The organism is Streptomyces sp. NPDC053048, from assembly GCF_044547045.1.
Lineage (GTDB): Bacteria > Actinomycetota > Actinomycetes > Streptomycetales > Streptomycetaceae > Streptomyces.
Genome location: NZ_JBITZS010000002.1, coordinates 345,302 through 402,972, shown reverse-complemented (window position 1 = coordinate 402,972; position 57,671 = coordinate 345,302). Strand labels below are relative to the sequence as shown.

The 57,671-nt window shown below is 73.7% G+C and carries 37 protein-coding genes and 1 riboswitch (2 of these 38 running past the window's edge); of the genes, 23 read left to right on the top strand and 14 right to left on the bottom strand.

All coding sequences use genetic code 11. The features are described 5' to 3' along the window. A protein-coding gene (locus tag ACIG36_RS06660) for an adenosylmethionine--8-amino-7-oxononanoate transaminase (RefSeq protein WP_399923015.1) crosses the window boundary here: on the bottom strand, nt 1–12 show its 5' end (the start). The gene continues 1,293 nt to the left of window position 1, outside the view; only the first 12 of its 1,305 coding nucleotides appear in the window; the start codon lies at nt 10–12; its stop codon lies beyond the left edge, outside the window. Continuing rightward, nucleotides 5–1,240 (bottom strand): biotin synthase BioB, encoded by a 1,236-nt coding sequence (gene bioB / locus ACIG36_RS06655; protein ID WP_399923012.1) that lies wholly within the window; start codon nt 1,238–1,240, stop codon nt 5–7. Before bioB ends, ACIG36_RS06660 begins: the two co-directional genes overlap by 8 nt. 150 nt (nt 1,241–1,390) lie before the next feature. Between bioB and ACIG36_RS06650 the strand changes: the two genes are divergently transcribed. Further along, nucleotides 1,391–2,542, top strand: coding sequence for an 8-amino-7-oxononanoate synthase (locus tag ACIG36_RS06650; protein WP_399923009.1), 1,152 nt, complete (start codon nt 1,391–1,393; stop codon nt 2,540–2,542). Nucleotides 2,543–2,546: 4 nt separating this feature from the next. On the opposite strand, the gene ACIG36_RS06645 is transcribed toward ACIG36_RS06650, so the two are convergent. Together ACIG36_RS06645 and ACIG36_RS06640 are read right to left on the bottom strand one after the other, a co-directional pair. Next, on the bottom strand, nt 2,547–2,810 hold the full coding sequence (locus tag ACIG36_RS06645; RefSeq protein WP_399923006.1) for a DUF397 domain-containing protein: 264 nt from the start codon (nt 2,808–2,810) through the stop codon (nt 2,547–2,549). Between the two features lie 9 nt (nt 2,811–2,819). Then, entirely contained in the window at nt 2,820–3,689 is an 870-nt protein-coding gene (locus ACIG36_RS06640) for a helix-turn-helix domain-containing protein (protein WP_399923003.1), read from the bottom strand. A 258-nt stretch (nt 3,690–3,947) separates the two neighbouring features. On the opposite strand from ACIG36_RS06640, the gene ACIG36_RS06635 reads away from it, so the two are divergent. Beyond that, entirely contained in the window at nt 3,948–4,376 is a 429-nt protein-coding gene (locus ACIG36_RS06635) for an ATP-binding protein (protein ID WP_399923000.1), read from the top strand. A 202-nt stretch (nt 4,377–4,578) separates the two neighbouring features. Here ACIG36_RS06635 and ACIG36_RS06630 read toward each other — a convergent pair whose 3' ends face one another. The 3 genes from ACIG36_RS06630 to ACIG36_RS06620 form a co-directional block, all read right to left on the bottom strand. Beyond that, the gene (locus tag ACIG36_RS06630) at nt 4,579–5,064 is read right to left on the bottom strand and encodes a C40 family peptidase (RefSeq protein ID WP_399922997.1); all 486 of its coding nucleotides are present in this window, start codon (nt 5,062–5,064) and stop codon (nt 4,579–4,581) included. A gap of 3 nt (nt 5,065–5,067) precedes the next feature. After that, nucleotides 5,068–5,275, bottom strand: a riboswitch (cyclic di-AMP (ydaO/yuaA leader). Between the two features lie 284 nt (nt 5,276–5,559). Next, on the bottom strand, nt 5,560–5,868 hold the full coding sequence (locus ACIG36_RS06625; RefSeq protein WP_399922994.1) for a hypothetical protein: 309 nt from the start codon (nt 5,866–5,868) through the stop codon (nt 5,560–5,562). Between the two features lie 5 nt (nt 5,869–5,873). Continuing rightward, a complete protein-coding gene (locus tag ACIG36_RS06620) occupies nt 5,874–6,458 on the bottom strand; it encodes an ATP-dependent Clp protease proteolytic subunit (protein WP_399922991.1) in 585 nt (194 codons plus the stop codon). Between the two features lie 90 nt (nt 6,459–6,548). On the opposite strand from ACIG36_RS06620, the gene ACIG36_RS06615 reads away from it, so the two are divergent. The 12 genes from ACIG36_RS06615 to ACIG36_RS06560 all read left to right on the top strand — a co-directional run bounded on the left by ACIG36_RS06615 (nt 6,549) and on the right by ACIG36_RS06560 (nt 15,465). Then, nucleotides 6,549–6,863, top strand: coding sequence for a type II toxin-antitoxin system Phd/YefM family antitoxin (locus tag ACIG36_RS06615; protein WP_399922988.1), 315 nt, complete (start codon nt 6,549–6,551; stop codon nt 6,861–6,863). A 139-nt stretch (nt 6,864–7,002) separates the two neighbouring features. After that, on the top strand, nt 7,003–7,305 hold the full coding sequence (locus ACIG36_RS06610) for an urease subunit gamma (protein ID WP_399922985.1): 303 nt from the start codon (nt 7,003–7,005) through the stop codon (nt 7,303–7,305). A gap of 13 nt (nt 7,306–7,318) precedes the next feature. Further along, nucleotides 7,319–7,630 (top strand): urease subunit beta, encoded by a 312-nt coding sequence (locus ACIG36_RS06605; protein ID WP_399922982.1) that lies wholly within the window; start codon nt 7,319–7,321, stop codon nt 7,628–7,630. Further along, nucleotides 7,623–9,344, top strand: coding sequence for an urease subunit alpha (locus tag ACIG36_RS06600; protein WP_399922979.1), 1,722 nt, complete (start codon nt 7,623–7,625; stop codon nt 9,342–9,344). Before ACIG36_RS06605 ends, ACIG36_RS06600 begins: the two co-directional genes overlap by 8 nt. Continuing rightward, nucleotides 9,344–10,051: an urease accessory protein UreF gene (locus ACIG36_RS06595; protein ID WP_399922976.1), complete on the top strand. Its 708-nt coding sequence runs from the start codon at nt 9,344–9,346 to the stop codon at nt 10,049–10,051. Before ACIG36_RS06600 ends, ACIG36_RS06595 begins: the two co-directional genes overlap by 1 nt. Nucleotides 10,052–10,113: 62 nt before the next feature. Further along, nucleotides 10,114–10,809 carry an urease accessory protein UreG gene (gene ureG / locus ACIG36_RS06590; RefSeq protein ID WP_399922973.1) on the top strand — a complete coding sequence of 232 codons (696 nt, stop codon included), beginning with the start codon at nt 10,114–10,116 and terminating at the stop codon, nt 10,807–10,809. 35 nt (nt 10,810–10,844) lie between these two features. Continuing rightward, nucleotides 10,845–11,642: an urease accessory protein UreD gene (locus ACIG36_RS06585; RefSeq protein WP_399923982.1), complete on the top strand. Its 798-nt coding sequence runs from the start codon at nt 10,845–10,847 to the stop codon at nt 11,640–11,642. A gap of 177 nt (nt 11,643–11,819) precedes the next feature. Continuing rightward, nucleotides 11,820–13,418 carry an alpha/beta hydrolase gene (locus tag ACIG36_RS06580; RefSeq protein WP_399922970.1) on the top strand — a complete coding sequence of 533 codons (1,599 nt, stop codon included), beginning with the start codon at nt 11,820–11,822 and terminating at the stop codon, nt 13,416–13,418. A gap of 207 nt (nt 13,419–13,625) precedes the next feature. After that, nucleotides 13,626–14,015: a hypothetical protein gene (locus ACIG36_RS06575; protein ID WP_399922967.1), complete on the top strand. Its 390-nt coding sequence runs from the start codon at nt 13,626–13,628 to the stop codon at nt 14,013–14,015. Then, nucleotides 14,005–14,670, top strand: coding sequence for a pentapeptide repeat-containing protein (locus ACIG36_RS06570; protein WP_399922964.1), 666 nt, complete (start codon nt 14,005–14,007; stop codon nt 14,668–14,670). The genes ACIG36_RS06575 and ACIG36_RS06570 overlap by 11 nt, the downstream gene beginning before the upstream one ends. Nucleotides 14,671–14,688: 18 nt before the next feature. Further along, nucleotides 14,689–14,856: a hypothetical protein gene (locus tag ACIG36_RS06565; RefSeq protein WP_399922960.1), complete on the top strand. Its 168-nt coding sequence runs from the start codon at nt 14,689–14,691 to the stop codon at nt 14,854–14,856. Nucleotides 14,857–15,042: 186 nt separating this feature from the next. After that, nucleotides 15,043–15,465 carry an SSI family serine proteinase inhibitor gene (locus tag ACIG36_RS06560; protein ID WP_399922958.1) on the top strand — a complete coding sequence of 141 codons (423 nt, stop codon included), beginning with the start codon at nt 15,043–15,045 and terminating at the stop codon, nt 15,463–15,465. A 23-nt stretch (nt 15,466–15,488) separates the two neighbouring features. Here the strand turns inward: ACIG36_RS06560 and ACIG36_RS06555 are convergent, their stop codons facing one another. The 5 genes from ACIG36_RS06555 to ACIG36_RS06535 form a co-directional block, all read right to left on the bottom strand. Next, on the bottom strand, nt 15,489–15,647 hold the full coding sequence (locus tag ACIG36_RS06555) for a hypothetical protein (protein WP_399922954.1): 159 nt from the start codon (nt 15,645–15,647) through the stop codon (nt 15,489–15,491). 112 nt (nt 15,648–15,759) lie between these two features. After that, nucleotides 15,760–16,713, bottom strand: coding sequence for a cytochrome c oxidase assembly protein (locus tag ACIG36_RS06550; RefSeq protein ID WP_399922951.1), 954 nt, complete (start codon nt 16,711–16,713; stop codon nt 15,760–15,762). A gap of 102 nt (nt 16,714–16,815) precedes the next feature. Continuing rightward, nucleotides 16,816–17,841, bottom strand: coding sequence for a 6-phosphofructokinase (locus tag ACIG36_RS06545; RefSeq protein WP_399922948.1), 1,026 nt, complete (start codon nt 17,839–17,841; stop codon nt 16,816–16,818). Between the two features lie 116 nt (nt 17,842–17,957). After that, nucleotides 17,958–18,686, bottom strand: a complete 729-nt coding sequence (locus tag ACIG36_RS06540) for a type 1 glutamine amidotransferase (RefSeq protein ID WP_399922945.1) — start codon at nt 18,684–18,686, stop codon at nt 17,958–17,960. Between the two features lie 32 nt (nt 18,687–18,718). Then, nucleotides 18,719–19,957 (bottom strand): MurT ligase domain-containing protein, encoded by a 1,239-nt coding sequence (locus tag ACIG36_RS06535; protein ID WP_399922942.1) that lies wholly within the window; start codon nt 19,955–19,957, stop codon nt 18,719–18,721. 166 nt (nt 19,958–20,123) lie between these two features. Between ACIG36_RS06535 and def the strand changes: the two genes are divergently transcribed. Then, nucleotides 20,124–20,669, top strand: coding sequence for a peptide deformylase (gene def, locus ACIG36_RS06530; RefSeq protein WP_399922939.1), 546 nt, complete (start codon nt 20,124–20,126; stop codon nt 20,667–20,669). 132 nt (nt 20,670–20,801) lie between these two features. On the opposite strand, the gene ACIG36_RS06525 is transcribed toward def, so the two are convergent. Beyond that, nucleotides 20,802–21,446 (bottom strand): TetR family transcriptional regulator, encoded by a 645-nt coding sequence (locus ACIG36_RS06525; protein ID WP_399922936.1) that lies wholly within the window; start codon nt 21,444–21,446, stop codon nt 20,802–20,804. Between the two features lie 151 nt (nt 21,447–21,597). Here ACIG36_RS06525 and ACIG36_RS06520 point away from each other — a divergent pair, with 151 nt between their 5' ends. Both ACIG36_RS06520 and ACIG36_RS06515 read left to right on the top strand, forming a co-directional pair. Further along, complete coding sequence (locus ACIG36_RS06520) at nt 21,598–22,824, top strand: acyl-CoA dehydrogenase family protein (protein ID WP_399922933.1); 1,227 nt, start codon at nt 21,598–21,600, stop codon at nt 22,822–22,824. A gap of 183 nt (nt 22,825–23,007) precedes the next feature. Continuing rightward, entirely contained in the window at nt 23,008–23,598 is a 591-nt protein-coding gene (locus ACIG36_RS06515; RefSeq protein WP_399922930.1) for a DUF4352 domain-containing protein, read from the top strand. Between the two features lie 17 nt (nt 23,599–23,615). Here the strand turns inward: ACIG36_RS06515 and ACIG36_RS06510 are convergent, their stop codons facing one another. Then, entirely contained in the window at nt 23,616–24,392 is a 777-nt protein-coding gene (locus ACIG36_RS06510; protein ID WP_399922927.1) for a 4'-phosphopantetheinyl transferase family protein, read from the bottom strand. A 416-nt stretch (nt 24,393–24,808) separates the two neighbouring features. On the opposite strand from ACIG36_RS06510, the gene ACIG36_RS06505 reads away from it, so the two are divergent. The 6 genes from ACIG36_RS06505 to ACIG36_RS06480 all read left to right on the top strand — a co-directional run. After that, the gene (locus tag ACIG36_RS06505; protein WP_399922924.1) at nt 24,809–27,670 is read left to right on the top strand and encodes an AAA family ATPase; all 2,862 of its coding nucleotides are present in this window, start codon (nt 24,809–24,811) and stop codon (nt 27,668–27,670) included. Then, nucleotides 27,667–30,336, top strand: a complete 2,670-nt coding sequence (locus tag ACIG36_RS06500) for an ATP-binding protein (RefSeq protein WP_399922921.1) — start codon at nt 27,667–27,669, stop codon at nt 30,334–30,336. The genes ACIG36_RS06505 and ACIG36_RS06500 overlap by 4 nt, the downstream gene beginning before the upstream one ends. Continuing rightward, complete coding sequence (locus ACIG36_RS06495) at nt 30,333–33,089, top strand: LuxR C-terminal-related transcriptional regulator (RefSeq protein ID WP_399922918.1); 2,757 nt, start codon at nt 30,333–30,335, stop codon at nt 33,087–33,089. The genes ACIG36_RS06500 and ACIG36_RS06495 overlap by 4 nt, the downstream gene beginning before the upstream one ends. 253 nt (nt 33,090–33,342) lie before the next feature. After that, the gene (locus tag ACIG36_RS06490) at nt 33,343–34,539 is read left to right on the top strand and encodes a cytochrome P450 (RefSeq protein ID WP_399922915.1); all 1,197 of its coding nucleotides are present in this window, start codon (nt 33,343–33,345) and stop codon (nt 34,537–34,539) included. A gap of 180 nt (nt 34,540–34,719) precedes the next feature. Next, the gene (locus tag ACIG36_RS06485) at nt 34,720–36,318 is read left to right on the top strand and encodes a GMC oxidoreductase (RefSeq protein ID WP_399923979.1); all 1,599 of its coding nucleotides are present in this window, start codon (nt 34,720–34,722) and stop codon (nt 36,316–36,318) included. A gap of 94 nt (nt 36,319–36,412) precedes the next feature. Next, on the top strand, nt 36,413–57,671 hold the 5' portion of the coding sequence (locus tag ACIG36_RS06480; protein WP_399922912.1) for a type I polyketide synthase. Its footprint extends 1,850 nt past the window's final position; only the first 21,259 of its 23,109 coding nucleotides appear in the window; the start codon lies at nt 36,413–36,415; its stop codon lies beyond the right edge, outside the window.

Below are 57,671 nucleotides of genomic sequence, written 5' to 3'. Positions count from 1 at the left end.
CGGATCAGGCATTGGGCGGCAGGTCCGTCCCCGCGCCCCGGCGGCGCACGGCCACCAGGTCGGTACGGGCCTCACCCGCGGCGGCCGTCATGGCCGGCACCGGCTCCGCCGTCTCCGCCGGCTCCACCGCGCCACCGCCACCGCACGGCCCGCAGCCGCCGCCGTCGGCGTGTCCGCCGCAGGCGCTCGCCGCGTGCGAGCCGCAGCCCGCGCCGGCCGCCGCGGCCACCACGTCCGCCCGGTGCTCGGGCAGCGTCGTGGTGCCGGCGCCCTCCACCTCGAAGCCGGCGTCGGCGATCATCGCCAGGTCGGCCTTGCCCTCCTGGCCCTCACTGGTCAGGTAGTCGCCGAGGAAGATCGAGTTGGCGATCTGCAGGGCCAGCGGCTGCATCGAGCGCAGGTGCACCTCGCGCCCGCCCGCCAGCCGGACCTCCACGTCCGGGCAGACGAACCGCACCATCGCCAGGATGCGCAGGCAGCGCTGCGGGGTGAGGTGCCACTCCTTGGCCAGCGGCGTGCCCTCGAAGGGGATGAGGAAGTTGACCGGCACCGAGTCCGGGTCCAGCTCGCGCAGCGAGAAGACCACGTCCACCAGGTCCGCGTCGCTCTCGCCCATGCCCGCGATCAGCCCGGAGCAGGCGGACAGCCCGGCCGCGTGGGCCTGCCGGACGGTGTCCACCCGGTCGGCGTAGGTGTGGGTGGTGGTGATGTCGCCGTAGGTGGCCTCGGACGTGTTGAGGTTGTGGTTGTAGGCGTCCGCACCGGCCGCCCGCAGCTTCTCGGCCTGGCCGTCGGAGAGCAGCCCGAGGCAGGCGCACACCTCGACGTCCTCGTTCTGCTCCTTGATCGCCTCGATGGTCCTGGACACCCGGTCGACGTCCCGGTCCGTCGGCCCGCGGCCGCTGGCCACCAGGCAGACCCGCTTCGCGCCACCGGCGACGCCCGCGGCGGCCGCCCTCGAGGCGTCCTCCGGCTTGAGCCAGGTGTACTTGAGGATCTCGGCCTTGGAGCCGAGCCGCTGCGAGCAGTACGAGCAGTCCTCGGGGCAGAGCCCGGACTTGAGGTTGACCAGATAGTTGAGCTTCACTCGTCGCCCGAACCACTTGCGGCGCACCTTGCCCGCCGCGGCGACCACGTCGAGCAGTTCGTCGTCCGAGGTCGCCAGCACGGCGAGCGCCTCTTCGCGGGTCGGCAGCTCCCGCCGCAACCCCTTCTCCACCAGCGTGTTCAGCAGGTCCATGCTGCCGATCCTTGCCTACGGCACCCTCCTGGGCCAAGGAGAGATCGCACAACAGGCGGCGATTGAGGTGTGTGTATCGCCACACCCTGACCGGGCCCGTCGACGGCTACGTTTTATGCAAACCCAACAGAACCACTCGAAGGACGGCCGATGCCCCAGGACCCGTTCGGCTGGATCGGAACCGAGCACGAGCGGCTGCGCGCCGCGGGTCTGGTGCGCGCCCTGCGGCCCCGCCCGGCCGACAGCTCCCTGACCGATCTGGCCGGAAACGACTACCTGGGCCTGACCCGCCACCCCGAGGTCACCGAGGCCGCGGCCGGGGCCGCCCGCCGCTGGGGCGGCGGCGCCACCGGCTCCCGCCTGGTCACCGGCAGCACCGAACTGCACGCCCGCCTCGAGCGGGAGCTCGCGGAGTTCTGCGGCTTCGAGGCGGCACTCGTCTTCTCCTCCGGCTACGCCGCGAACCTCGCCGCCGTCACCGCCCTGTCGGGGCCCGCGGACGGCAGCGCCCTGCTGGTCTGCGACGAGGGCAACCACGCCTCGCTGATCGACGGTTGCCGCCTCGCGCGGGCCGAGCGGACGATCGTCCCGCACGCCGACCCGGAGGCCTTCGCCAAGGCGCTGGCCGCCCACGACGGCCGGGCGCTCGCGGTTACCGACTCCGTCTTCTCCGTGGACGGCGACGCCGCCCCGCTGCGCGCGCTCGCCGAGGCGTGCCGGGACAACGGCGCGGCCCTGCTGGTGGACGACGCCCACGGCCTCGGCGTCCTGGGGGACGGCGGCCGGGGCGCGCTGCACGCGGCGGGCCTGGCGGGCGACGCGGACGTCGTCGCCACGGTCACGCTCTCGAAGTCGCTGGGCAGCCAGGGCGGTGCGGTGCTCGGCCCGGCGCGCGTCATCGAGCATCTCGTCAGCACCGCCCGCACCTTCATCTTCGACACCGGCCTCGCCCCGGCGGCGGTCGGCGCGGCCCTGGCCTCGCTCGCCGTGCTGCGCCGCGAGCCGGAACGCGCCGCCCGGGTGCGGGCCGTGGCCGCCGGGCTGCACCGGGGCGTGACGGCGGCCGGGCTGACGGCGGTGCGGCCGGACGCGGCGGTGGTCTCCGTGCGGGCGCCCTCGCCGGAGGCGGCGGTGCGGTGGGCGGCGGACTGCCGCGCGGCGGGGCTCGCGGTCGGCTGCTTCCGGCCCCCGTCCGTGCCCGACGGAGTCTCCCGGCTGCGGCTGACCGCCCGCGCGGATCTGTCGGACCGGCGGATCGCGGAGGCGGTCGGCACGATCGTGGAGACCGCGCCGACCGCCTGAGTGCTCAGCCGCTGGTGGTGATCCCGGCGCACAGGTCCGTCACGAACGCGGACCAGGCGCCGGGGGAGAACAGCAGGACCGGCCCCGGCGTGCGCTTGGAGTCGCGCACGGCGAGCAGTTCCGGTCCGAGTGCGGTCGTCTCGACGCAGTTGTTCATCCCGGTGCTGTAGCTGCTCCGGTGCCAGGCCCCGGGGCGCGGGGCGAAGCGGTGGCGCTGCGCTGGACAGTGGGCCGATCGAGAGGGAACGTACCGAGGCATTGCGGACATGTTGCCTCCTTACGCGCCGTCGCTGATCCCGGCGATGAATTCCAACGATTTCTCGTGCGAGAGGGCGTGCGCCCGCAGTGTGGTGAATGCCGAGCCGTACGCCCGGAGGTCTTCCTTCTGCTCCAGATAGAGGCTACTCGTCAAATGGTCGAGAACAACCACGTCCAGATCGGCGATGCGCGGAAATGAGAAGATAACGAAAGGCCCGGTGATGCCAATGTGGTTGCCGCTGGTGAACGGCAGCACATGCAAGTGCACATGCGGCAGCGAACCCCTTTCCAACAAATGCCGCAGCTGTCCCGCCATTACCTCCGGTCCGCCGACCTCGTGGCGCAGCACCGCCTCGTCGAGCACCGCGCACAGCTCCAGCGGCCGCTCGCCGCTCAGCACCGCCTGCCGCGCCATCCGCACCCGGACGAGCTCCTCGACCTGCTCGGCCGGCGGGTCGCCCAGCGCCGCGCGGGTCACCGCACGGGCATACGCCGGCGTCTGCAGCAGGCCCGGCACCACCGTGGTCTCCAGCGTGCGGGAGCGGGAGGCCTCCGACTCCAGGCTGATGAAGTCGAGATACGCCGATGGCAGCAGATCGCGGTAGGCGTACCACCAGCCCCGCCGGGGGCCCTCCGAATCCCTGGACCCGGCACCGCACAGAGCCCCCAGCAGTGCCCTCAACTCCGGGTCGGAGACGCTGTAGACGTCCAGCAGCCGGGCCACGTCGGCCGGCTTCACGCCACTGCTGCCCGTCTCGATCCGGCTCACCTTCGACTGGTGCCAGCCGACCGCGCAGGCGGCCTCCCTGCTGGTCATCCCCGTCAGTTCGCGCTGGCGCCGCAGTTCCGCGCCGAGTTTGCGGCGGCGCACCGCGGGTCCGTACCGCATCAGCTCTCCCTCCCCGCCGCTGAAATCCACACGTCAGAGTCAATAGACCAGTGTGGCGCCCAAATCCGGTCGCTCGCAGAAGGGTTCACCGCTTCGGGCGACAGATATATCCACAATCCGGTGGAACGCGCCCATGGTGGCCCTTATCAGTGGCACTCTGTCACAAAGAGCCGCCGGAGCCGCTCCCGACTTCACCGCACTGTCGCGACTATCGCGTCATCGCGTCGGTGCCGCTCCCGGCGGGAAAGGGACAGCGCCATGGCAGACCACCAGGAAGCATCCGTCACTCTGCCGAGCGCCCCCGCCTCGGTCCCCACCGCGCGCCGCTACGTCACGGACGTGCTCGCGGAATGGGGCCTGCCGGACGACCCGGACGCCGTGGACACGGTCCGACTGATCGTCTCCGAACTGGCCACCAACGCCGTGCAGCACACCCGCGGCCAGTCACCCACGTTCACCGTGGACCTCCGGCTCGACCGCCGGGAGCAGCTGCGGATCGGCGTCACGGACAGCCATCCCCGCTACCCGCGGCGGCTGCCCGCCGCCGTCCAGCAGGACAACGGGCGCGGCATGGTGATCATTCGGTGCCTGACCGCCGAGCACGGCGGCAGGCTCTCGATCATCCCGACCGCCGAGGGCGGCAAGACGGTATGGATCCGCCTGCCGTGGGCGCCGCCGGTGCGCTGACGGCGCGTCGGCGGCGCGCCGCGAAGGGCCGGGCGGAGGGCTCCGCCCGGCCCGGCGCTCTCGTGGAGCGCGCTGGGGAACCGGTGGGTTCACTGGTACCGCGGGTGCCGGTGGGGCACCGGAGGGCAGAGGGGTCCGCTGCCACGGAGGAAGTGCCGGAGTGTGCCGGGGCCGGAGCGCTGTGGGGTCCGGCGCCGTGCGGTCAGCCGTTCACGCGGCCGTAGGAGATGCTCCGGGTCCAGATCCGCTCGAGGCGGACGACCGAGCCGGTCTTCGGGGCGTGCCAGATCCGGTTGTCGCCGGCGTAGATGCCCACGTGGTAGACGCCGCCCCGGCCGTGGAAGAACACCAGGTCGCCCCGCTCACGGGAGAGGCCGGGGATCCGCCGGGTGCGGTTGTACTGGTCCTGGGCGGTGCGGGGCAGCTGTTTGCCGGCCCGCTTGAAGGAGTACTGGGTCAGCCCCGAGCAGTCGAAGCGGTACGGGCCCGTCGCGCCCCACTGGTACGGGGAGCCCGCCTTCGACGCCGCGATGTGCAGGGCGTTGGTGGAGAGCGTCGCGGCTTCCGCGTCGGTCGCGCCGGGTACCAGCACCGTGGCACCGACGGCCGCGAGAGTCAGGGCCGATTTCACGGACAGCGGTACGTTCCCGGCCCTGGACAGCATTGAGGGACGTTTGTGAGCGCCCATGCCAAACCCTTCGTCAGCCGCCTGTGAAGGATGACCTGTCGGGTTCGGGCAGGCGAAGAATGCCCGGCCGCCTGAGCGGCTTCACCCCAAGGGATGACCAGGAACGGTCGTGCTGTTCCGGTCGCCCCGCCGTGCCTGGGTCCTCCATCCCTGCCGATGCACTTATGTCGACCAGCGCCCCGGCGGCGGCAGGGTTCGGCGTCCGCCAGGACCGCCCCGCCGCGGTGGCGGGGGCTTGTCGTCGGAGGGATCTTGGCGCAGTCGCGACGGCCCGGCCGAGAGGATCCGGCGTTATGTGAGCCTCATCACCTCTGGGCAATTCGGGTGGACGCAGGGCGGTTCGATGGTCATGACCTTTCCCTGGTGAGCCCGCCACCTGCGGCGGAGCGATCTCCCCGGGCGCGCAATGAGCGCACCGCCCGAGGTGATCGCCGCGCGACGTCTACGATCGCATCCGCTGTCTGAAGGAGATCGGGGGAAGAATGTTTCCGCTCCTCAGTTCGCCGTCGGCGGCGGCAACATCACCCGGGCCGCGCGCCGTTCGCCGTCCAGGACCCGCAACGCCCGTGCCAGCGTGCTCGCGTATATCTCGCGTTCGCCCCGTTCGTGCATCGCCGTGAGCGTGTCGCGCAGCCCCGCCGCCGCGATCGCGAGCGTCTGCGCGGCTCGTAGCGCACCGTACGTGTCGTGCGTGCGAGCCGGGTTGATCCGGCCGAGGAGATCCAGTACTTCCAGATATCGGTCCACCAGTTCGCCCTCGGCGCGGGTCAGGGCGGGCAGCGGGGGCAGTTGGGGCGGCCACACGGTCCTCACCTCTTCCCGGCCGGCGCGCCGTGCGACCGGCGGTCGGTGACGATGTGGTCCGCCAGCCCGTAGGCCACCGCTGCCTCGGCGTCGAGGACGGTCTCCCGCTCGGTGTCCTGCCGGATCCGCTCGGTGCTGTGCCCGGTGTGCCGGGCCAGCAGCTCCGTCACGGTCTCGCGGACCCGCCGCACCTCGTCCGCCTGCAGGGCCAGATCCGTGATCCGCCCCTGCACCGGCCCGTCCAGGGACGGCTGGCGGATGATCAGCCGGGCGTGCGGCAGCACCATCCGCTTGCCCGGTGTGCCGGCCGCCAGCAGCACGGCCGCGGCCCCGTCGGCCCGGCCCAGGCAGGCGGTCGCGATGTCGCAGCCTATGTAGCGCATCGTGTCGTGGACGGCGCACAGGGCGGAGAAGGAGCCTCCCGGCGAATTGATGTAGAGCGAGATGTCCTGCTCGGGCGCCGCGTGCTCCAGGTGCATCAACTGCGCGGTCACATCGTGCGCCGCCACGTCGTCGACCGCCGTCCCCAGGAAGATCACCCGCCCCGCGTACAGCTCCGCATACGGATCCAGTCGTTCCGTTCGTTCCATGGCCGCGCCTCTCGTCGTCGTCCCCGCAGGCCCACCGTACCTGCAATCTGTACAGAATGTACAGATCGTACGTCCCGATAGAATGGGGCCATGGCCTATGAGATTCCGGTGACGCAAGCGCGAGCCGAGCTGGCGGACCTGATCAACCGCGTCGTCTACGGAGGCGAGCGCGTCGTCGTCACCCGCCACGGCAAGCCGCTGGTCGCCCTGGTGTCCGCCGCCGACCTGCGCCGGCTCGAGGAGGCGCCGGCGGAGGAGCGGGCGGAGGAGAAGGCCACCGGGGAAGAAGTGGTCAGCACGGTCGCCACGGTGCGCACCACCTCGCTGTCCGCCCCCGGCGAACCGCAGCGCTTCGGCATCGCCGCCCACCACCACGAGCCCGGGAGTGACCCCTCCCGGCCGTGACCGCGCGGCGGCCCTCGGCCATGACAACGCAAAAAGCCGGTCAGCGGAGTTAACGCGTTGGAAAAGCTTGCGCCCTAATCTGCCCTCAGCGGCCACGGGGAGAAGAACCCCAGGTCAACACTGTGTTGAGGTGGGACGCATGCAACTATCCCCGCACGAGCAGGAACGGCTGCTCATCCATGTGGCCGCCGACGTCGCCGAGCGGCGTCGGGCCCGCGGGCTGCGCCTCAACCACCCCGAAGCGGTGGCGCTGATCACCGTCCACGTCCTCGAGGGCGCCCGGGACGGCCGCACCGTGGCCGAGCTGATGTCGTCCGGGCGCAAGGTGCTCACCCGCGACGAGGTCATGGAGGGCATCCCCGAGATGATCCACGACGTCCAGGTCGAGGCCACCTTCCCGGACGGGACGAAGCTCGTCACCGTCCACGAACCCATCGCGTGACGGGGAGAGACCGATGATTCCCGGAGAGATCCTGCACGCCGACGAGCCCGTACCGCTCAACGAGGGCCTGCACCGCACCCGCCTGACCGTGCTCAACGCCGCCGACCGGCCCGTCCAGGTCGGCTCCCACTACCACTTCGCCGAGGCCAACCCCGGGTTGGACTTCGACCGCGCGGCCGCGCACGGCAAGCGGCTCGACATCGCCGCCGGCACCGCCGTGCGCTTCGAGCCCGGCATCCCCGTGGCCGTCGACCTCGTGGCCATCGGCGGCAAGCGCGTCGTGGAGGGCCTGCGCGGCGAGTGCGGGGGACCGCTCGATGCCTGAGCTCGCCCGCCCCGCGTACGCCGACCTCTACGGGCCGACGACCGGCGACCGCGTCCGGCTCGCCGACACCGACCTCGTCGTCGAGATCGAGGAGGACCGCTGCGGCGGCCCCGGCCGCGCCGGGGACGAGGCGGTCTTCGGCGGCGGCAAGGTCATCCGCGAGTCCATGGGCCAGTCCCGCGTCACGCGCGCCGAGGGCGCCCCCGACACCGTCATCACCGGCGCCGTCGTCCTCGACCACTGGGGCGTGGTCAAGGCCGACGTCGGCCTGCGCGACGGGCGGATCACCGGCGTCGGCAAGGCCGGCAACCCCGACACCATGGACGGCGTCCACCCCGACCTCGTCATCGGCCCCGAGACCGAGATCATCGCCGGCAACGGCAGGATCCTCACCGCCGGCGCCATCGACGCCCACGTCCACTTCATCTGCCCGCAACTCGCCGACGAGGCCCTGGCCTCCGGCATCACCACCCTCCTCGGCGGCGGCACCGGACCCGCCGAGGGCAGCAAGGCCACCACCGTCACCCCCGGCGCCTGGCACCTCGCCCGGATGTTCGAGGCCATGGAGGGTCACCCCCTCAACATCGGCCTGCTCGGCAAGGGAAACACCGTCTCCTACGACTCGATGCGCGCCCAGCTGCGCGCCGGAGCCGTCGGATTCAAGATCCACGAGGACTGGGGGGCCACCCCCGCCGCCATCGACGCCTGCCTGAACGTGTGCGAGGAGAGCGGCGCCCAGCTCGCCATCCACACCGACACCCTCAACGAGGCGGGCTTCGTCGGCGACACCCTCGCCGCGATCGGCGGCCGCTCCATCCACGCCTACCACACCGAGGGCGCCGGCGGCGGGCACGCGCCCGACATCATCACGGTCGTCTCCGAGGCCAACGTGCTGCCCAGCTCCACCAACCCCACCCGCCCGCACACCGTCAACACCGTCGACGAACACCTCGACATGCTGATGGTCTGCCACCACCTCAACCCGGCCGTGCCCGAGGACCTGGCCTTCGCCGAGTCCCGCATCCGGCCCTCCACCATCGCCGCCGAGGACGTGCTGCACGACCTCGGCGCGATCTCGATCATCTCCTCGGACTCCCAGGCCATGGGCCGCATCGGCGAGATCGTCCTGCGCACCTGGCAGACCGCCCACGTGATGAAGAGGCGCCGCGGCTCCCTGCCCGGCGACGGCCCCGCCGACAACGCGCGGGCCCGCCGCTATGTCGCCAAATACACCATCAACCCGGCCGTCGCGCAGGGCCTCGACCACGAGATCGGCTCCGTCGAGACCGGCAAGCTCGCCGACCTCGTGCTCTGGGAGCCGGCCTTCTTCGGTGTCCGGCCGCACCTGGTCATCAAGGGCGGCCAGATCGCCTACGCGCAGATGGGCGACGCCAACGCCTCCATCCCCACCCCCCAGCCGGTCCTGCCGCGCCCCATGTTCGGCGCGCGCGGCCGGGCCCCCGCCGCCAACTCGCTGAACTTCGTCACCCAGTGGGCCATGGACGACGGGCTCCCCGAACGCCTGGGACTGGGCAAGCGCTTCGTCCCCATCAGCAGCACCCGAGGCGTCACCAAGGCCGACATGCGCAACAACGACGCCCGCCCCCGCGTCCAGGTCGACCCCGACACGTTCACGGTCACCATCGACGGGGAGGCCGTCGAGCCGCGCCCGGCGGCGGAACTGCCGATGGCCCAGCGCTACTTCCTCTTCTGATGCCGCCCACCACCACCCACGCCGCCGCCGGCGGCGGCCTGGCCGCGCTGCTCGTCCTGGCCGACGGACGGTTCCCGGCCGGCGGGCACGCCCACTCCGGCGGGGCCGAGGCGGCCGTCAAGGCCGGCCGGGTGACGGACGTGCCCTCGCTGGAGGCCTTCTGCCGGGGGCGGCTGCACACGGCGGGGCTCGCGTCCGCCGCCCTCGCGGCCGCGGCGGCCTGCGGAGCCGACCCGCTCGAGCTCGACGAGGCCGCCGACGCCCGCACCCCCTCGCTCGCCCTGCGCACCGCGGCCCGGCGCCTGGGCCGCCAGATGACGCGTGCCGCCCGCGCGGCATGGCCCTCGCCCGAACTCGACGCCCTCGCGGCCGCCCGGCCGCGCGGCGCCCACCAGCCCGTGGTCCTCGGCCTCGCGTGCCGGGCCGCCGGACTGGGCCCGCTCGACGCCGCCTACGCCGCCGCGTACGAGAGCGTGAGCGGGCCCGCCACGGCGGTCGTACGGCTGCTGAGCCTGGACCCCTTCGGCGCCACCGCCGTGCTCGCCCGGCTCGCCCCCGACCTCGACGACGTCGCCACGCGGGCGGCCCAAGCCGGGCGACGCGCCACGGACCAGGGCCCCGACGCCCTGCCCGCCCCGTCGGCCCCGCTGCTCGACATCACCGCAGAGCAGCACGCGGCCTGGGCCGTACGACTCTTCGCCACCTAGGCGGTGTCCGATGGGTCAGCACGGGCCATCGGACACCCCCTGACCGATCCCCCGGAGGGACCATGCACCTCGACCACCCCGACGCCTACCCCCACCGCCACACCTACAGCGCCGCAGCTCCCCTGCGTCCCGACGGCAGCCGCCGCGCCCTGCGGGTCGGCCTCGGCGGGCCCGTCGGGTCCGGGAAGACCGCGACCGTCGCCGCACTGTGCCGGTCCCTGCGGGACGAGCTGTCCATCGCCGTCGTCACCAACGACATCTACACCCGCGAGGACGCCGAATTCCTGCTGCGCAACGCCGTGCTGCCGCCCGAGCGGATCACCGCCGTCGAGACCGGCGCCTGCCCGCACACCGCGATCCGCGACGACATCTCCGCCAACCTCGAGGCCGTCGAGGACCTGGAGGACGAGGTCGGCCCGCTGGACCTGGTCCTGGTCGAGTCCGGCGGCGACAACCTCACCGCCACCTTCTCCAAGGGCCTCGTCGACGCGCAGATCTTCGTCATCGACGTCGCCGGCGGCGACGACATCCCCCGCAAGGGCGGCCCCGGCGTCACCACCGCCGACCTCCTGGTCGTCAACAAGACCGACCTCGCCCCCCACGTCGGCGCCGACCTGGCCGGCATGGCCCGCGACGCCAAGGCCCAGCGCGGCCATCTCCCCGTCGCCTTCACGTCCTTGGCCGCCGAGGACGGCGTGGCTCCGGTGCGCGACTGGGTGCGCGAGCGACTCGCGGCGTGGACGGCCGCGGCGGCGTGACGGGCGTGACGGCGGCCGTCGCCCCCGCGCCCGTCCTGCCGGTGGAGGCGGCCCCGGCCCCGGAGCGCGGCCTGCGGGCCGTCGCGCGGATCGCGGCCACCGCCGACGGCAGGGGCGGCACGGCCCTGCCGGTGCTCGAGGGGGCGGGGCCCTTCGCGCTGCGCCGGCTGCGCCCGGACGGGCACGAGGCCCGCGTCGCGCTGGTGGGCGCGATGAGCGCGCCGCTCGGCGGCGACCGGCTCGGCCTCACCGCGGACGTCGGCGCGGGCGCCGCCCTGCGCTTCACCACCACGGCGGCCACCATCGCCCTGCCGGGGCGCACGGGCGAGGCCGCCACGTACGACACCCGGCTGACCGTCGCCGACAGTGCCACGCTGCGCTGGCTGCCCGAGCCGCTGATCTCGGCGCGCGGCAGCGACCTGCGCCAGAGCACCCGCGTCGACCTCGCCGCCGGCGCGCGCCTGGTGCTGCGCGAGGAGCAGGTGCTGGGCCGGGCCGGCGAACCCACCGGGCGGCTGACCACCCGGCTGACCGTGCGCCGCGCGGGCCGCCCGCTGTTCGACCAGGAGCTGTCGTACGGGCCGCGGGCCGCGGGCGGCTGGGACGGCGGCGCGGTGCTCGGCGGCCACCGGGCCGTCGGCCAACTCCTCGTCGTCGATCCCGCCTTCGAGGAGCACCCCCTCCCGGCACGTCCGCTCGGGGCGACGGCCGCGCTGACCCCGCTGGCCGGCCCCGCCGTCGTGGTCGGCGCGGTGGCGCGGGACGCACTGGCCCTGCGCACGATGCTGGATTCGGCGCTAACCCAGCTGAATGCCGTAATCCGGGCGTTCTAAAGGGTGTTGGGGCGAACAACGCCACATGTGGCGTTCTGTGTTTCGTCGCGTTTACGGGTTGGTAAAGAACGCCCGCAGACCCTGTCCTTTGTGTCATGGGAGGCGAAAGGATTCCCCCCTGCAGACCGCGTGATCATCGCCGGTTCCCGGCGACACACTCAGCAGGGGGATTCCTACGTGAGACCAAACGCGATATTCGGTGCGGCCGGCACCGTGGTGGCCGGCGCACTCGTCGCGGGCTTCCTGGCCGCCCCGTCGGCCGGGGCCGCCGACGCCGTTCCGGGCGGGGCCGCCGAGGCCAAGGGCGTGAAGATAGCCGCCGACCGCGCCGCCAAGGCCGGCATCAAGTGGCAGGACTGTCCTGCCGACTGGAACCTGGCCAAGCCCATCCAGTGCGGCTGGGTCACCGTGCCCGTCGATTACGCCAAGCCCAACGGCCGCACCATCAAGATCGCGGTGGACCGGGCCAAGTCCACCGGCACCGCCGCCGAGCGCCAGGGCTCGCTCGTGTACAACCCCGGTGGTCCGGGCGGCTCCGGCCTGTCCTTCCCCAAGCGGGTCACGACCGCGAACCCGATCTACGCCAAGATCGCCAAGGCGTACGACTTCGTCGGCTTCGACCCGCGCGGCGTCGGCCACTCCGCCCCGATCTCCTGCGTCGACCCCCAGGAGTTCGTCAAGGCCCCCAAGGCCGACCCGGTGCCCGACAGCGAGGCCGACAAGCGCGCCCAGCGCAAGCTGGCCAAGGAGTACGCCGACGGCTGCGCCGAGCGCAGCGGCGACCTCCTGCCGTACCTCACCACGCCGAACACCGCCCGCGACGTGGACGTCATCCGCGCCGCCCTCGGTGACAAGAAGCTCAACTACCTCGGCGTCTCCTACGGCACCTACCTCGGCGCCGTCTACGGCACGCTCTTCCCGACCCACGTCCGCCGCCTGGTCGTCGACAGCGTCGTCAACCCGGCCCAGGACAACATCTGGTACAAGGCCAACCTCGAGCAGGACATCGCCTTCGAGGGCCGGTTCAAGGACTGGGAGGAGTGGGTCGCCAAGAACGACGCCTACTTCCACATCGGCGACACCCGGGCCAAGGTCCACCAGGAGTGGGAGAAGCTCCGCGCCGCCGCCAAGAAGCAGCCCGTGGGCGGCCTCGTCGGCCCGGCCGAGCTGATCAACTTCTTCCAGGGCGCCGCGTACTACGACCGCTCCTGGGTTCCGGTCGCCGAGACCTGGAAGAAGTACCGCGCCGGTGACACCAAGGCCCTCGTCGAGGCCGCGGGACCGGACCTGTCGGACAAGGCCGGCAACATCGCCTCCGAGAACAGCAACGCCGTCTACACCGCGGTGGAGTGCGCCGACGCCAAGTGGCCCACCAGCTGGAACAAGTGGAACCGCGACAACACCCGCATCCACCGCCAGGCGCCCTTCATGACCTGGGCCAACGCCTGGATGAACCTGCCCTGCGCCACCTGGAAGGGCCCGCAGTACAACCCGATCGAGGTCACCACGCACAAGGGCCTGCCCAAGACCCTCATCGTGCAGGCCGACCGTGACGCCGCCACCCCCTACGCGGGCGCGGTCGAGCTGCACAAGCGCTTCCGCGGCTCGCAGCTGATCGTCGAGAAGGGCGCCGGTTCGCACGGTGTCACGGGTCTGACCAACCCGTGCATCAACGACCGCGTCGACGCCTACCTCCTCACCGGCAAGACCGACGGCAAGGACGTGACGTGCGCCCCGCACGCCACCCCGCAGCCGCCGAAGGCCGCGACGAAGTAAGGCACTTCGAGGAAACAGGTACCCCGCTTCACCGCAGGGCACGACTGCGCCCCGGTCCGTTCACGGACCGGGGCGCAGCACTATGTCACGACCGGGCCCCCGCGGTGACCGGTTCGGCCGATCCGGGCCGGAACCGGCCCGCCGACTGGCAGGTTGCCGGAAACGGCCCGGGAGCGCGCCCGGCGCGGGGCCGGGGAGGAGTGGCCGGTGGGCGTGGGGATCGCGTGCCTGTGGGCGCTGCTGGGTGCGGCGCTGATGGAGTCGACCCAGCTGCTGATGGCGACCGGTGTCGCCTGCGGCTTTCCCTGGAAGCACGACGGCCGGCCCGCGACCGGCCCGTACGCGGCGGCGCTGGGGTTCCGGCTGGGGACGGCAGTCGGTCTGGTGGCGCTGCTGGCCGCCGTGCACCACGTCCAGACGCCGGTCTTCGCCTCCGGCCTGGGCGCGTTCGCCCCCATAGCGCTGATCCGCCTGGCCAGGCTGGGGCCCGTGCCCGTCCCGGCCGTACCCGGCCTTCCGCCCCGGGGCGAGAGGCGGCCGGGCGAGGGCGGCACGGCGGCGGACGCCCGGCGCGGAGGGACCGTCGATGCCCGCTGACACCTTCGCGGGCAGGGTCCGCGCGATGCTCGCCGGGACCGCACCGCGGCCGCTCGCCGCAGCCACCCTGACCGGGCGCCGGCCCTGGTGGTGGGCGGCGCTCGCCTTCCGGCCGGTACTCGACGTCCGTCCGGGCGCCCGGCTGGACCGGACCGACCTCCGGGGAGCCGACCTGCGCGGCACCGCCCTCGTGCGAGCGAGCCTCGTGCGGGCTGCCCTCGACGGCGCCGACCTGTCCGGCGTGGACGCCACCGGCGCCGAGCTCGGCGGCGCCCGGCTGCGCCGCGCCCGGCTGGCGGGGGCCACCTTGAACCGGGCACGCTGTCAGGCCGCCGACCTCACCGGTGCCGAGCTCGGCGGCGCCCGGCTGCGTGGCGCACTGCTCACCGGCGCCGACCTGACCGGCGCTCGCCTGCGGGCGGCCGAACTCGCCGACGCCGACCTGAGCGGAGCACTGCTGCAGGACGCGGACCTCACCGACGCGGACCTGGCCGACGCCCTGCTGGACGGGGCCCGGTGGTCACTGCGCACCACATGGCCGGCGGAACTGTGTGCCGGCGTCTGGCAGCGCTCGGACGAGGTGGCGCCCGGACTCTTCCGCGTCCGGGGCGAGCACGTCCCGGACGTACCGCCGGAGGCCCCGTACCGGGCGTGAGCGACGACTGCCGGAGAAGTGGTCGCGTACGCCCGCACGGGCAGGCGGCGGTCGGCGGAGTGGTCGCGTACGCCCGTACGGGCGGGCGGCGGTCGGCCGGGTGGTCGCCTGCGCCCGCACCGGCAGGCGACGCTCGGCCGGGTGGTCGCCTACGCCCGTACCGGCGGGCGGCGGTCGGCCGGGTGATCGCCTGTGCCCGCACGGGCGGGCGGCGGTCGGCCGGGTGGTCGCCTGCGCCCGTACGGGCGGGCGGCGGCCGACCGGGTGGCCGTGCACCCCCACACGGGCGATGGGCCGGTGCGGCCGCTTGCCGCGCCCGGCCCGCCCGCGATGCCCTGACCCGGCACCGTCGCGCCACCGGGAGGCACATCCATGTCCGTCCGCACCACCACGGCCGCAGCGGCGACCGCGACCGCGCTGCTCACCCTGCCCCTGGCCCCGGCGACCGCCCACGAACAGGACGAGGGGCGGCTCTTCCTGACGCTCTCCGGCGCCCAGAACACCTGGATCCGCGGCGTACGGCTCAGCTGCCCCGGCCCGGCCGGCCACCACCCGCACGCCGCCGACGCCTGCAAGCGCCTGGGCCAGGCCGCGGGCCGGCCGGACGCGCCCCAGCACCAGCCGCCACCCCAGCCGCAGCCCCAGCCCGGCGCCAAGCCGGCGTGCACCGGCGTGGAGGACCCGGTCACCGCGACCGCCGACGGGGACTGGCGCGGCAGCCAGATCGCCTGGCGCCGCACCTTCCCCAACCCCTGCGCCCTCGAGGCCGCGACCGGCCCCGTCTTCCGCTTCTGAACCCGCCCGGCCCCGGGCCTCTCTCACGTCCCGCGCGCCGCCAGCGTCCCCAGGGTCGTCAGCCCCAGCACCACCCAGGCGAACCACAGCCACCCGTTGCTGCCCAGCGTGACCGTGTAGGCGGTCACCAGGACCAGCCCCCCGACGGTCAGGGCCGCCATCGCCTTCGCCGATCCGGGCATCGCCGCACCTCCTCACGGCGGTCCGGGCGCCACAACGCGACGGACCGCGGCCAGGAGACCATGGTCTCCCCGCCGCGGTCCGCACCGCCATACCGCCGACCGGCCGGGCCGGTCACCGCGCCCGGGTGTTGAGCGAGGCCAGATAGGCGTTGTAGGCCTCCAGCTCCTTGTCGCCGTCCCGGTCCGCGGCCCGGTCGCTGCGCCTGGCCTGCCGCTGCTCCGACCGGTACCACTGGTAGACCAGCGCGAGCAGCACCACCACCGAGGGGATCTCGCTGAACGCCCAGGCGATGCCGCCGCCCGCCTGCTGGTCGTCCAGCGGGTCGATGCCCAGCGAGGCCGGCGGGTGCATATAGGTGCCGATCATCGGCTCCGAGGCCATCATCAGCGCGATGCCGAAGAACGCGTGGAAGGGCATGCCCGCGAACAGTTCCAGCATCCGCATCACATAACCCGGCCGGTGCGGGCCCGGGTCCACGCCCATGATCGGCCAGAAGAACACCAGGCCCACGGCCAGGAAGTGCACCATCATCCCGATGTGCCCCGGCTTGGACTCCATCAGGAAGTCGAAGAGCGGGGTGAAGTACAGGGCGTACAGGCTGGCGATGAACAGCGGGATCGTGAACGCCGGGTGGGTGATCACCCGCATGTAGCGGCTGTGCAGCAGGGCCACCAGCCACTCGCGCGGCCCCTTGCGCCCGCGCCCCGCCGCCGGCAGGGCCCGCAGCGTCAGCGTCACGGGCGCGCCGAGCAGCAGCAGGATGGGGGAGAGCATGCTGATCACCATGTGCTGCACCATGTGCACGCTAAACATGACCATGCCGTAGTCGTTGAGCTTGGTGCACATCACCAGCGCCACGCTCAGCACACCGAGGACGAACGCCACCACCCGGCCCCACGGCCACGCGTCCCCGCGCCGCCGCAGCCGCACCACGCCCCAGCCGTACAGGCCCAGACCCAGCAGGCAGCCGATCATGAAGAACGGTTCGCTACTGAACTGCAGACCCCGCTCCAGCGTGAACGGCGGCATGTCCATATGCATCATGCCGTGCCCGCTGTGATCCATCCGCTCTCTCCCATTTCGCACCAATGCGCCGGGACCAGAGTAGAGGCGCCCCGGGCCCGGTCCACGGGCGGGGGCGTCACCGGCCGAGCGGCCGGGACGGGCTCACAGCACGCACTCGGCCTCGGCGTAGCGCTCCACGGGCACCGTCTTCAGCCGCTCGACCGCCTCCGCCAGCGGCACCAGCGTGATGTCCGTGCCGCGCAGCGCCGTCATCATCCCGAACGCGCCCAGGTGCGCCGCCTCCACCGCGTGCCAGCCGAAGCGGGTGGCCAGCACCCGGTCGTACGCGGTGGGGGTGCCGCCGCGCTGCACATGGCCCAGGATCACCGGCCGCGCCTCCTTGCCCAGGCGCCGCTCCAGCTCGACGGCCAGCTGACGGGCCACACCGGTGAACCGCTCGTGCCCGTAGACGTCGGTGCCGCCGGTCTCGAACTCCATCGTGCCCGCGCGCGGCTTGGCGCCCTCCGAGACCACCACGACGGCGAACCGCTTGCCCGCGGCGAAGCGCCTGCCGACCACCTCGGTGAGCTCGTTGATCGAGAAGGGGCGCTCCGGCACCACGATCGCGTGCGCCCCGGCCGCCATGCCCGACTGCAGGGCGATCCAGCCGGTGTGCCGGCCCATCACCTCGACGATCAGCACTCGCTGGTGCGACTCGGCGGTCGTCTTGAGCCGGTCGAGGGCGTCGGTCGCCACTCCCACCGCGGTGTCGAAGCCGAAGGTGACGTCGGTCGACGCGATGTCGTTGTCGATCGTCTTGGGCACGCCGACGATCGGCAGCCCGGCGTCGGACAGCAGCCGCGCCGCCTTCAGGGTGCCCTCGCCGCCGATCGGGATGACGGCGTCCAGGCCGAGGTCCGCCACATGCCGGCGGGCGCGCTCCACGCCGTCGCGCAGCTGGGCCGGCTGGACGCGCGAGGAGCCAAGGATCGTGCCGCCGGTGGCCAGGATGCCGGCCACGGCCTCCAGGTCCAGCGGGCGGTGGTCCGCCTCCAGCAGCCCCCGCCAGCCGTCGTGGAAGCCGATGACCTCGTCGCCGTGGTCGACGACGGCGCGGTGGACGACGGACCGGATGACGGCGTTGAGACCGGGGCAGTCGCCGCCGGAGGTGAGCACACCGATACGCATGACAGGGGGACCTTTTTGATCAGGGCCGTGAAGGCCGGAGACCGGACCGGACCCCGTCGTCCGGTGGAATCCCCGCCACCCTAGCCGTAGGGGGTGGCGGGGACCATGACCGTCCGCTATGCGGGCTGTGTCGCCGCCGCGATGCGCTCGGCGCGCAGCGCCTCGTACCAGCGGTCGTCGACCGGCGGCAGGGCGTTGACGTCCAGCGCCAGCTTGATCAGCAGGTCCGCGATGTGCGGGTTGCGGGCCATGACCGGGCCGTGCATGTACGTGCCGAAGACGGTGTCGTTGTACGCGCCCTCGGTGCCGTCACCCGTGCCGTTGCCCTTGCCGAACCGGACCCGGGCGAACGGGCGGGCCGTCGGGCCCAGGTGGGTGATGCCCTGGTGGTTCTCGAAGCCGGTCAGCGGGGGCAGGCCCAGCGGCTGGTCGATGTCGGCGAGCACGTCGCCGACGCACCGCTCGCCCTCGCCACGGGTGCTGATGACGTCCAGCAGCCCCAGGCCCTGCTCGCGCTGGCCCAGGTCGTTGATGAACTCGTGGCCCAGGATCTGGTACCCGGCGCAGACCGAGAAGACGATCGCCCCGTTGGCGACGGCCCGGTTCAGGCCGCCGTCCCGGCGCAGCCGCTCGGCCGCCAGGCGCTGCGGACGGTCCTCACCGCCGCCGATCAGGTAGATGTCCCCGGAGGTGGGGATCTGCTGGTCGGAGCGGACGTCCACCCGCTGGACGTCCAGGCGGCGCTGGTGGGCGCGCCGCTCCAGGACCAGGACGTTGCCCTGGTCGCCGTAGGTGCTGAGCAGGTCGGGGTAGACCCACACCACACGCAGACTGTTCTGGCTCATGCTCACAATCCTTCAGTGCCGTCGGTGGGTCGTCAGTTGCCGACGCGGCGGCGGATGTCCTGGAACGCCGTGTAGTTGGCGATGACCTCGATCTTGCCGGGCGGGGCCATCTGCACGGCCTCGTCGACGGTCTCGCAGACCCGGAAGTCCACGCCCGCGACCTCCAGGCGCACCGCCAGGTCCAGCTTGCGGTCGCCGATGACCATGATCGGGTGACCGGCGAGGCGGGTGTAGTCCACGTCCCACAGCCACGAGGTGTCGGTGCCGTCCGCGCCGCGGGCGTTCACCGACAGGATCACCGGCGCCGGCGGCCCGTCGATCAGCGAGAACGTCTCCAGCCAGCCGGCCGGGTTCTTCGCCAGCAGCAGCCGCACCTCACGGTCGAGGAAGGTCACCACGTCGTACCGGCCGGCCACGGCCTGCACCTGGTACATCCGCTCCAGCGCCACCTGCGGGGGCACCCCGAAGGTCGCGGCCACGGCGGCCGAGCTGGTGGCGTTGGCCTTGTTGGCCCGGCCCGGCAGCTGCAGGTGGATGGGCCACGCGGAGCCGTGCGGGTCGAGGACGTAGTCGCCCGACAGCGCCCAGCTCGGCGTCGGCCGCCTGAAGCCGCACTCGCCGCAGAACCAGTCGTCGCCCGGACGCTGCATCACGCCACCGCAGGAGGGGCACGACCAGGCGTCGTCCTTCCACTCCTGGCCGGCCGCCACCCACACCACGTTCGGCGAGGAGGAGGCGGCCCACACGATCAGCGGGTCGTCCGCGTTCGCGATCACCACGGCCTTGGTGCCGGCCAGGCCCTCGCGCCACTTCTCGGCCAGCATGCGGGTCTCCGCGGCGCGGTCGAGCTGGTCGCGCGAGAGGTTCAGTAGCGCTATGGCCTTCGGCGAGGTGTCGCGCGCGACGCCCGCCAGGTACTTCTCGTCCACCTCGATCACGGCGTAGCGCGCGTCCGAGCCGCCCGCCAGGGCCGAGGTGATGCCCGCGGGCATGTTCGCGCCCAGCGCGTTGGACACCACCGGGCCGCTGGCCCGCAGCGCCTCGGCGATCAGCCGGGTCGTGGTCGTCTTGCCGTTGGTGGCCGACACCAGGACCACGTCCAGGTGGGTTGCCAGCCGGGCCAGCAGGTCGGGGTCGAGCTTGAGCGCGACCTTGCCGCCGATCACCGACCCGCTGCCGCGGCCCGCGGCCCGCGACACCGCCGCAGCCGCCTTGCCCGCCGTCACGGCCAGCTTGGCCCGCGGCGACAGCGGCCCCGAGTTGCCTGCCATCGTCCTAGATCCTCCTTGCATCCGGCGCCCCGCCTGTATACCTGGTCAGCCGGTGGAACGCCCCCTCCGTGCCGAGCGCCGGCCAGGAGGCTTCGGTCGGGGATCAGCCTATCGAGATCCGGCCGTGGGCCCGAACCCACCATCAGCTGAACGTACCCTTGGGCCCATGCGAAGAGGCACGATTCCCGGCAGTTCAGGACGCGTGCGGCCCATGAGGCTGCTCGGAGACCGGGGTCTGGCCGCGCCCTGCGAAGAGGTCGAGGAGTTCGACGACGCCCTCGCCGGGCTCGTCGAGGACATGTTCGCCACGATGTACGCGGCGGGCGGGGTGGGGCTCGCAGCCAACCAGATCGGTGTGCCCCTGAGGGTGTTCGTCTACGACTGTCCCGATGACGACGATCAGCGGCATCTGGGGCATTTGATCAATCCGCGGCTGGTGTCCGCGGAGGGTGTCGTGGTGCGGGGCCCCGAGGGCTGCCTGTCGCTGCCCGGCATCGAGGCGGGCACCCCGCGTTTCGACGAGGCCGTCGTCGAGGGCTTCAGGGCGGACGGCACCGCGGTGCGCGTCAGCGGCACCGGGTTCTTCGCGCGCTGCCTGCAGCACGAGTGCGATCACCTGGACGGGGGGCTGTACGTCGACCACCTGTCGGGGTGGCGACGCCGGCGCGCGCTGCGTGCGGCGCGGCGGGCGCCGTGGATGGTTGCCGGGTAGGTCTTTTCCCCACCCCGCCCCTTCCCGTAACCGGGGGCGAGCCCCCGGACCCCGTTGGCCTCAATCGCCGGCCGGGCTTTTCGGCCCGGCCGGCGATTGAGGCCTTACGGGAAGGGGCGGGGTGGGGAAAACTCAGAACCCCGGTCCCCCCGGCAGGTCGCCCGACGTGGCGAGGCGGCCCCAGAGGAGGTCCGCCAGGTGGCGGACCAGCAGGCCGCGGGCGTAGGGGCGCTCGCGGAGCCACCAGTCGCCGGCCGCGTGCATCATGCCGACGATGCCGTGGCCCCAGGCGCGGGCCAGTTCCTCGCCGTCCTCGCCCAGGTCCACGCGCTCGGCTATGACCTGGGCCAGCTCCTCGCCCATGCGGCGCAGCAGGGGCGCGGAGTGCCGGCCCACGTCGAAGCCGTGCTCCGCGGGGGTGCCCTCGTCGGCGGGGTGCATCAGGAAGCGGTAGACCTGCGGTCGCGCCTCTATCGCCGCGAGATAGGTGTCCAGGGTCGTCTCGACCCGCTCGCGCCGGTCCGTCGGCGCGTCCAGCGCCGACCGCAGGCCGGCCAGCAGGGCGTCGGTGTGGCGGACGGCCAGCGCCCGGTACAGGCCGCCCTTGTCGCCGAAGTGGCGGTAGAGGATCGGCTTGGTGATCCCCGCCTCGGCGGCGATCGCGTTCATCGACGCCCCCGGCCCGTCCCGCAGCACCACACGGTCCGCGGCCTCCAGCAGTTCCCTGCGCCGTTGATCCGCCGCCCGCTGCTGATCGTCCCGCTGACTGGTCTCCATAAAGACGTGCCTCCCCGCCCAGTGATTCATAACGCCTGCGCAACGTAACACCCGCTCCACGGAGCGGATTCGGAGGGCAGGGGAGTTGACACCTGCTACTGGTGAGTAACAGACTCATGTTACCGCAAGTAATGAGCGCCTGGAGGGGGACATGGGCGAGTTCGCGCTGGAGTTGAACGACGACCAGAGGGAAGTCCGCGACTGGGTCCACGGCTTCGCCGCCGACGTCATGCGCCCGGCCGCCGCGGAGTGGGACGAACGCGAGGAATTCCCCTGGCCCGTGGTGCGCGAAGCGGCAAGGATCGGGCTGTACTCGCTGGACTTCTACGCGCAGCAGTTCCTCGACCCCACGGGTCTCGGCGTCCCCCTCACGCTGGAGGAGCTGTTCTGGGGCGACGCGGGGCTGGGTCTGGCGATCGCCGGCACCGGGCTCGCCGCGATCAGTGTCTTCACCAACGGCACCGACGAGCAGATCGGCACCTGGGTGCCGCAGATGTACGGTGACGCGAACGACGTGAAGATCGCCGCGTTCTGCTCCTCCGAGCCCGACGCCGGCTCCGACGTCGCCGCGATGCGCACCCGGGCCGTCTACGACGGGGCCAAGGACGAGTGGGTGATCAACGGGACCAAGACCTGGGCCACCAACGGCGGGATCGCCGACGTCCACGTGGTGGTCGCGGTGGTCGACCCCGGGCTCGGGGCCCGCGGCCACGCCTCCTTCGTTGTCCCGCCGGGCACCCCGGGCCTGGCGCAGGGACAGAAGTTCAAGAAGCACGGCATCCGCGCCTCGCACACCGCCGAGGTCGTCCTCCAGGACGTCCGCGTCCCCGGCCACTGCCTGCTCGGCGGCAAGGAGAAGCTGGACGAGCGCCTGGCCCGCGCCCGCGAGCGTGCTGCCGGCGGCGGCGAGCGGGGCGGCAACGCGGCGATGGCCACCTTCGAGGCGTCCCGCCCGGCGGTCGGCGCCCAGGCCGTCGGCATCGCCCGCGCCGCGTACGAGGTGGCCCTGGACTACGCCAGGACCCGGGTGCAGTTCGGGCGGCCGATCATCGACAACCAGGGCGTCGCCTTCCAGCTCGCCGACATGCGCACCCGCATCGACGCCGCCCGGCTGCTGGTCTGGCGTGCCTCGTGGATGGCCACCGCGGGCAAGCCCTTCACGGCCGCCGAGGGCTCGATGTCCAAGCTCTTCGCCGGTGAGACGGCCAAGAAGGTCACCGCCCAGGCCATGCAGATCCTCGGCGGCAACGGTTTCACCCGCGACTACCCGGTGGAGCGGATGCACCGGGACGCCGCGATCTACACCATCTTCGAGGGCACCAGCGAGATCCAGCGGCTGGTGATCGCCCGGACCCTGTCGGGGATGCCGATCCGGTAGGGCGCATTCGTCCCCGTATCGGCGGGACGGCTGCCACGGTTTGATCACCTGTCTGTCACAGGAGCCCCACAGGACGCCCGACGGCGGAATCCGGCCCCGGTGTGCGGGTAAGAATGTGCACGTCAAGCAGCACATCGGGCAGCGCGTCAGCGGCTGCCGAGCACCACCACGGGGGATTCAGCAATGCGTCGTCAGCTCAGCACGGCCGCGATCGTCATAGCGCTCGCGGCCACCGCCACCGCCTGCAACAGCGACGGTGTCGACGCCAGGCCCGACAACAGCGCGGGCGCCGCGCAGAGCCAGGCGCCCAAGGACCCGGCGCCCGCGCCGGACAAGGGCGGTGCCGACAAGAGCGGTGACCTGGCCCTCGGGGGCACGGCCACGCTCAAGGCCAAGAACGGCGCCCAGGTCGCCGTCACCCTCAAGAACTGGGTCGACCCGGCCAAGAGCGACAACAGGTACATGCAGCCGTCTGCGGGCAAGCGCTGGGTCGCCGCCCAGTTCGAGATCTCCAACACCGGCACGGTCGTCTACGACGACGCCCCCCGTAACGGCGTGAAGGTCATCGACGACCAGGGCCAGACCTTCACCCACTCCATGGGGCAGACCACCTCGGGCCCCAACCTGCCCGCCACGGTCAAGCTCAAGGCGGGCGAGAAGGCCCTCGGCTACGTCGTGGTCTCGGTCGCCGAGAACTCCAAGCCCAAGGCCGTGACCTACACGCCGGACTCCGGGTTCGCCAAGGAGACCGGCCAGTGGATGGTCGCCAAGTAGGCGGCCGGGGCGCGGGTTCAGGCGGCGAGGCCCCTCGGGTCGAGCCGCCTGACGTCGTACCGGCTGTCGATCGCGCCGCGGACCGCCGCCGCGGCGTGGCCCGCGCCGACCGGCACGTCGACGATCGTCCAGCCGGCGGGCCAGGCGGGGGTGCCGGGGCCGCCGTTGCCGAGGTAGTCAAGGTCGGGGGAGCGGCCCAGGCCGGTGCCCAGGCCCTTGAGGTAGGCCTCCTTGCGCACCCACAGCCGGGTGAACACCGCGGCCCGCCGGACCGCGGGCGCGGCCGTGATCTCCTGGCGTTCGGCGGGGTGCAGGGCCGTGGAGACCTCGCCGACGGTGTGCGCGGCCGGGATCTGCTCGGTGTCCACGCCGACGGGCGCGGCGGCGACGCCGACCAGCACCAGGTTGCCGCCGTGGGAGAGCGAGAAGTGCGGGGCGCCGGGGGCGGCGAGGGCCGGCCTGCCGTGCGGCTCCCCGCAGCAGGGGCACTCCTCCCGGACGAACTCCACCTCGCCGGCCGGTACGTCCAGGTAGGCGCCCAGCAGCCGGCGCAGCATCAGGTGGGCGGCCACGTACTTGGCGCGGTCGACGGCGTGCACGAAGGAGGCCGCCCGCCTGCGCTCCCCTTCGTCCAGGGGCGACTGGTCGAGGGCCGCGGAGGCGAGCCACGGGTCGGGGGCGTGCAACAGCCAGAGGTCGAGGGCCCCTTCGGCCGGCCGGTCCAGGCGCCGTGGCCAGGGGACGTCGAGGGCGTTGCCCGAGCGGGTGGCGGAGTGGTCCAGATGTAGCTGCACAGGTCGCTCCGGTCTTTCGGTGACGGCCGGGACGGTGACGGCCGCGACGGACACCGGCCGGGGCAGCGCTGGGCGGGCGTACCCGGCCGGACGGGCAGAACGCCGCAGCGTACATGAGTCATATGTCTGTCGGATATCAGGCCCGCATGGGCCGTTCATTTTCGGGCTCAATGCGTCAAGAAGCGCAATTGCGTTGACAAAGGCCGCCTGTTGGGTACGGGCTGTGAAGGCGCGGCGACCCCGCGTTTGACGTTGGCCATTGCTCGGCCACATTCTGGCTCAAACGTGATGGGTCACCACGAGCTGTGCTGTTACCGTCGTTTCCGATCTTGTCCGTGCAAGTCGGCACCGGATGCCGGGCCTTGAGCACGGTGATCATCAGAGGTCGATTATGGCTTCATGAAAGAGGGAACGCCGTGGCGGTCAGGTTCGATACAGGTCAAGGCGATCCCCGGCACCTCGTCGGACGCGGCACCGAACTCGCCGCCCTGACCGCGCTCGCCGCCCGCGCACGGGCCGGCACCGCGCGGGCGGTCCTTCTCCGCGGCCCCGCCGGCATCGGCAGGAGCAGCCTGCTGGCCGCCGTCGCCGACCGCCTGCGCGCCGACGGCGTCACCGTCCGTCAGCACACCGCCCCCCGCCCCGCCCACGAGCACGCCGCCCCCGGTCGGCACACGCCCGCCCCCCGGTCCGAGGACCCCTGGGCGTCACGCGGCCAGGTACCAGCCGCCGACGCCCGCGACACCTACGCCGCCCACCGCCGCCTCTACGGGCACGTGACCTCCCTCATGGCCGACGGCCCCCTTGCCTTCCTCCTCGACGACGCCCAGTGGTGCCCCGAAGCCACCCTCAGACGCGTCGACTTCGTGCTGCGCAGAGCCGCCGCCCGGCCGCTGTTCCTGATCTTCGCCCAGCGCACCGACTGCGGCGGACCCGGCACCGGAGTCCTCGCCGAGATCCTCGGCCAGGGCCGCTGCACCCTGCTGGAACTCGGCCCCCTCGACGACACCGCCACCGGCCGCCTGGTCACCCGCACCCTCGGCGGCAGCCCCGACCGGAGCTTCGTACGGCGCTGCGCCCAGCTCACCGGCGGCAACCCCCAGTCGCTGCGACGGCTGCTGACCGCACTGCGCGAGAAGGGCGTCCGCCCCGACGCCGGCGGAGTCCAACGGCTCGAGGCCGCCGGCGCAGGCGTCCTCGCCTCCACGGTCCCCGACAGCCTGGCCGGCCGCCCGCGCCACGTACGCCAGGTGGCCACGGCACTCGCCGTTCTCGGCCGCGCCGACGAGGACCTGCTGGCCGTGCTCTCCGCCGTCGGCGGACAACGCCTCGCGGCCGCCGTCGAGACCCTGCGGCGCGACGAGGTCATCGTCCCCGGCCCGCCCGGCACCCCCCACACCATGAGCGAGCCCGTCCGCTCGGCCGTCCTCGCCGACCTGCCACCGGGCGAACTGCGGCGGCTGCGCGCCCGCGCCGCCCGGGTGCTCAACGACGCCGGCCACCCCGCCGCCGACGTCGCCGGCCAACTGGTGCGGCTGGAACGCCTCGAGGAGCCCTGGATGCTCGCCGTCCTGCGAGAGGCAGCTGCCGAGGCGCGCGGCCGGGGCGACACCGAGGCCGCGGTCCGCTACCTGCGACGCGTCCTGGACGCACGTCCCCACGACGCCCGCAGCCGGGAGATACGCCTCGAACTCGCCAAGGCCGCCGCCCCCCTCCGCCCGGCCGTGGCGCTGCGGCACCTGCGCCAGGCCCTCGAGGAGGCCGACGGCCCCCTGGAACGGGCGGCCGTCGCCGTCGAATACGGCATGGCCGCCCTCGGCACCCGCGGCGCACCCGACGCCGTCCGGGCGCTGGAGCACGTACTCGACGGCCTGCGCGCCCGGCAGGAGAGCGCACCCACCCCCGCCGTACGGGAACTGCGCACCTCCGTCGAGGCCGCGCTGCTGGTCACCGCCGTCAACCGCAAGGGCACCATGGCACCGGTCCGCGAGCGCGCCAGCTCCTGGCCCGTCCCCCAGGGCGACACCCCGGCCGAACGCAGGCTGCTGTCCGTCATGAGCGCCTACGCCGCCCTGGAGGACGGCCCGGCCTCCCGGGCCGCGGCACCGGCCCGCCGGGCCCTGCGGGTCGAGGAGGCCGCACCCGCCGGCTGGTGGGTGTTCGGCGCCTCCCTGGTCCTCGGCCTCGCCGACGAAGTGGACGAGGCCCTGGCCGGCCTGGAGCGCTCGATCCGCGACAGCGGCGCCCGCAACGAGCCGTGGATGCACGTCGCCGCGCTGGCCGGCCGCTCCCTGACCCTGCACGGCATCGGCGACGTCGCCGCCGCCACCCGCGACGCCCGCGAGGCCGTCGGCCTCACCGCGCACGGCGGACGCGCCGCCGGCTCGCCCATGCCCCACATCGCCCTGGCCAACGCCCTGCTGACCGGCGGCCGGCCCGAACAGGCCGCGGCCGCCCTCGACCGCGTCGGCACCCGCGGCCTGGACCGCGACATCTGGGAATGGCACCACTACCTCTACACCCTCGGCCGGATCCGCCGCGAACTGGGCGACCTCGAAGGGGCGCTCGAGCTGTGGCTGCGCTGCGGCGACAGCCTCGAGGAATCCGGCGTGCGCAACCCCGTCGTCGCCCCCTGGTGGCTGCCCGCCACCACCACCCTCGCCCGCCTGGGCCGCATCACCGAGGCCCGTGACCTCGTCGAGCGGATCACCCCCCGCGCCCGGCGCTGGGGAACGCCGCGCGCCCACGGCATGGGCCTGATCGCCGCGGCCACGGTCACTCCGGGCCGCGCCCGGCTGGAGCCCCTCGCCGAGGCCGTCGAGATCCTCGCCCCCTCACCCGCCCGCCTGGAGCACGCCAAGGCCTCCTACCTGCTCGGCCGCGGACTGCTGGGCCACGGCGACGCCCCCGGCGCCCGCCGCAACCTGCGCCAGGCCATCGAAGTGGCCACCCGCTGCGGCTATCAGTCCCTCGCCGCCGTCGCCCACACCGCGCTGGTCACCGCCGGCGGCCGCATGCCCCAGCTCGCCACCAGCCCGCTCGACTCCCTCACCGGCAGCGAGCGCCGCGTCGCCGCGCTCGCCCAGGGCGGAGTGAGCAACAAGGAGATCGCCGAAGCGCTGTTCATCACCCCCCGCACCGTGGAGATGCACCTGACCAACGTCTACCGCAAGCTCGACGTACGCGGCCGCGCCGACCTGCCCGGCGGCCTCGGCGACGTCCACACGCCGGGCCCCTGGGCACCGGCCACCGGGAGACGCGAGTGGAACCGCGGGTGACGGACGAGCGCCCGCCACGACGCCCGCCGGCCGGCACCACGGGCACGACGCCCGCCCTCGCCGGACGCGAACGGGAACTGGCGCTGCTGCGCGACCTGCTGCGCGGCGTCGCCGCCGGGCGCCCTGCGCTGGTCCAGGTGCGGGGCGCCACCGGAACCGGCCGCAGCGCGCTGCTGGAGACAGCCGAGCACCTCGCCCGGAACGCCGGCGTCCGCGTGGCCGCCGCCCAGGCGGCGTGGGAGGAGACCGGGCTGCGCCACGGCGTCGTCGCCCAACTGTGCGCCGCCCTGGCGTCCGCCCCCGAGCCGGGCGACCGCACCACGGAACTGTGCCGGGCCTTCGCCTCCACCGCCCGCCGCCACCCCCTGCTGATCGTCGTCGACGACGTCCAGTGGGCCGACGCCCCGTCGCTGCGCTGGCTGCGCGCCCAGGCCCGCAGGCTCGCCGGCGTCCCCCTGATGCTCCTGACCTCCCGCAGCACCGCCGCCCCCGCCGGCCCCGGCGACGACATCGAACCCGCCTCCCTGGACGACCCGCGCGACGTCCCGCACCACACCCTCACCCTCGGCCCGCTCTCCCCGGCACACGCCGGAGAGCTGCTGACCGCCGCCCTCGGCACGCCCGCCGACCCCGTGTTCCGGGACGCGGCCGTCCGCGCCACCGAGGGCAACCCCGCCCTGCTCCGCGCCGTGATCCGCCACCTCGCCCGCCACGGTCGGCTCCCGCACGCCGACCAGCTCCCGTACCTTGACGACTGCGTCACCGAAGCCCTCCGGGAACGCGCGGTACGCACCCTCGCCGCGCTCCCCGCCGACGTGCGGGCCGTCCTGCGCGCCGTCGCGGTGTGCGGGCCGCACGCCACCCCCGAAGCCGTCACCGCCCTGGCCGGCACCGGCACCACCGGCATCCGGCAGGCCCTGGAACTCCTGCGCGGCACCGGCCTGCTGACCGGCGGACAGCACCCGCTCCGGCTCGCACCCCGCGCGGCCGAGGCCGTGCTGGCCCGCATGAGCGCCGAGGAGCGCGAGGAACTGTACGGCCGCGCCGCCCAGCACGCCCACCGCGCGGGCGCCCCCGACGACGCCGTGACCGCCATGCTCACCGGCGCCCGCGTCCTGGGGCGCGCCCTGGGCGCCCCCTGGGCCGTCGACGTCCTGCGCCGCGAGGCCGCCCGCCACCGTGCCGCCGGCCGGCCCGCCGAGGCGGCCGGGCTGCTGCGCCGCGCCCTGCGCGAACCCATGGCCCCGCACCTGAGGGTGCGCACCCTGACCGAACTGGGCACCACCCTGCTGCCCCTGGACCCCGAGGCCGCCGACCGCCATCTGGGCCAGGCCCTGCGCACACCCGCCGACGCCGCCGCCGGACCGTCCTGGGTCCGCGCCGCCGACCTGCTGGTCGCCCGCGGCGACGCGGACCGGTCCCGGCCCCTGGTCGCCCAGGCCCTCGCCCGCAACAGCGTGCACCCCACCGAACGGTCGGCCCTGCGCGCGCTGCACGGGCTCGCCGGCCACGCCCGGCACGACCGGGAGCGGGCCCTGGACCTGCCCGCCGTACCCGACCTGCCCGAGCACCCCGGCGACCCCGCCGGGGCGGGTGTCGCCGCCTGGCGCGAGGCCCTGCGCGGCCGCGGCATCACCCGCACCCGCCGCTTCGCCCGCGCCGCCCTGGCCCCCGGGGCCCCGGGGGCCACCCCGCTCAGCCCCCAAGTCGCGGCCTGCCACGCCCTCGTCCTGACCGCCGACCTCGACGAGGCCCACGCCGGGCTCGACGCGGTGCTGCTGCGCGCCGAGCACGCCGGCCTGCCCGCCGTGGCCGCGGCCGCCCACGTCGTCAGGGCCCTGGCCCGGCTGCACGAGGGCAGACCCGAGGAAGCCGCCACCGCCCTGGACCGCGCCCGCGAAGCGATACCGCCGCACCCCCCGCACCCCGTCACGACCCCCCTCCTCGCCGCGCTGAGGGCCCTGACCCACCTCGCGCTCGGCGACACCACCGCCGCCGAGCGCGCCCTCGGCTCCGTCCGCGACAGCGGCACCGAGGACGGCATCGGCCGGTCCCACCTCCTCTACGCCCGAGGCCTCACCCACCTGGCCGCCGGGCACGGTGAGCGGGCGTTCGCCGACCTGCTGGAGTGCGGCCGCCTCCTGCTCGCCCGGCAGGTCCTCAACCCGGCCCTGCTGCCCTGGCGTTCGGCCGCCGCCCGAGCCCGCGGCCCGGCTCCGCACGACGCCACGGCCACCGCCCTGCTCACCGAGGAGCACCGGCTCGACCGGGCCTGGGGCGCGCGGCCCGGCCCGGCCGCCACGGCGCCGGCCGCCCCCGCCGGTCGGCGCCACGAACAGCCACCCACCGCCGCGACCCTGCCCATGGCCCCGGCTCCGCAGACCGCCGGTGCCGCACCCGCCCGGCCGCGGGCGACCGCGCGGCGGCGCACGACCGCGCCCGCTCCCGCGCGCCCCCGCACCGCGCCCGGCGGGCTGACCGGCGCCGAGGCGCGCGTCGCCGCCCTCGCCGCACGCGGCCTGGCCAACCGGGCCATCGCCACCGAGCTCTCGGTGACCCCCCGCACCGTCGAGCTGCATCTGACCAAGGTCTACCGCAAGTTGGGCATCCCCGGACGCCCGGAGCTGGCCGACGCGCTGCGGCGCGTACGGAAGGACACACCATGACACCCCTGCTCGACCGGCGGCACGAGCTGGACCTGATCACCGCGGCGCTGGCGACGGCCGCCGGCTCCGGAACCGGCTCGCTGCTGGTCGTCACCGGCGGCATCGGCATCGGCAGGACCGCCCTGCTGCGCGCCCTGCCCGGCCTCGCCCAGCGGCACGGCACCCGCACCCTCGCCGCGAGCGGCGCCCCCCTCGAGCAGGACCTGCCCTTCGGACTGGTCAGCCAGCTCCTCGAGCCCCTGTGCCCCGGCACGGCCCTCGAGCCGCCCGGTGCCGCCCCCTACGGCGACCTCCTCGCGCCCGTCGCCGAGGTCAGCGCCCGCGAGCCGCTGCTGCTGCTCGTCGACGACCTGCACTGGGCCGACGAGCCCTCGCTGCGCCGCCTCGGACAGCTCGTCAGGCGGCTGCCCGCCCTCCCCGTCACCCTCGCCGTCACCGTCCGCGAGGGTGAACCCGGCGCCGCGGAACCCCGCCTCCACGACATCACCGACCGCGCCGCGCACGTCCTGCGCCCCGCACCCCTCACCCCCGCCGGCACGGCGGCACTGGTGGCCGCCGCCTTCGGCCGGGCCGCCGACCCCGAGTACGCGACGGCCTGTCACGAGGCGACCGGCGGCAACCCCATGTTCCTGACCGCCACCCTCGCCGCCCTCTCCGGCACCGGCGACCCCGTCGCCGCCCGCGCCCACACCGTGCGCGAACAACGCCTGCCCGGCCTGCGCGAACGCCTCGCCGTCGCCCTGCGCTCCCAGCCCGGCCCGGTCCGCGAACTGGCCAAGGCCCTCGCTGTCCTCGACGACGGCACCGACCCCGACCTCGTCGGCCGCCTCGCCGGCCTGGACGCCCCCGGCCACCGGGAGGCCCTGGCCGCACTGCGCCGCCTGGGCCTGCTCGCCCCGGCGCCCGGCACGCGGTTCGTCCACCACGCCGTACACGACGCCGTCGAGGACTCGATGACGCCCGCAGAGCAGGAGGAGCTGCACACCTTCGCCGCGCTCCTGCTGCACCGCGGCGGCCACCGGGCCGAACAGGCCGCCGCGCAGCTCCTCGCCGCCACCTCCTGCCAGGACGACTGGGCGATGGACGTCCTGCGGGCCGCCGCCGACGCCGCCCGCTCGCGCGGAGCGCACGAGGAGGCCGCCCGCTACCTGCGCCGGGCCCTGCTGGGCAGCTCGCACTCCGGCCCCGACCGGGCGGCGCTCCTGGTCGACCTGGCCACCGTCGAGCGCGCCTTCGACCCGCCGGCCGCCGTCCGCCACATCTCCCAGGCCCTGCTGCTGCTCCCCTCCGCCGCCCAGCGCGCCGCGGCCGCCGTCCGCATCCCGCCCTCGCTGCTCGGCGGCAGCCCGCGAACCGTCGTCGAGGCGGTCGGCGACCTCGCCGGCGAACTGGGCGGGCCCGGCAGCCTCACCGGCGACGAACGCGAACTCGCCCTCGGCCTCGAGGCCCGGCTGCGCCACGTCGCCGTGACCGGCCCCGGCGGACTCCTCCACTGCGCCCCGCGACTACGGGAACTGGGCGCCGAGCCGTCGCTGCGCACCGCCGCCGAACGCGAACTGGTCACCGTCCTGCTGCACGGCGCCACCATGGCGCAGGGCCTGACGGCGGCCGAGGTCGCGCCGCAGGCGGAACGCGTCCTGCAGCACGAGCCCGCCCACCCCGACCACGTCCACACCGCCCTGCCCCTGCTCGTCCACACCCTGATCGCCACGGACTCCCTCGAGACGGCCGGCCCCTGGCTGGAGACCGCGCGCGAACGGGCCCGCCGGCAGCACGCCACCGTCCCGCAAGGGCTGATCGCCATCGAGCGCACCCATGTGCTGATGGCCCACGGCCGGCTCGCCGAGGCTCGCGCCTGCGCCGACGAGGCGCTGGAGCTGGGCGTCGCCCACTGGGCCACCCTGCAGTCGATGGCCGCCGTCGTCCTGGTCGCCATCGAGAGCCGCGACACCGAACTGGCCCGGCGCCTGCTGTCCTACCGCCCCGAGGGCACCGACCACGGCTACCGCCCCTCCTCGCTCCAGCTCCTGCGCGGCTCCTTCGCCGCACAGCGCGGCGACCTGCCCACCGCCCTGGAGTACTTCCTGGACTGGGGCCGCTCCGCCGAACGCGCCGACTGGCGCAACCCCGCCGTCTTCCCCTGGCGCACCTGGGCCGCCGGGCTGCACTACCGGCTGGGCCACCCGGACCGGGCCCACGACCTGATCGACGAGGAGTACGAGCGGGCCGTGGCCTGGGGCACCCCCGTCGCCATCGGCCGCGCCCAGCGCGTCAAGGGCGCCGTCACCGCGGGGGAGCGCGGCATCGAACTGCTGCGGGAGTCCGCGGCGACCCTGGAAGGGGCCGTCAACGCGCTGGAGCGGGCCCGCACCGCCCTGCTGCTCGGCCGCCGGCTGCTGCACGCCGGGCACACCGAGGCCGAGGCCCAGCTGCGCCGGGCCCGGGACCTGGCCCTGGTCTGCGGGGCGCCCTGGCTCGCCGAGGGCGCGGGACGGGAGCTGCGCACCCTCGCGGGCTCCCGGGAACGGCAGCCCGCCGCCGCGCTCACCAGAACCGAACGCCGCGTCGCCGGGCTCGCCGCGCACGGGGCGTCCAACAAGGAGATAGCCGAACGGCTGGCGGTCAGTTCACGCGCGGTGGAGAAGCACCTCACTCACGCCTACCGGAAACTGAACGTGGCCGGCCGCTCCCAACTCGGCTCCGTGGCCCACCTCCTGCCCGGCCCCGGACCGGCCGCCGCACCGGGCTTCTGACACCGTTCCGGGCGCGGCGGGGGAGGACCGTACCGAACCCCGCGCGCACCGTACCGAACCGAAGTGTCGCGGTACCTGTGGTAACCGAACCCCCGGCCCCGCCTCCACAGGGTTAACGACCGCGCGGTTTGTTTTCGTTGACATTCTTCACAGGGCCTCCATACGGTCTTTTCGGCAGGATCCACACCCCTGCCGCCATGCGTTGTGAATGTCCCGTGTGCCAGCCAAGTGCCATCCCTCGAAAGGGCGGAACATGACCCAGGCCGAACCGGTGACCTTTTCCACCGTTCGTGAGAACTACTTCGATCCGCCGGCCTGGACCCAGGAAGTACGCGAAAAGGAACCCATCACCCGCATGCGGTTCGCCGACGGTCACCTCGGCTGGCTGGTCACCGGATATTCCGCCGCGCGGGCCGTGTTGTCGGACCCCCGGTTCAGCGCCCGGGGAGAACTCAAGCACCAGCCCGTGCCCCGCGCCGCCACGATGGAGCGGACCCCGGCCGCGCCCCCGGGAATGTTCATCCAGCACGACGACCCCGAGCACCAGCGCTACCGCAAGCTGCTCACCGGACAGTTCACCGTCCGCCGCATGCGGCTGCTCACCGAGTGGATCGAGAAGACCACCCACGAACACCTCGACGCGATGGAGGCCCTGGGCTCACCGGCCGACCTCTTCGAGCACTTCGCGCTGCCGCTGCCCTCACTGGTGATCTGCGAACTGCTCGGCGTGCCCTACGCCGACCGCGAGCAGTTCCAGCGCGACACCGCGATCTGGAGCAGCTTCGGCCGGTCCACCGAGGAGGTCACCGGCGCCTGGGCCTCGCTCGGCGCCTACCTCCACCGGCTCGTCCTGCTCAAGCGCGCCGAGCCCGCCGACGACATCCTCAGCGGGCTGGTCGCCGCCGACCCCACACTCACCGACGAGGAACTGACCTCGATCGCCTTCCTGCTGCTGGTCGCGGGCCACGAGACGACCGCCAACCAGATCGGTCTCGGTCTCCTCGCGCTCTTCGAGAACCCCGCACAGCTCGCCGCGCTGCGCGCCGACCGCTCGCTCGTCGACGGCGCCGTCGAGGAACTGCTGCGCTACCTCAGCATCGTCCACCACGGCCCGACCCGGGCCGCCCTGGAGGACGCCGAGATCGAGGGCACGGCCGTCAAGGCGGGCGAGGTCGTCATGGTCTCCCTGGCCGCAGCCAACCGCGACCCCCGGAAGTTCGCCGACCCCGAACGGCTCGACATCACCCGCGCCGCCACCGGCCACCTCGCCTTCGGGCACGGCATCCACCAGTGCCTGGGCCAGCAACTGTCCCGCATCGAGCTGCGCGTCGGGCTGAACGCGCTACTGGACCGCTTCCCCGGGCTGCGCCCCGCCGTGCCCGCCCGGGAGATCCCGCTCCGGCACGACATGCAGGTGTACGGCGTGTACGAGCTGCCGGTGGCCTGGTGACGGGGCGTACGTCCCGGCCACGGCGCCCCCGCCGACGGCCGGCGCGTCGTTGAACGCCCGGTCGCTCACCTTCGTACACACGGACGTACAAGAAGCAATCAATTCCGAGCAGTTCCGGAAAGGTCAGGTACGAACAGCGTGGTAGAGAACCAGCACTTGTCGCGCCGCCGTCTGCTGGGCATGGCGGCCCTGAGCGCCGCCGCCGTCACCGGGGCGACCACCATCAGCACCGCGCCCCGCGCGCAGGCCGCCGAGAAGGCGGCCAACGGCTCCTTCGTGCCCGCCGTGGTGATCGGCACCGGCTACGGCGCCGCCGTCTCCGCCCTGCGGCTGGGCGAGGCCGGCGTCGAGACGCTGATGCTCGAGATGGGCCAGCAGTGGGACAAGCCGGGCGCCGACGGCAACGTCTTCACCAACATGCTCAAGCCCGACGAGCGCTCCAGCTGGTTCAAGAGCCGCACCGAGGCCCCGCTCGGCTCCTTCCTCTGGCTCGATGTGGTCAACCGGGACATCACCCCTTACGCGGGCGTGCTGGACCGCGTCAACTTCGACCAGATGTCCGTCTACGTCGGCCGTGGCGTCGGCGGCGGCTCGCTGGTCAACGGCGGCATGGCCGTGGTGCCCAAGCGCGCCTACTTCGAGGAGGTCCTTCCTCAGGTCGACGCCGCCGAGATGTACGACCGCTACTTCCCGCGCGCCAACTCCACGCTCCGCGTCAACCACATCGACAAGGGCTGGTTCGAGCAGACCGAGTGGTACAAGTTCGCCCGCGTCTCCCGCGAGCAGGCCGCCAAGGCGGGCCTGGGCACCACCTTCGTCCCCAACGTCTACGACTGGGACTACATGCGGCGCGAGGCGGCCGGCGAGGTCCCCAAGTCGGCGCTGGCCACCGAGGTCATCTACGGCAACAACCACGGCAAGCTGAGCCTGGACAAGACCTACCTGGCAGCGGCGCTGGGCACCGGCAAGGTCACCATCAGGACGCTGCACAAGGTCAGGACCATCAATCAACAGCGCGACGGCTCCTACGTGCTGACCGTCGAGGAGACCGACCCCTACGGCAAGCGCGTCGCGGCCAAGGAGATCTCCTGCAAGCACCTCTTCCTCGGCGCCGGCAGCCTCGGCTCCACCGAACTGCTGCTGCGCGCCCGCGACACCGGCGCGCTGCCGGACCTCAGCGGTGAGGTCGGCGCCGGCTGGGGCCCCAACGGCAACATCATGACCGCCCGCGCCAACCACATCTGGAACCCCACCGGCGCCAAGCAGTCCTCCATCCCCGCCCTGGGCATCGACGACTGGAACAACCCCAGCGCCCCCGTCTTCGCCGAGATCGCCCCGATGCCCGCCGGCCTGGAGACCTGGGTCAGCCTCTACCTGGCCATCACCAAGAACCCCGAGCGCGGCACCTTCGTATACGACAGCTCCACCGACCGGGCCAACCTCCGGTGGACCCGCGACCAGAACCGCCCCGCGGTCGAGGCCGCCCGGTCGCTCTTCGACCGGATCAACAAGGCCAACACCACGATGTACCGGTACGACCTCTTCGGCAGCAAGCTCAAGAACTTCGCCGACGACTTCTGCTACCACCCGCTGGGCGGCGTCGTCCTGGGCAAGGCCACCGACCTCTACGGCCGGGTCTCCGGTTACAAGAACCTATATGTAACAGACGGTTCACTCATTCCGGGTTCCATCGGGGTCAATCCCTTTGTGACAATTACGGCTCTGGCCGAACGGAACATCGAGCGAATCATCAAGCAGGACGTCGCCGCTTCCCGATAAGCGGCCGCGACCGTTCCGCATAGTGCAGAAAACGTGACGGTCGGCTTCCCCGAGCATGTCGGCAGTGGTTCAACGGGTTGATGGAGCACGAAAAATGAGCGGATCCGAGTCGGTTCTTTCCGAGTTCGAAGCGATGAAGAAGGACCCGGTCGCGGTCATCGGATCGGCCCATCGCCCTCCCGAGGAATGCGCCGCGTTCGACGCGGAATTCCTGGGCATACGGGCGGACGGCGCGGCCGCGCCGGGGATACCCGGCGGGCCCGCCGTACTGGAACTGCTCTGGGAGGCACTGGAGGACGCCGGCGTCGCGCCCGCTTCCGCGACGCCGGCCGGCCGGCCGCCCGCCGTCCACCTCGCCGGCGAGCCCACGAGCGACGGCGACCCGGCCCACACGGTGGCCGCCGCCCTGCGGCTCGACGAGGTGTCCGCCCGACTCCACCCGGCGGGCGCCCAGGCGGCCCTCGAGGCCGCCTGCGCGAGCCTGAGCGACGGAACGAGCCTCCTCGCCCTCGCCGCCGGACCCGGCCTGACGCCGCCCGGCACACCGCACACCCCCGCCGGCGGCTACGGGGCCGTCCTCCTCAAGCCCCTCGGCCGGGCCCTGGCCGACGGCGACCCCGTCCACCACCTCCTGCGCCCCGCCGCCCGCCCCGAGGACGGCTGGACCTGGGAACCGGCCGACGCCGTCACCGCGTTACGCGCGGAAACCGAAGCGGCCGGACAGGCCGAACCGGCGACCGAGGAGACTACGGCCGGCACCCCGCTGCCCTGGATCCTCTCCGCCGCCGGCCCCCAGGCCCTGCGCGACCGGGCCCGCGGCCTCCACGACCACCTCACCGCACACCCCGAAGCCGGCCTCGCCGCCGTCGGCCACGCCCTGGCCACCACCCGCCACCGCTTCGCCCACCGCTCCGTCGTCATCGGCGACACCCGCGACGAACTCCTCGCGTCCCTCGACGCCGCCGCCCGCGGCGACCTCGCCCCCGGCCTCGTCCGCGGCACCGTCACCACCACCGGCAAGGTCGCCTTCGTCTTCCCCGGCCAGGGCACCCAGTGGCAGGGCATGGCCGCCGGACTCCTCGACACCGAACCCGCGTTCCGCGCCGCCTTCGACCGCTGCCAGGAGGCCCTGGCCCCCTACCTCGACTGGTCGCCCGCCGACCTGCTGCGCGGTGCCCCCGGCGCCCCCGCCCTCGAGACGCCCGACGTCGTCCAGCCGGCCCTGTTCGCCGTCCAGGTGGCGCTCGCCGAGACCTGGCGCGCCTACGGCGTACGTCCGGACGCCGTGGCCGGGCACAGCGTCGGCGAGATCGCCGCCGCCCACGTCGCCGGAGCCCTCACCCTCGAGGACGCCGCCCGCGTCGTCGCCCTGTGGGGCCGCGCCCAGGCCACCCTCACCGGCCGCGGCGAGATGGTCTCCGTCGCCCTGCCCGCCGCCGACATCACCCCCCGGCTGCGGCGCTTCGACGGCCGCCTCGTCGTCGCCGGCCACAACGGGCCCTCCTCCGTGGTCGTCTCCGGCGACGCCGACGCGGCCCTGGAACTGCTGGCCGAACTGACCGCCGAGAACATCCGCGCCCGCCGCGTCGCCGTCGGCCACGCCGCCCACTCCCCGCACATCGACGACATCCGCGACCAGCTCCTGACCGGCCTCGCGCCCATCACACCGGTCACCGCCCGCACCCCGCTGTACTCCTCCCGCACCGGCGGCCGCATCGACGGCGCCGACGCCGGCGCCGAGCACTGGTTCCAGACCCTGCGCCTGCCCGTCCGCTTCGAGGAGACCACGCGCAGCCTCCTCGCCGACGGCCACGACGCCCTCGTCGAGATCAGCCCCCACCCCTCGCTCACCGCCCCCATGCAGGAGACCGCCGACGCCGCCGGCCGCACCGTCCTCGCCGTCGGCTCCCTCCGCCGCGACCAGGGCGGATCACGGCGGCTGCGCACCTCGCTCGCCGAGGCCTACGTCCAGGGCGTCGACGTCGACTGGGCCGCGGCCTTCCCCGGCCCGGCACCCCGCCGCCTTGCGCTGCCCACCTACCCCTTCCGCCGCCCGTCGGACGCCACCGGCCCCGGCGAGCAGCCCTTCCGCACCCGGCTGCGCACCCTGCCCGAGGCCGAACGCGAGCGCGTGACCGGCGACCTGGTGCGCTCCATGACGGTGGCGCTGCTCAACCTCGACACCACCGGCACCGGCATCGACGGCGACCGCGCCTTCCGCGACCTCGGACTGGACTCCGTCACCGCCATCGAGCTCCGCAACCGCCTCAACGAGGCCACCGGCCTCGCCCTGCCGCACACCGTCGTCTTCGACCACCCCACCCCCGCGAGCCTCGTCGCCCGGATCGTCGCCGAAGCCCTCGGCACCCACACCGCGTCCGGCGACGCCGACGACGAGGACACCGCCGCCGTCGCCTGGGACGAGCCGATCGCGATCGTCTCCATGAGCTGCCGGCTGCCCGGCGGCATCCGCACCCCCGAAGACCTGTGGCAGCTGCTCCGCGCCGGCGGCGACGCCGTGTCCGCCATCCCCCACGACCGCGGCTGGGACGTCGAAGGGCTCTACGACCCCGAGCCCGGCCGCGCCGGACGCTACTACCAGCGCGAAGCGGGCCTCCTGCACGACGCCGCCGACTTCGACCCCGAGTTCTTCGGCATCTCGCCCCGCGAGGCCCTGGCCATGGACCCGCAGCAGCGGCTGCTGCTGGAGACCGCCTGGGAGGCCTTCGAACGGGCCGGCATCGACCCCACGACCGTGCGCGGCAGCCGGACCGGCGCCTTCGTCGGCGCCATGACCATGGACTACGGCCCCCGCCTGTACGAGGCCGCCGAGGAACTGAGCGGCTACCTCCTCACCGGCAACACCGCCAGCGTCGCCTCCGGCCGCCTGTCCTACACCTTCGGCCTCGAGGGCCCGGCCGTGACGGTCGACACGGCCTGCTCGTCCTCGCTGGTGGCCCTGCACCTCGCCGTGCAGGCGCTGCGGCAGGGCGAATGCTCGCTCGCCCTCGCCGGCGGCGTGACCGTCCTGCCCTCGGCGGGCTCCTTCATCGAGTTCAGCAAGCAGCGCGCGCTCGCCCCCGACGGCCGCAGCAAGGCCTTCTCCGCCGACGCCGACGGATTCGGCCTCGCCGAAGGCGCCGGCATGGTCCTGCTCGAGCGCCTGTCGGACGCCCGGCGCAAGGGCCACCCCGTCCTCGCCGTCGTCCGCGGCACCGCCATCAACCAGGACGGCGCCAGCAACGGCCTGACCGCCCCCAGCGGCCCCGCCCAGCAGCGCGTCATCCGCCAGGCCCTGCACGGCGCCGGACTCGCCCCCGCCGACATCGACGTCGTCGACGCCCACGGCACCGGCACCCGGCTCGGCGACCCCATCGAGGCCCAGGCCCTGATCGCCACCTACGGCCAGGAGCGCCCCGCGGACCGGCCGCTGTGGCTGGGTTCGCTGAAGTCCAACATCGGCCACACCCAGGCCGCCGCCGGCATCGCCGGCGTCATCAAGATGGTCCTCGCCCTGCGGCACGGCGTCATGCCCAGAACGCTGCACGCCGACGAGCCCACGCCCCACGTCGACTGGTCCGCCGGCGCCGTCCGCGTGCTGAGCGCCGAGGCCCAGTGGCCCGACACCGGGCGGCCGCGCCGCTCCGGCGTCTCCTCCTTCGGCATCAGTGGCACCAACGCCCACGCCATCCTCGAACAGGCCCCGGACACCACGCCGCCGGCCCCGGCCGACGAGACCCCGGACGAAGCCGGGGCCGTCCCCTGGCTGCTGTCCGCCCGCACCCCCGAGGCGCTGCGCGCCCAGGCCGCCGCCCTCCTCGCCCACGTCGAGGCCCACCCCGCGGCGCGCACCGCCGACATCGCCCACTCCCTCGCCACCACCCGCGCCGCCTTCGAGCACCGCGCCGTGGCCGTCGGAACCGGCCGTGCCGAACTCACCGACGCCCTGCGCGCCCTGGCCACCGGCGACGCCACGCCCACCGACACCGCGCTGGGCACCGCCACCCCCGGACGGCGCCCGGTCTTCGTCTTCCCCGGCCAGGGCTCCCAGTGGGCCGGCATGGCCGTCGAACTCCTCGACGCCTCCGCCGTCTTCCGCGAGCGGCTGCGCGCCTGCGGCGACGCCCTGGCCCCCTACGTCGACTGGTCGCTGGAGGACGTCCTGCGCGGCGCCCCCGGCGCACCGGCGCTGAACAGCGCCGACGACGTCGTCCAGCCCGCCCTGTGGGCCGTCATGGTCTCCCTGGCCGAACTGTGGCGCTCCTTCGGCGTCCAGCCCTCCGCCGTGGTCGGCCACTCCCAGGGCGAGATTGCCGCCGCCTGCGTCGCGGGCGCCCTCACCCTCGAGGACGGCGCCCGCGTCGTCGCCCTCCGCAGCCGCCTGCTCGCCCGGCTCGCCGGACTCGGCGGCATGGTGTCCGTCCCCGAACCCCTCGCCGACGTCACCCGCCGCCTCGCCCGCTGGAACGACCGCATCGGCGTCGCCGCCGTCAACGGCCCCCGCTCGGTCGTCGTCTCCGGCGACGCCGACGCCCTCGACGAACTGCTGGCGGCCTGCGCGGACGACGGCGTACGGGCCAAGCGCGTCCCCGTCGACTACGCATCCCACTCCTCCCATGTCGAGATCATCGAGGCCGAACTCGCCGCGGCCCTGGACGGCATCACCCCCCGCACCCCGCACACCCCCTTCCTGTCGACCGTCACCGGCGAGTTCGTCGACAGCGCGGCCCTAGACGCCGCCTACTGGTACCGCAACCTGCGCGCCACCGTGGCCTTCGAGCCCGCCGTGCGCCACCTGATGGACACCGGCCACCAGGTCTTCGTCGAGGTCAGCCCGCACCCCGTCCTCGCCGTCGGCCTGCAGGAGACCGCCGAGGCGGCCGACGCCGACGGCACCGTCGTGGTGGCCTCGCTGCGCCGCGACCACGGCGGGCCCGCCCGCTGGCTGGCCGCCCTCGGCGAGGCGTACGTCCAGGGCGTCGGCGTCGACTGGGCGGCGGTGTTCGCCGGCCGGGACGTGCGCAGGACCGACCTGCCCACCTACCCCTTCCAGCGGCGCCGCTTCTGGCTCCCTTCCGGCCCCTCCACGCCCGCCGACGCGAGCGCCCCGGGCGCTCTCACGGCGCAGGAGGCCCGCTTCTGGGAGGCCGTCGAGGGCGAGGACCTGGCCGCGCTGACCACCTCGCTGGGGGTGAGCGCCGACGCGGCCTTCGGCGACGTCCTGTCCGGACTGGCCGACTGGCGCCGCAAGGCCAACGAGACCTCCCTCGTCGACGGCTGGCGCTACCGCGTGACCTGGCGGCCCCTCGAGCGCGAGCGGACGGCCCCCGCCCCGGGCCCGGTGCTGAGCGGTACCTGGCTGCTGGTGGTGCCGGGCGCCGACGACGACGCCGACGAGCGGACCGCCGCCCTGCGCGACGCCCTCGACGGGCGCGGCGCGCACGTCGAGACGCTGCCGGTGCACCACGACGACGACCGGCAGAGCCTCGCCGCCCGCCTGACCGCACTCACCGGCACCACCGCGCCCACCGGTGTCGTCTCCCTGCTGGCCACCGACGAATCGGCGGCCCCCGCCCACCGGGTGACAGCCGGGCTGTCCGCCACGGTCGCCCTCGTCCAGGCCCTCGGCGACGCGGGCGTCAACGCACCCCTGTGGTGCGTCACCTCGGGCGCCGTCTCGACCGGCCCCGCCGACCCGCCGCGCAACCCCCTGCAGGCCCAGACCTGGGGCCTGGGCCGGGTCGCCGGTGCCGAGTACCCGCAGCGCTGGGGCGGCCTGATCGACCTGCCCGCAACCCTCGACGAGCCCGCCCTCACCCGCTTCGTCGCCGTCCTCGCCGACGCCGACGGCGAGGACGAACTGGCCGTACGCGCCTCGGGCACCCTCGCCCGGCGCCTCGTGCGCGCCATCACCGGTACGTCCCCCGCCCGCCCCGACGGCATCCGGCCGCGCGGCACGATCCTCCTCACCGGCGGCACCGGCACCCTCGGCGCCCACGTCGCCCGCTGGCTCGCCGAGAGCGGCGCCGAACACCTCGTCCTGACCAGCCGCAGCGGCCTCGCCGCCGAAGGGGCCGCCGAACTCCGCGACGAACTCGAGGCGCTGGGCACCCGCACCACCGTCGCCGCCTGCGACGTGACCGACCGGGACGACCTGCGCCGACTGCTGACCGGGCTGCCCGAGGAGCACCCGCTCACCGGCGTCATCCACGCCGCGGGCGTCCTCGACGACGGCGTCCTGGACGCCCTCACCGGCGAACGCCTCGAACGCGTCCTGCGGCCCAAGGTGGACGCCGCCCTCCACCTGCACGAACTCACCCTCGAACTCGGCCTCGACCTGGACTTCTTCGTCTTCTTCTCCTCCATCGCCGGCGTCGTCGGCAACGGCGGCCAGGGCGGCTACGCCGCCGGCAACGCCTTCCTCGACGCGCTCGCCCAGCAGCGGCGCGCGGCCGGGCTGCCGGCCACCGCCGTGGCCTGGGGCTCCTGGGGCAGCGGCCGCATGATGGGCGACGCCGCCGAGCGGCACCTCACCCGGCGCGGCATCCTCCCCATGGCCGCGGGCCCCGGTGTCCAGGCCCTGCGCAGGGCCATGGAGCTGGACGACACCGCCGTCACCCTGGCCGACATCGACTGGGACCGCTTCGTCCCCGCCTTCGCCGTCACCGGCCGCTATCCGCTCCTGCGCGACCTGCCCGAGGCACGACGCCTGCTCGACGCCGCCACGGGGACCGCGGCGCAAGCGGCGGGGGCTGCGGGAGCGCACGCCGAGGCGGGCCCCGCCCTCGGCAGGCGCCTGGCCGGCCTCGGCGAGGCCGAACGCCTGCGGGCCGTGCTCGAGCTCGTCCGCACCCAGGCCGCCACCGTCCTCGGCCACTCCGGCTCCGAACGCGTCCAGCCCGCACGGGCCTTCCGCGAGGTCGGCTTCGACTCGCTGACAGCCATCGAACTGCGCAACCGCCTCGCCGCCGCCACCGGCATGCGCCTGCCGACCACCGTCGTCTTCGACTACCCCAGCCCCCAGGACCTCGCCCGGTACCTCCTCGCGGAGGTCTCCGGCCACGAGCCGGCCGCGGGCGACGCGGCGACAACGGCCCAGGCACCGGCGGCCGCCCGCCCGGCCGACGACGAGCCCATTGCCATCGTCGGCATGAGCTGCCGCTTCCCCGGCGGTGTCCGCACGCCCGAGGAACTGTGGCAGCTCCTCGTCGACGGCACCGACGCCCTCTCCGGCTTCCCCGAGGACCGCGGCTGGGACCTGGCGTCCCTCTACGACCCGGACCCGGACCACCCCGGCACCACCTACGCCCGTGAGGGCGGCTTCCTTTACGACGCGGGCGACTTCGACGCCGGCTTCTTCGGCATCTCGCCGCGCGAGGCGCTGGCCATGGACCCGCAGCAGCGGCTGCTGCTCGAGACCTCGTGGGAGGCCTTCGAACGGGCCGGCATCGACCCCGCGGCGCTCAAGGGCACCCAGGCCGGCGTCTTCATCGGCTCCAACGGCCAGGACTACGGCCAGGACTACGCCTCCGGCAGCCGCCGGGCCCCCGAGGGCGTCGAGGGCTACCTCCTCACCGGGCGCGCGGCCAGCGTGGTGTCCGGCCGCCTGTCCTACACCTTCGGGCTCGAGGGCCCGGCGGTGACGGTCGACACGGCCTGCTCGTCGTCGCTGGTGGCGCTGCACCTCGCTGTGCAGGCCCTGCGGCAGGGCGAGTGCTCGCTCGCCCTCGCCGGCGGTGTGACCGTCATGTCCACCCCCGGCATCTTCGTCGAGTTCAGCCGCCAGCGCGGCCTCGCGGCGGACGGCCGCTGCAAGGCCTTCTCCGCCGACGCCGACGGCACCGGCTGGGGCGAGGGCGTCGGCATGCTGCTCGTCGAGCGACTGTCGGACGCCCAGCGCAACGGCCACCCCGTGCTCGCGGTCGTCCGCGGCTCGGCCATCAACCAGGACGGCGCGTCCAACGGCCTGACGGCCCCGAACGGCCCCTCGCAGCAGCGCGTCATCCGCCAGGCCCTCGCCAACGCCGGCCTGACCGCGGCCGACGTGGACGCGGTCGAGGCCCACGGCACCGGCACAAAGCTCGGCGACCCGATCGAGGCACAGGCACTGCTGGCGACCTACGGGCAGGAGCGGCCGGGGGACCGGCTGCCGGTGCGCCTGGGCTCGCTGAAGTCGAACATCGGGCACACCCAGGCGGCGGCCGGCGTGGCCGGTGTCATGAAGATGGTGCTGGCACTGCGCCACGGCCTGCTGCCCCGGACCCTCCACGTCACCGAACCGACCCCGCACGTCGACTGGTCGGCCGGCGCCGTCGAGCTGCTGACCGAACCGGCCGAGTGGCCGGAGCACGACGGCCGGGTGCGCCGGGCCGCCATCTCCGCCTTCGGCGTCAGCGGCACGAACGCGCACGTCATCGTCGAGCAGGCACCGGCGGGTGTCGGGGCCGCCGAGGACGGCGAGAACGGTGAGCGGGAGAGCGGCGACGGGACCGCTGCCGGTGCTGAGAGGGCTCTCACCGCTGTTCCCTGGGTGCTGTCCGCCAAGGACACGGGGGCACTTCGGGACCAGGCCGAGCGCCTGCTGGCGTACGCGCGGGACAACGCCGAAGCGGGGGCGGCCGACATCGGCCTCACCCTCGGCACGGCCAGGGCGGCACTGGAACGCCGCGCGGTGATCGTCGGCTCGGACCGCGAGGAACTGCTGCGCGGCCTGGAAGCCATGACCCGCGACGAGGCGGCGCCCCATGTGGTGACCGGCGGTGGAACGGGAGCCGAGGAGGCAGGACAACTGGCGCTGCTCTTCTCGGGGCAGGGGAGCCAGCGACTGGGGATGGGACGGGAGCTGTACGCCGCGTTCCCGGTGTTCGCTGAGGCCTTTGACGCGGTGTGTGCGGAGATCGACGCACATATCGAGCGGCCGTTGCGGGATGTGGTGTTCGGTGAGGATGCCGGGCTGTTGGATCGGACCGGTTTCACTCAGCCTGCGTTGTTCGCCGTTGAGGTGGCGCTCTACCGGTTGGTGGAGTCGTGGGGTGTTCAGGCTGATTTCCTTGCCGGGCATTCGATCGGTGAGCTGGCTGCCGCCCATGTGGCGGGTGTGCTGTCGCTGGCCGATGCGGCGGTGCTGGTGGCCGCTCGTGGTCGGTTGATGCAGGCGCTGCCTGCGGGTGGCGTGATGGTGGCGGTGCAGGCCTCGGAGGACGAGGTGCTTCCGCTGCTGGCTGGTTATGAGGACCGGGTCGGTGTCGCGGCGGTCAATGGCCCGTCGTCCGTGGTGCTCTCGGGCGCCGAGGACGCGGTGGCTGAGATCGTGGGGCTGCTTGCCGCGCAGGGTCGTAAGACGAAGGCCCTGTCGGTCTCGCACGCTTTCCACTCGCCGTTGATGGAGCCGATGCTGGCGGAGTTCCGGGCGGTGGCGGAGGGTGTTGCCTTCTCCGCTCCCACGATTCCGATCGTCTCGACGCTCACCGGCCGTCCGGTCTCGTCGGACGAGCTGTGCGACCCGGAGTACTGGGTGCGCCACGTCCGTCAGCCGGTTCGCTTCTCGGATGCCGTGGAGGCGCTGTCGGGTGAGGGCGTGCGGACGTTCCTCGAGATCGGGCCCGGCGGTGTCCTGACCGCACTGGCCCAGGGCGTCCTCGAGGGCGACGACGCCGTGGCCGTACCGGCCCTGCGCACCGACCGTACCGAGGACGTGGCGGTCACCGTGGCCCTCGGCCGGCTCCACGTGCGCGGCATCGCCGTCGACTGGCGGGCCGTGTTCGACGGAACGGGCGCCCGTACCGTTTCCCTGCCCACCTACCCCTTCCAGCGCCGGCGCTACTGGCTCAGCGCGCCCACCGCCGTGGCCGCCGACCCGGCCGGGATCGGCCTCGCCGACGCCGGGCATCCCATGCTGGGCGCCACCGTCGCCCTGCCGGACGGCGGAATGGTCCTGACCGGCCGGCTGTCGCTCACCACCCACCCGTGGCTCGCCGATCACGCCGTGTCCGGTGTGGTGCTGGTGCCCGGCACCGCGTTCGTCGAGCTCGCGGTCCGCGCCGCGGAGGAGGCGGGCACGGGCGGCGTCGAGGAACTGACCCTGTCCGCCCCGCTGGTGCTGCCCGAGCACGACGCGGTCCAGCTCCGGCTCACCGTCGGTGCCCAGGACGCGGAGGGCCGGTGCGCACTGGCCCTGTACTCCCGCCCGGAGGACGACCTCGCGTCGCAGGAGTGGACGCTCCACGCCAGTGGCACGCTCGCGTCCGCCGACGCCTCGGCGGACGCCCCTCTCGCCGATCTGACCGCGTGGCCGCCCCCGGGCGCCGAGTGGGTCGTCACCGACGACATCTACGAACGGCTGGAGGAACTGGGCTTCGGCTACGGTCCCGTCTTCCGCGGGCTGCGCGCGGCCTGGCGCCAGGGGGAGACCCTGTTCGCCGAGGCGGCGCTGCCCGAGGGGGCCGCGCCGGACGCGGCCGCGTACGCCCTGCACCCGGCCCTGCTCGACTCCGCGCTGCACGCCTCGTGGCTGGGCCTGCTCTCCGGTTCCGAAACCGGGCAGGGTCTGCTGCCGTTCTCCTGGGGCGCGGTGGATCTGCGGGCCGGCGGAGCGTCCACGCTGCGCATCAAGCTGACGCCTGCCGGCACGGACGCGGTGTCGGTCCTCGTCGCCGACGGCTCCGGGCAGCCGCTCGCGTCCATCGGTTCGCTCGTCCTGCGCCCGGTCTCCGTCGAGCAGCTGCGCGGTGCCGCGAGGCAGGGGCACGACTCGCTCTTCCGGCTCGGGTGGGTGCGGGCCGCTGCCGCGGTGCCGGAGGCGTCGGGCGTCGTCACGCTCGCCGATCTGGTCGAGGACGCGCACGCCGCCGTGCCCGCGTTCGTCCTCGCTCCGGTCGAGACCGGGACGGAAGGTTCCGTGGCCGACGCCGTGCGGGCGACGAGCCTGCGCGCCCTGGAGCTCGTACAGCAGTGGCTCGCCGACGAGCGTTTCGCCGCGTCCCGCCTGGTGCTGGTGACCCGCAACGCCGTCTCGCCCGACGGCGGGTCGCTCGCGCCCGACCCGGCGCAGGCCGCTGTGTGGGGTCTGGTGCGGTCGGCGCAGTCGGAGAACCCGGGCCGGTTCGTCCTCCTGGACCTCGACGCGGACGCCGATCTCACGGACGGCTTCCTGACGGCGGCGCTCGGTACGGGCGAGCCGCAACTGGCCGTACGTGGCAGCGAGTTCCTGCTGCCGCGACTGGAGCGCGTGAGCGAGCCGGAGGGCACGGCAGACGTCTCCTTCCCGCCCTTCTCGTCCTTCCCTTCCGACGGCACGACGCTGGTCACCGGTGCCACCGGCACCCTCGGGCGTCTCGTCGCCCGCCACCTGGTCACCGAGCACGGCGTGCGACACCTCGTGCTCGCCGGACGTCGGGGCCCGGCGGCAGAGGGTGCCGCCGACCTCGAGGCCGAGCTCGCCGCGCTGGGCGCCGACGTGACGACCGTTGCGTGCGACGTGGCGGACCGCGACGCGCTGGCCGGGCTGCTGGCCGGGATTCCGGTGGAACACCCGTTGACGGCTGTGGTGCACGCGGCGGGTGTGACGGACGACGGGATCGTCTCCGCGCTGACCCCCGAGCGCGTCGACCGGGTCCTGCGCCCCAAGGTGGACGCCGCGCTCAACCTCCACGAGCTCACGCGGGACATGGATCTGTCGGCGTTCGTGCTGTTCTCCTCGGTCTCCGCCACCCTCGGCGGCGCCGGCCAGGGCAACTACGCGGCCGCCAACTCCTTCCTGGACGCGCTGGCCGTGCGGCGTCGGGCGGCAGGGCTTCCGGCGGTGTCGCTGGCCTGGGGCCTGTGGGCCGAGGGCAGCGGCATGACCAGCAAGCTGGACTCCGCCGACCTGGCCCGCATCCGGCGCATGGGCCTGGCCGCGATGGACTCGGCCGAGGGGCTCGCCCTGTTCGACGCGGCCTGCGCGGCCGACGGCGACGTGCTGTTCCCCGTCCGCCTGGACACCGCCGGCCTGCGCGCCCGCGCCGCCGACGGCGAGGTGCCCGCACTGCTGAAGGGCCTGGTCAAGGCGCCCGCGCGGCGGGCACGGACCGGCCAGGAAGGCGGCGAACCGGCCCACGGCCACCGCGCTGCCGCCGCCTCGACGCTCGTCCAGAGTCTGACCGGGCTGGCCGAGGCCGAACAGGACCGCGCCCTGCTGGAACTCGTACGGAAGCAGATCGCCACCGTGCTGGGCCACGCCTCGCCGGAGCAGATCGAACCCGAACGCGCCTTCAAGGAGCTGGGCTTCGACTCCCTCACCGCGGTCGAGCTGCGCAACCTCCTCAACGCCGCTTCCGGCGCCCGGCTGCCGGCGACCCTCGTCTTCGACCACCCCAACCCGGTCGCCCTCGCCCGGTTCCTGCGCACGGAACTGCTGGGGACGGCGGATGCCGGTGCGGGTGCGGAGGCTGAAGTTGTCGCGTCCGCGTCGCCGGTGCCCGTCGACGAGCCGATTGCCATCGTCGGCATGAGCTGCCGCTACCCCGGCGGGGTGCGCTCGCCGGAGGACCTGTGGCGACTGGTCGCCGAGGGGACGGACGCGGTCGGCGGCTTCCCGACCGACCGCGGATGGGCGGTGGACTCCCTCTACCACCCCGACCCTGATCACGCGGGCACGAGTTACACGCGTGAGGGCGGCTTCCTGTACGAGGCCGGTGATTTCGACCCCGGGTTCTTCGGTATCTCGCCACGTGAGGCGCTGGCGATGGACCCGCAGCAGCGGTTGCTGCTGGAGACGTCGTGGGAGGCGTTCGAGCGGGCGGGTATCGACCCGTCGTCGGTGCGCGGCAGCCGGACCGGCGTCTTCGCCGGTGTGATGTACCACGACTACGGCTCGCGCCTGTCCGTCATCCCCGAGGGCTTCGAGGGGTACGTCGTCAACGGCAGCGCGGGCAGTGTCGCCTCGGGCCGGGTGGCGTACACGTTCGGGCTCGAGGGCCCGGCGGTGACGGTGGACACGGCGTGCTCGTCGTCGCTGGTCGCGCTGCACCTGGCGGCGCAGGCCCTGCGGCAGGGCGAGTGCGAGATGGCCCTGGTCGGCGGTGTGACCGTCATGGCGACGCCGAACATCTTCATCGAGTTCAGCCGCCAGCGCGGCCTCGCGGCGGACGGCCGCTGCAAGGCGTTCTCCGCGGACGCCGACGGCACGGGCTGGGCCGAGGGCGCCGGCATGCTGCTCGTCGAGCGGCTGTCGGACGCGCGGCGCAACGGCCACCAGGTGCTCGCGGTGGTGCGGGGTTCGGCGATCAACCAGGACGGTGCGTCCAATGGTCTGACGGCTCCGAACGGTCCGGCGCAGCAGCGGGTGATCCGGCAGGCGCTGGCGTCGGCCGGGCTGTCGGCCGGTGATGTGGACGTCGTCGAGGCGCACGGTACGGGTACGACGCTGGGTGATCCGATCGAGGCGCAGGCGGTGCTGGCGACGTACGGTCAGGAGCGGCCGGAGGGTCGTCCGTTGTGGCTGGGGTCGCTGAAGTCGAACATCGGGCACACGCAGGCGGCGGCCGGTGTCGGCGGCATCATCAAGATGGTGCAGGCGATGCGGCACGGCGTACTGCCGAAGACGCTGCATGCCGAGGAGCCGTCGCCGCACGTCGACTGGTCGGCGGGGGCGGTGGAACTGCTGACCGAGCCGGTGGAGTGGGCGGCGGACGGCCGTCCGCGCCGGGCCGGTGTCTCCTCGTTCGGTGTGAGCGGGACGAACGCCCACGTCGTGCTGGAGCAGGTGCCGGAGACCGCTGAGGTCACAGACGGCGATGGCGGTGCTGTCGACGCTGCAGCGGTCGCGGTTCCGTGGGTGATTTCGGGCAAGGATGCGAAGGCACTGCGGGGGCAGGCCGAGCGGCTGCTGTCGTTCGTCGGGAGTAATGCCGAGCTCGATGCTGTCGACGTGGCGTACTCGCTCGCCACGACGCGGGGTGCGCTGACTCACCGCGGGTTCGTGGTGGGCGCCGACCGTGAGGAGCTGGTACGGGGCCTTGAGGCCCTGGCGCGGGGCGAGGCGGCCGGCGGCGACAGCGCTGCGGGCGGCAGCCGGACGGCGTTCCTGTTCTCGGGGCAGGGGAGCCAGCGGTTGGGGATGGGGCGGGAGTTGTACGCCGCGTACCCCGTGTTCGCTGAGGCCTTCGACGCGGTGTGTGTGGTGATCGATGCGCATCTTGAGCGGTCGCTGCAGGATGTGGTGTTCGGTGACGACGCCGATGCGCTGGACCGGACCGCGATCACGCAGCCTGCGTTGTTCGCGGTCGAGGTGGCGTTGTTCCGGCTGGTGGAGTCGTGGGGTGTGCGGCCGGAGTTCCTGGCCGGGCATTCGATCGGTGAGCTGGCCGCCGCGCACGTCGCCGGGGTGCTGTCCCTGGCCGACGCTGCCGCGCTCGTGGCCGCTCGGGGCCGGCTGATGCAGGCGCTGCCCGCGGGTGGCGTGATGGTGGCGGTCCAGGCCTCGGAGGACGAAGTCCTTCCCCTGCTGGCTGGTTATGAGGACCGGGTCGGTGTCGCGGCGGTCAATGGCCCGTCGTCCGTGGTGCTCTCGGGCGCCGAGGACGCGGTGGCTGAGATCGTGGGGCTGCTTGCCGCGCAGGGTCGTAAGACGAAGGCCCTGTCGGTCTCGCACGCGTTCCACTCGCCGTTGATGGAGCCGATGCTGGCGGAGTTCCGGGCGGTGGCGGAGGGTGTTGCCTTCTCCGCTCCCACGATTCCGATCGTCTCGACGCTCACCGGCCGTCCGGTCGCGGCGGACGAGCTGTGCGACCCGGAGTACTGGGTGCGCCACGTCCGTCAGGCGGTCCGCTTCTCCGACGCGGTGGCGGCTCTGTCCGCCGAGGGCGTGCGGACGTTCCTCGAGATCGGCCCCGGAGGTGTCCTGACCGCCCTGGCGCAGGAGACCCTCGACGGCGAGCAGTCCGTCACCGTCCCCGCCCTGCGTGCGGACCGTGCCGAGGACGTGGCCGTCACCACAGCCATCGCCCACCTCCACACCCACGGCATCACCGTCGACTGGCCGGCCTTCTTCGCCGGCCGTCAGGCGCAGGTCGTCGATCTCCCCACCTACGCGTTCCAGTACGAGCGGTACTGGCTCGAGGCCACTGCTGCGCCCGGTGACGTGAGTTCGGCCGGTCTGGCGGCTGCCGGGCATGCCCTCCTGGGGGCGGCGGTGAGTCTGCCCGACGAGGGCGGGGTGCTGCTGACGGGCCGGCTGTCGCTCGCCACACACTCCTGGCTCGCCGACCACGCGGTCTCCGGGGTGGCCCTGCTGCCGGGAACGGCGTTCCTGGAGATGGCGGTGCGGGCGGGCGACGAGGTCGGCTGCGAACGGGTGGACGAGCTCACCCTCGCCGCCCCGCTCGTGCTGCCCGCAGAGGGCGCGGTACAGATCCGGGTGACCGTCGGCGCGGCAGAGGAAGCCGCGCGGCGCACCCTGAAGATCTACTCGCGTACCGAGGTCGACAGCGCCGTGGACGCGCCGTGGACGTGCCACGCCACCGGCGTTCTCGCCGAAGGCTCCGATGACGAACGCCCCGTGGTCACGGAAATGAGCGAGTGGCCGCCGGCGGGAGCCATTGCCCTCGGGACCAATGATTGCTACGAGCGACTGGCGGAGGCCGGTTTCGGCTACGGGCCGGTGTTCCAGGGCCTGCGGGCGGCCTGGCGGCGCGGGGACGACCTCTTCGCCGAGGTCGCACTCCCCGAGCAGACTTCCGTCGCGGGCTTCGCCCTGCACCCCGCGCTGCTCGATGCGGCGCTCCACGCCATGGGGCTGACCGACTTCCTGGCCGACGGCCACGAAGGCCGGCTGCCGTTCGCCTGGGGCGGGGTGAGCGTCCACGCCACCGAGGCCGCGTCCCTGCGGGTCCGGCTCACCCGCGCGGGCCGGGAATCGGTGTCGCTCGTGATCGCGGACGGGACGGGCGCTCCCGTCGCCACCGTGGACGAGCTGACGCTTCGGCCCGTCACCGCCGCGCAACTCTCGGCGGCCCAGGGAGCGCAGCACGATTCGCTGTATCGGGTGGAGTGGGTGCCGGGTGCGGTGTCCGGTGCTTTTGACTCTGTTGACGCGGCTGGTGTGAGTGTTGTGGCGCCTGGTGGGGATGTGCGGCGGGCGTTGGGGCTGGTGCAGGAGTGGTTGGCTGACGATCGGTTTGCCGGGTCGCGTCTTGTGTTGGTGACGCGGGGTGCGGTGGGTGCGGTTGCCGGTGATGTTGTGGATGCGTGGCAGGCGGCTGTGTGGGGTCTGGTGCGGTCGGCGCAGTCGGAGAATCCGGGCCGGTTCGTGCTGGTGGACGTCGATGGCGATGACGACGAGAGTCGTGTGGTTGCCGCTGCTGTGAGTGCTGGTGAGTCGCAGGTTGCGGTGCGTGGGGGAGAGGTGCTCGTGCCTCGTCTCGTACGGGCCGACGTCCCCGAAGCCTCCGGCGCCCCCGCCTTCGGCCCCGACGGCACCGTCCTCGTGACCGGCGCCTCGGGTGTTCTGGCCCGGCTGGTCGCCCGCCACCTGGTCACCGAGCACGGCGTGCGCCATCTGGTTCTGGCCAGCCGGCGCGGGCCCGGTGCCGAGGGTGCGGCCGACTTCGAGGCCGAACTCACCGCGCTGGGCACCGATGTGGCCACCGTCGCATGTGACGTCGCGGATCGCGCTGCGCTGGCCGAGGTGCTGGCCGCCGTCCCCGCTGAGCACCCGTTGACGGGTGTGGTGCACGCGGCGGGCGTGACGGACGACGGCATTGTCTCCGCCCTCACCCCCGAGCGCGTCGACCACGTCCTGCGACCCAAGGCGATGGCCGCCCTCAATCTCCACGAGCTCACGCGCGAGATGGATCTGTCGGTGTTCGTGCTGTTCTCTTCCGCTGCTGGTATGTTCGGCAGTGCGGGGCAGGGCAACTACGCGGCCGCGAACTCCTTCCTGGACGCTCTCGCCGTGCAGCGTCGTGCGGCCGGTCTTCCGGCCGTCTCGCTGGCCTGGGGACTGTGGTCCGAGACCAGCGCGCTGACCAGCGAACTCGGCGAAGCCGACCAGCGCCGCATCACCCGCCACGGCCTGGCGGCGCTCGGAACGACGGAAGGGCTCGCCCTCTTCGACGCGGCGAGCCGCGCCCAGGAGCCCGTACTCGTCCCGGCCCGGCTGGAGTTCGGCGCGCTGCGGGCCCAGGCACGGTCCGGCGCCCTGCCGCCGCTCTTCCGGAACCTCGTACGTACCTCGGCGCGCCGCACGGTCGCCGAGGCCGTGGGAACCGCTGCTGTCGAAGGTTCCTCGCTGGGCCGGCGCATCAGCGGGCTGCCCGAGGCCGCCCGGCTCGAGGTCCTGCAGGAGCTGGTCCGGGAGCAGGCGGCAACCGTACTGGGCCATGCGACAGCGCTGTCCGTCTCCGTCGACCGCCAGTTCAAGGACCTGGGCTTCGACTCGCTCACGGCCGTCGAACTGCGCAACGCCCTCAACGCCGCCTCCGGGCTTCGTCTGCCGGCGACACTGGTCTTCGACCACCCGACTCCCGAGGCGCTCGCCCGCCACCTGCTGGGCGAGCTCGTCGGAGCGTCCCATGACGAGGACCGCCTGCCTGTCCGGGTGACGCCCGCGTCCGTACCCACCGACGACCCGATTGCCATCGTCGGCATGAGCTGCCGCTTCCCCGGCGGCGTACGGACGCCCGACGACCTGTGGCGGCTGGTCAGCGAGGCCGGTGACGCCATCGGCGCCTTCCCGGAGGACCGGGGCTGGGACCTCGGCTCCCTCTACCACCCCGACCCGGATCACGCGGGCACGAGTTACACGCGTGAGGGCGGCTTCCTGTACGAGGCCGGTGATTTCGACCCCACCTTCTTCGGTATCTCCCCGCGCGAGGCCCTGGCGATGGACCCGCAGCAGCGTTTGCTGCTGGAGACGTCGTGGGAGGCGTTCGAGCGGGCGGGTATCGACCCGTCGTCGGTGCGCGGCAGCCGGACCGGAGTGTTCGCCGGTGTGATGTACCACGACTACGGCAGCCGGCTCGCGGCGGTCCCCGACGGTCTCGAGGGACACCTCGGCATGGGAACGTCCGGCAGCGTCGCCTCGGGCCGCGTGGCGTACACCTTCGGGCTCGAGGGCCCGGCGGTGACGGTGGACACGGCCTGCTCGTCGTCGCTGGTGGCCCTGCACCTCGCAGCGCAGGCCCTGCGGCAGGGCGAGTGCGAGATGGCCCTGGTCGGCGGCGTCACGGTCATGGCGACGCCGAACACCTTCGTCGAGTTCAGCCGCCAGCGCGGGCTGTCGGCCGACGGCCGCTGCAAGGCCTTCGCCTCCTCCGCCGACGGCACGGGCTGGGCCGAGGGCGCCGGCATGCTGCTCGTCGAGCGGCTGTCGGACGCGCGGCGCAACGGCCACCAGGTGCTCGCGGTGGTGCGGGGTTCGGCCGTCAACCAGGACGGTGCGTCGAACGGTCTCACCGCCCCCAACGGTCCCGCGCAGCAGCGGGTGATCCGCCAGGCCCTCGCGTCGGCGGGGCTGTCCGCGGCCGACGTGGACGCCGTGGAGGCGCACGGCACGGGCACGACGCTGGGCGACCCGATCGAGGCGCAGGCCCTGATCGCTACGTACGGGCAGGAGCGCGCCGGGGACCAGCCGCTGTGGCTGGGTTCCGTCAAGTCCAACATCGGGCACACGCAGGCCGCCGCCGGCGTCGCCGGTGTGATCAAGATGGTGCTGGCGATGCGGCACGGCGTACTGCCGCGCACCCTCCACGTCGACGAGCCGACGTCCCACGTCGACTGGGAGGCGGGCGCGGTGCGGCTGCTGACCGAGCCGGTGGAGTGGACGGCGGACGGCCGTCCGCGCCGGGCGGCGGTCTCGTCCTTCGGCGTGAGCGGCACCAACGCCCACGTCGTGCTGGAGCAGGTGGAGGCTGTTGCCCCGCCGCAGCCCTCCGCCGACCCGGCGGACCGGATCACGGGGACCGTCGTGCCCTGGGTGCTGTCGGCGAAGGACGAGACGGCGCTGCGGGAGCAGGCACAGCGTCTCGCCTCGCACGTCGCCGAGCGCACGGAACTCGAGCCCGCCGACATCGCCTTCTCCCTGGCCACGTCGCGTGCCGCGCTCACCCACCGCGCTGCTGTCGTGGGCCGCGACCGCGACGAACTGCTGGACGGGCTGGCCGGCATCGCCGCCGGGCGGCGGACGGCCGGTGTGGTGCAGGGCGACGACGGTTCCGGCGGTGGCCGGGTGGCGCTGCTCTTCTCGGGGCAGGGCAGCCAGCGGCTGGGCATGGGACGGGAGCTCTACGCCGCGTTCCCGGTGTTCGCCGAGGCCTTTGATGCGGTGTGTGCGGAGTTGGACGCCCATCTCGAGCGGCCTTCGAGGGATGTGGTGTTCGGTGATGACGCCGGTCCGCTGAACCAGACCGGTTTCACTCAGCCCGCGTTGTTTGCTGTCGAGGTGGCGTTGTACCGGCTTGTCGAGTCGTGGGGTGTGCGGGCGGACTTCCTGGCCGGGCATTCGATCGGTGAGCTGGCCGCCGCCCATGTGGCGGGTGTGCTGTCGCTGGCCGATGCCGCCGCTCTCGTAGCGGCCCGCGGCCGGCTGATGCAGGCGCTTCCCGCCGGTGGCGTGATGGTCGCTGTACAGGCCTCGGAGGACGAAGTCCTTCCGCTGCTGGTTGGTTACGAGGACCGGGCGGGAATCGCCGCGATCAATGGTCCGTCGTCCGTCGTTCTGTCGGGCGAGGAAGAGGCCGTCACGGAGATCGCCGGTCAGCTCGCCGCCCAGGGGCGTAAGACAAAGTCGCTGTCGGTCTCGCACGCGTTCCACTCGCCGTTGATGGAGCCGATGCTGGCGGAGTTCCGGGCGGTGGCGGAGGGTGTTGCCTTCTCCGCTCCCACGATTCCGATCGTCTCGACGCTCACCGGCCGTCCGGTCTCGTCGGAGGAGCTGTGCGACCCGGAGTACTGGGTGCGCCACGTCCGTCAGGCGGTCCGCTTCTCCGACGCGGTGGCGGCTCTGTCCGCCGAGGGCGTGCGGATGTTCCTGGAGATCGGCCCCGGAGGTGTCCTGACCGCCCTGGCGCAGGAGATCCTCGACGGCGAGCAGTTCGTCACCGTCCCCGTCCTGCGTGCGGACCGTGCCGAGGACGTGGCCGTCACCACGGCCATCGTCCAGCTCCACGCCCACGGCATCACCGTCGACTGGCCGGCCTTCTTCGCCGGCCGAGGGTCACGGACCGTCGAGCTGCCCACCTACGCCTTCCAGCACCGGCGTTACTGGCTGGAGTCCGGCGCGCCGGCGGGCGATGTGGCCGCGGTGGGCCTGTCGGCTGCCGAGCATCCGCTGCTGGGCGCGGCGGTCGCGCTCGCCGACGGGGAGGGTGCGCTGCTGACCGGGCGGCTGTCGCTGTCCGCCCACCCCTGGCTCGCCGAGCATGCCGTGATGGGCACCGTACTGCTGCCCGGCACCGCCTTCGTCGATCTCGCCGTGCGCGCGGCCGACGAGGTGGGCTGTGACCGCGTCGACGAGCTCAACCTGTCCGCCCCGCTCGTTCTCCCCGCCCAGGGCGCGGTGCGCCTCCAGGTGGTCGTGGGCGCCGCGGACGAGGCGGGCCGACGTGCCGTGAACATCTACTCCCGTCCCGAGCACGCCGCCGGCACCGACGAGCCGTGGACGTGCCACGCGACCGGTTCGGTCTCCCAGGACCGGGCGGAAACGTTCGACCTGACGGAGTGGCCCGTGGCGGCGGGCGGCGACCGTGCGGCCGCGACCGTCGAACTCGAGGGTGCGTACGAGCGGCTGGCGGAGCTCGGTTTCGGCTACGGGCCGGTGTTCCAGGGGCTGCGTGGTCTGTGGCGTGGTGGTGAGGGTGAGGTGTTCGCCGAGGTGGCGTTGCCGGAGGGTACGGAGGTTGCCGGTTTCGGTGTGCATCCGGCCTTGCTGGACGCGGCGTTGCACGCTGTCGGCCTGGGCGGTCTGCTGCCCGACACTGGACAGGGACGTATCCCTTTCTCCTGGACCGGTGTGACCGTTCACGCCACGGCCGGTTCGTCCCTGCGCGTCAGGCTGACGGCCTCCGGCCCGGACACCGTTTCCCTTCAGGTAGCGGACAGTGCCGGGCGGCCGGTGGCCTCCGTCGACTCCCTCGTCCTGCGGCCCGTTTCCGCCGAGCAGCTGGCGCGGGCGGCGGGCGAGGGGCGGCGCGATGCGCTGTACCGCGTCGAATGGACCACGGCCCCTGCCGCTCCCGCTGCGCCTGCGGCCGCCATGGCCGAACCGTGGGCCGTCATCGGTGACGACGACGGTCTGCGCGCGGCCATCGAGGACGCCGGGGTGCGGGCCACGTTCCACGCCGACCTGGCGGGCGTCGCGCGCGACGCCCGGGGCA

What these genes read in the sequence shown, in the direction of transcription:
- ACIG36_RS06635 (WP_399923000.1), top strand. Translation starts at nt 3,948, where the DNA reads ATGGCAGACCACCAGGAAGCATCCGTCACTCTGCCGAGCGCCCCCGCC.
- ACIG36_RS06610 (WP_399922985.1), top strand. Translation starts at nt 7,003, where the DNA reads ATGCAACTATCCCCGCACGAGCAGGAACGGCTGCTCATCCATGTGGCC.
- ACIG36_RS06630 (WP_399922997.1), bottom strand. Translation starts at nt 5,064, where the DNA reads ATGGGCGCTCACAAACGTCCCTCAATGCTGTCCAGGGCCGGGAACGTA.
- ACIG36_RS06570 (WP_399922964.1), top strand. Translation starts at nt 14,005, where the DNA reads ATGCCCGCTGACACCTTCGCGGGCAGGGTCCGCGCGATGCTCGCCGGG.
- def (WP_399922939.1), top strand. Translation starts at nt 20,124, where the DNA reads ATGCGAAGAGGCACGATTCCCGGCAGTTCAGGACGCGTGCGGCCCATG.
- ACIG36_RS06595 (WP_399922976.1), top strand. Translation starts at nt 9,344, where the DNA reads ATGCCGCCCACCACCACCCACGCCGCCGCCGGCGGCGGCCTGGCCGCG.
- ACIG36_RS06485 (WP_399923979.1), top strand. Translation starts at nt 34,720, where the DNA reads ATGGCGGCCCTGAGCGCCGCCGCCGTCACCGGGGCGACCACCATCAGC.
- ACIG36_RS06615 (WP_399922988.1), top strand. Translation starts at nt 6,549, where the DNA reads ATGGCCTATGAGATTCCGGTGACGCAAGCGCGAGCCGAGCTGGCGGAC.
- ACIG36_RS06550 (WP_399922951.1), bottom strand. Translation starts at nt 16,713, where the DNA reads ATGGATCACAGCGGGCACGGCATGATGCATATGGACATGCCGCCGTTC.
- ACIG36_RS06605 (WP_399922982.1), top strand. Translation starts at nt 7,319, where the DNA reads ATGATTCCCGGAGAGATCCTGCACGCCGACGAGCCCGTACCGCTCAAC.
- ACIG36_RS06515 (WP_399922930.1), top strand. Translation starts at nt 23,008, where the DNA reads ATGCGTCGTCAGCTCAGCACGGCCGCGATCGTCATAGCGCTCGCGGCC.
- ACIG36_RS06620 (WP_399922991.1), bottom strand. Translation starts at nt 6,458, where the DNA reads ATGGAACGAACGGAACGACTGGATCCGTATGCGGAGCTGTACGCGGGG.
- ACIG36_RS06535 (WP_399922942.1), bottom strand. Translation starts at nt 19,957, where the DNA reads ATGGCAGGCAACTCGGGGCCGCTGTCGCCGCGGGCCAAGCTGGCCGTG.
- ACIG36_RS06645 (WP_399923006.1), bottom strand. Translation starts at nt 2,810, where the DNA reads ATGTCCGCAATGCCTCGGTACGTTCCCTCTCGATCGGCCCACTGTCCA.
- ACIG36_RS06540 (WP_399922945.1), bottom strand. Translation starts at nt 18,686, where the DNA reads ATGAGCCAGAACAGTCTGCGTGTGGTGTGGGTCTACCCCGACCTGCTC.
- ureG (WP_399922973.1), top strand. Translation starts at nt 10,114, where the DNA reads ATGCACCTCGACCACCCCGACGCCTACCCCCACCGCCACACCTACAGC.
- ACIG36_RS06555 (WP_399922954.1), bottom strand. Translation starts at nt 15,647, where the DNA reads ATGCCCGGATCGGCGAAGGCGATGGCGGCCCTGACCGTCGGGGGGCTG.
- ACIG36_RS06650 (WP_399923009.1), top strand. Translation starts at nt 1,391, where the DNA reads ATGCCCCAGGACCCGTTCGGCTGGATCGGAACCGAGCACGAGCGGCTG.
- ACIG36_RS06560 (WP_399922958.1), top strand. Translation starts at nt 15,043, where the DNA reads ATGTCCGTCCGCACCACCACGGCCGCAGCGGCGACCGCGACCGCGCTG.
- ACIG36_RS06490 (WP_399922915.1), top strand. Translation starts at nt 33,343, where the DNA reads ATGACCCAGGCCGAACCGGTGACCTTTTCCACCGTTCGTGAGAACTAC.
- bioB (WP_399923012.1), bottom strand. Translation starts at nt 1,240, where the DNA reads ATGGACCTGCTGAACACGCTGGTGGAGAAGGGGTTGCGGCGGGAGCTG.
- ACIG36_RS06600 (WP_399922979.1), top strand. Translation starts at nt 7,623, where the DNA reads ATGCCTGAGCTCGCCCGCCCCGCGTACGCCGACCTCTACGGGCCGACG.
- ACIG36_RS06525 (WP_399922936.1), bottom strand. Translation starts at nt 21,446, where the DNA reads ATGGAGACCAGTCAGCGGGACGATCAGCAGCGGGCGGCGGATCAACGG.
- ACIG36_RS06520 (WP_399922933.1), top strand. Translation starts at nt 21,598, where the DNA reads ATGGGCGAGTTCGCGCTGGAGTTGAACGACGACCAGAGGGAAGTCCGC.
- ACIG36_RS06495 (WP_399922918.1), top strand. Translation starts at nt 30,333, where the DNA reads ATGACACCCCTGCTCGACCGGCGGCACGAGCTGGACCTGATCACCGCG.
- ACIG36_RS06640 (WP_399923003.1), bottom strand. Translation starts at nt 3,689, where the DNA reads ATGCGGTACGGACCCGCGGTGCGCCGCCGCAAACTCGGCGCGGAACTG.
- ACIG36_RS06545 (WP_399922948.1), bottom strand. Translation starts at nt 17,841, where the DNA reads ATGCGTATCGGTGTGCTCACCTCCGGCGGCGACTGCCCCGGTCTCAAC.